Raw genomic sequence first — 57,671 nt, 5'->3', positions numbered from 1 at the left:
GCTGTACGCCTACACCCGCGTGGCCGGCGTGTTCCGCAAGCTGGGCAAGGATTTCAGCGAAGTTGAGGGCCAGATCGTGCTGGATGCCCCGCACGAACAGGAGCTGGCGGCCAAGCTGGCGCAATTTGGCGAAGTGCTGAACAGCGTCGGCGAGAAAGGCACGCCGCATATCCTCTGCACCTATTTGTATGAAGTCGCCGGCCTGTTCTCCAGCTTCTACGAGAACTGCCCGATCCTCACCGCCGACGACGAAGCCCAGAAGCAAAGTCGCCTGCGCCTCGCCGCACTGGCTGGACGGACCCTCAAGCAAGGCCTGGAACTGTTAGGCCTGGAAACCCTGGAGCGTATGTAAGTTGGCTGCCAAGAAAAAACCTGCACCCAAGCGCGGCGCCAGCCGCTATCAGGCACCGGCAAAGAAGCCTATTCCGGGCTGGTTGTGGATGGCCATCGGCCTGGCGGTCGGTGCGTTTGTCGTGATCCTGATGAAGCTGGAGCCGGGCAAGGGCGATGACGTTAAACGCGTCAAGCAAGAGCAGCAGAAGGCCACCAAAATGGCCGAAGCCAACAAGACGGCACCAAGCCCGACCGCACCGGTGAAGCCGAAGTACGACTTCTATACGCTGCTGCCGGAATCGGAAGTGATCGTGCCGCCCGATGCCGTGCCGGAAAAAACCCTGCCCACGCCGCAAGTGCCGACGACGCCGGTTACGCCTGCGGAAGCGGCGAAGATCGACACGGCGCGCGCGCAAGCCGCGCTGGCCGGGATCACCCCGCCACCGCCGCCGCCGGTGGCGACCACCAAGGCTGCGCCGGTGACCAAGTTCTTCCTGCAAGCGGGCTCGTTCCCTAAACAGGCGGACGCGGATCGCGTGCGTGCGCAGATCATTCTGCTGGGCCAGGCGGTGACAGTGGAGTCCGGCACGGTGAAGGATGCGACCTGGTATCGCGTACTGGTGGGGCCGTTCAGTAACCGTGAACAGCTGACCGTGGCGCAGAAGCAATTGGCCGGCGCAGGGTTTAGCAACCTGTTGTTACAACAACGCCAGAGCCGTTGATTCTTTAGTCAACGCGCAACCAATGTGGGAGCGGGCTTGCTCGCGAATGCGGTAGATCAGTCAATATTTCCTGCGACTGACACACCGCATTCGCGAGCAAGCCCGCTCCCACATTTGGTTTTGCGGTCTGCTTGAGAATGTGTAAGACCAATAAACACCACTCGTCCGCACACCCCTCCTACGGTTGAAATCCCCCCCGCCACCCCCATATGAGATTCCATCAGGGCATTTTCGCCCCGCTGCGTGGAGACTCTCCCCTTGACCACCATCGTTTCAGTACGTCGCCACGGCAAAGTCGTCATGGGCGGCGACGGCCAGGTTTCCCTTGGCAACACCGTGATGAAAGGCAACGCCAAAAAAGTGCGTCTCCTGTACCACGGCCAGGTTCTCGCGGGTTTTGCCGGCGCTACCGCCGACGCCTTCACCCTTTTCGAGCGTTTCGAAGGCCAGCTGGAAAAACACCAGGGCCACCTCGTACGCGCTGCGGTCGAACTCGCCAAAGAATGGCGTACAGACCGCTCCCTCAGCCGCCTGGAAGCCATGCTGGCAGTCGCCAACAAAGACGCGTCCTTGATCATCACCGGTAACGGTGACGTGGTTGAGCCTGAGCATGGCCTGATCGCCATGGGCTCCGGCGGTGGCTACGCCCAAGCGGCCGCCAGCGCATTGCTGAAGAAAACCGACCTGTCGGCCCGTGAAATCGTCGAGACTGCCTTGGGCATCGCCGGCGATATCTGCGTGTTCACCAACCACAACTTCACCATTGAGGAGCAGGACCTCGCCGAGTAAGCCGTAGGCTTATTCCGCTTGAGGCCGCCAAACACTATGTCCATGACTCCCCGCGAAATCGTCCATGAACTTAATCGCCATATCATCGGCCAGGACGATGCCAAGCGCGCCGTTGCCATTGCGCTGCGTAACCGCTGGCGCCGGATGCAACTGCCGGAAGAACTGCGCGTTGAAGTAACCCCGAAAAACATCCTGATGATCGGCCCGACCGGCGTCGGTAAAACCGAAATCGCCCGGCGTCTGGCCAAGCTGGCCAATGCCCCGTTCATCAAGGTCGAAGCCACCAAGTTTACCGAAGTGGGCTATGTGGGCCGCGACGTCGAGTCGATCATCCGTGACCTGGCCGACGCCGCCTTGAAGCTGCTGCGCGAACAGGAAATGACCAAGGTCAGCCACCGCGCCGAAGACGCCGCCGAAGAGCGCATCCTCGACGCCCTGCTGCCACCGGCACGCATGGGCTTCAACGAAGACGCCGCGCCAAGCTCGGATTCCAACACCCGTCAGCTGTTCCGCAAGCGCCTGCGTGAAGGCCAGCTGGACGACAAAGAGATCGAGATCGAGGTCGCCGAAGTGTCCGGCGTCGACATCTCCGCCCCGCCTGGCATGGAAGAAATGACCAGCCAGCTGCAGAACCTGTTCGCCAACATGGGCAAGGGCAAGAAGAAAAGCCGCAAGCTCAAGGTCAAGGACGCACTCAAACTGGTGCGTGACGAAGAAGCCGGGCGCCTGGTCAATGAGGAAGAACTCAAGGCCAAGGCCCTGGAAGCCGTTGAGCAGCATGGCATCGTGTTTATCGATGAGATCGACAAGGTGGCCAAGCGCGGCAACTCCGGTGGCGTCGATGTGTCCCGTGAGGGCGTACAACGCGACCTGCTGCCGCTGATCGAAGGCTGCACCGTGAACACCAAGCTGGGCATGGTCAAGACTGACCACATCCTGTTTATCGCCTCTGGCGCGTTCCACCTGAGCAAGCCAAGCGACCTGGTGCCGGAGCTGCAAGGCCGCCTGCCGATTCGTGTGGAACTCAAGGCGCTGACCCCGGGCGACTTCGAGCGCATCCTCAGCGAGCCGCATGCCTCGCTCACCGAGCAGTACCGCGAGCTGCTGAAAACTGAAGGTTTGGGCATCGAATTCCTGCCGGACGGTATCAAGCGCCTGGCGGAGATTGCCTGGCAGGTTAACGAGAAGACCGAAAACATCGGTGCCCGTCGCCTGCACACCTTGCTTGAGCGCCTGCTGGAAGAAGTGTCCTTCAGCGCCGGCGACATGGCAGGGTCGCAGAATGGCGAAGCGATCAAGATCGACGCCGACTACGTTAATAGCCACTTGGGCGAATTGGCGCAGAACGAAGACCTGTCTCGTTATATCCTGTAAGCCTCACTCAGGACCGCTTTGCTTTACTGTGGGAGCGGGCTTGCTCGCGAATGCGGTGTCTCAGCTGACTGACACACCGTATTCGCGAGCAAGCCCGCTCCCACATTTTGAAGCCGGTTCCTTCAGGATCATCGCCAATGTCGAAATTCCCCACTGCTGTAAACCTGCACAAAACCTCCAACACCCTCGGCCTCACCTACGGCCCAGACGAGGTGTACCAGCTCCCCGCCGAACTGCTGCGCACCCACTCGCCTTCCGCCGAGGTCCAGGGCCACGGCAAACCCATCCTGCAATTCGGCAAACTCAACGTCAGGCTGATCAAGATAGAACCGGCCGGTCAGTACGCACTGAAATTGACCTTCGACGACGGCCATGACAGCGGGTTGTTCACCTGGGACTACCTCTACCAGTTGGCCGTGCGCCAGGAAGCACTGTGGGCCGACTATCTTGCTGAACTTAAAGCGGCCGGTAAAACCCGCGACCCGAGCGAGTCGGTCGTGCGCCTGATGCTCTAACTCAGGCATCTTGCTCTTTAGAGGGCATTTTCTAATTTCATCTGCTTGAATGCCCTGTCGCGCGGTCAACGATTGGCCCGCTTGCGAAAAAAATTAAACTCGGGTAACCAATGGGACTGGCAAGTTCCCTGCATTTGACGATGCGGTATCAACGGTCACCCGAGTCGCAGTACCAGGCTGGTGTCGTGTATCGAAATTGGGTGCGCAGCAATCGCCGGTACTCGTCTTTCGGACAATGGAGCGTCGTAGATGAGTAACAAGAATAACGATGACTTGAAACGCCAAGCCTCGGAAAACACCCTGGGGCTGAACCCGATCATCGCGTTACGCAAAAAGGACTTATTGGCCTCGGCCAAGATGGTGCTGACCCAAGCCATCAAGCAACCGTTGCACAGCGTCAAACACGTCGCCCACTTTGGCGTCGAATTGAAGAATGTGATGTTCGGCAAATCCGCGCTGGCACCCGAAGGCGATGACCGTCGCTTCAACGACCCGGCGTGGAGCCAGAACCCGCTCTACAAGCGCTACTTGCAAACTTACCTGGCGTGGCGCAAGGAACTGCACGACTGGATCGGCGACAGCAACTTGTCGGAACAAGACATCAGCCGCGGCCACTTCGTGATCAACCTGATGACCGAAGCCATGGCCCCCACCAACAGCGCGGCCAACCCGGCGGCGGTTAAACGCTTCTTTGAAACCGGTGGTAAAAGCCTGCTCGATGGCTTGTCCCACTTGGCCAAGGACATGGTGCACAACGGTGGCATGCCGAGCCAGGTCAACATGGGTGCCTTTGAAGTGGGCAAGACCCTGGGCACCACCGAAGGCGCCGTGGTGTTTCGCAATGATGTGCTGGAGCTGATCCAGTACAAGCCGATCACCGAACAGGTGCACGAGCGCCCGCTGCTGGTGGTGCCGCCGCAGATCAACAAATTCTATGTATTCGACCTGAGCCCCGAGAAGAGCCTGGCGCGCTTCTGCCTGCGTAACGGCCAACAGACGTTTATTGTCAGTTGGCGTAACCCGACCAAGGCCCAGCGCGAGTGGGGCCTGTCGACCTACATCGAGGCGCTCAAGGAAGCGGTCGATGTGGTCACGGCGATTACCGGCAGCAAAGACATCAACATGCTCGGCGCCTGCTCCGGCGGGATCACCTGCACCGCGCTGCTGGGCCACTACGCGGCGCTGGGCGAGAAGAAGGTCAACGCCCTGACTCTGCTGGTGAGTGTGCTGGACACCACCCTGGACACCCAGGTGGCGCTGTTCGTCGACGAACAGACCCTGGAAGCGGCCAAGCGCCATTCCTACCAGGCCGGTGTGCTGGAAGGCCGCGACATGGCCAAGGTGTTTGCCTGGATGCGCCCCAACGACCTGATCTGGAACTACTGGGTGAATAACTACCTGCTGGGCAATGAGCCGCCGGTGTTCGACATCCTGTTCTGGAACAACGACACCACGCGCTTGCCGGCAGCCTTCCACGGCGACCTGATCGAACTGTTCAAGAACAACCCGCTGGTGCGCGCCAACGCCCTGGAAGTGTGCGGCACGCCGATCGATCTCAAGCAAGTCACCGCCGATATCTACTCACTGGCCGGCACCAACGACCACATCACGCCGTGGCAGTCCTGCTACAAGTCGGCGCAGCTGTTTGGTGGCAAGGTCGAGTTTGTGTTGTCCAGCAGCGGGCATATCCAGAGCATCCTCAACCCGCCAGGCAACCCCAAGGCGCGCTACCAGACCAGTGATGGCCTGGCGGGCAAGCCACTGGAGTGGCAGGAGAATGCGACCAAGCATACTGATTCCTGGTGGTTGCATTGGCAGGTCTGGCAGGCGGAGCGGGCGGGCAAATTAAAGAAAGCACCTACGAGCCTGGGTAACAAAACCTATGCCGCAGCTGAGGCGGCACCGGGTACTTATGTGCATGAAAGATAAACGAAACACAGTTTTGTAGCTGGAATGCGGTCAACTGTGGGAGCGGGCTTGCTCGCGAAAGCGGTGTGTCAGCCACCGAATGCATCAACTGACACACGGCTTTCGCGAGCAAGCCCGCTCCCACACTGGCCGAGTTCCGACAGGGAAATAGTGCGCCATTTCGCAGGGTAAGCCCATGCCGCAACCGTTCATCTTCCGTACCATCGACCTGGATGGCCAGGCCATCCGCACGGCGGTACGCCCGGGCAAGCCTCACTTGACGCCATTGCTGATCTTCAATGGCATCGGCGCCAACCTTGAGCTGGTGTTTCCGTTCGTCCAGGCGCTGGACCCGGACCTGGAAGTGATCGCCTTCGATGTGCCGGGCGTAGGTGGCTCCTCAACACCCAATCGGCCGTATCGGTTTCCCGGCCTGGCCAAACTCACCGCACGCATGCTCGATTACCTGGACTATGGCCAAGTGAATGCCGTGGGTGTGTCCTGGGGCGGCGCGCTGGCGCAACAGTTCGCCTATGACTACCCGGAACGCTGCAAAAAACTGATTCTCGCCGCCACCGCGGCCGGTGCGTTTATGGTGCCGGGCAAACCCAAAGTGCTGTGGCTGATGGCCAGCCCCCGGCGCTATATCCAACCGTCCCACGTGGTGCGCATCGCGCCGATGATTTATGGCGGCTCGTTCCGCCGCGACGCCAAACTGGCCGCCGAGCATGCGAGCAAAGTGCGCTCGGCCGGCAAGCTCGGTTATTACTGGCAGCTGTTTGCAGGGCTGGGCTGGACCAGCATCCATTGGCTGCACAAGATTCGCCAGCCGACGCTGGTGCTGGCCGGTGACGACGACCCGCTGATCCCGCTGATCAACATGCGCATGCTGGCCTGGCGCATTCCCAACGCGCAGTTGCACATCATCGATGATGGCCACCTGTTCCTGATCACCCGGGCCGAAGCCGTAGCGCCGATCATCATGAAGTTTCTCGAGGAGGAGCGCCTGCGGGCCGTGATTCACCCGCGACCGGGCGTGTAAGGACTACACCGCCGCGCAACTTGCCGAGAACCGACTATGGTTCTGAATTGGCGTGCCTGTTGTTGCCTTGACGAAGGAGTGTTGGCTCATGCGAGAAAGACCCGTGACGAACCCGGCGCCCACCCCAGCCGTGTTCATCAATGCGCAAAATGCGATCACCGGCCTGCGTGGTCGGGACTTGCTGGCGACCCTGCGCAGCGTTGCCGCGCACGGCTTGCGCAACCCGGTGCACACCGCGCGTCACGCCCTGGCGCTGGGCGGTCAGCTCGGCCGCGTGCTGCTGGGCGAAACCGTGCATGAACCCAACCCCAACGACGCGCGCTTCATCGACCCCACCTGGACACTCAACCCGCTGTATCGACGCAGCCTGCAAGCCTACCTGAGCTGGCAGAAACAAACCCGCCACTGGGTCGACGACAGCACCCTCAGCGCCGACGACCGCGCCCGTGCCCATTTCGCGTTCTCCCTGCTCAATGATGCCGTATCGCCCTCCAACACCTTGCTCAACCCACTGGCTGTCAAGGAGCTGCTCAACTCGGGCGGCAACAGCGTGGTGCGGGGCGTGAGCAACCTGTTTGACGATTTGTTGCACAACAACGGCCTGCCCCGCCAGGTCAGCAAACACGCGTTCGAAGTCGGCAAGACCGTGGCGACCACACCCGGCTCGGTGGTGTTTCGTAACGAGCTGCTGGAGCTGATCCAGTACAAGCCCATGAGCGAAAAACAGTACGCCAAGCCGCTGCTGATCGTGCCGCCGCAAATCAACAAGTACTACATTTTCGACCTGAGCCCGGCCAACAGCTTTGTGCAGTACGCGCTGAAAAATGGCCTGCAGACGTTTATGGTCAGCTGGCGCAACCCGGATGTGCGCCATCGCGAATGGGGGCTGTCCACCTACGTCGCCGCACTGGAAGAAGCGCTCAACGTGTGCCGGGCGATTACCGGCGCCCGCGAGGTCAACTTGATGGGCGCTTGCGCCGGTGGCCTGACCATCGCCGCGCTGCAGGGCCACCTGCAAGCCAAGCGCCAGCTGCGGCGCGTCTCCAGCGCCAGTTACCTGGTGAGCCTGCTGGACAGCCAGCTCGACAGCCCCGCCACGCTGTTCGCCGATGAACAAACCCTGGAAGCCGCCAAGCGCCGCTCCTACCAGCAAGGCGTGCTCGACGGTCGCGACATGGCCAAGGTGTTTGCCTGGATGCGCCCCAACGACCTGATCTGGAACTACTGGATCAACAATTACCTGCTGGGCAAGGAGCCACCGGCGTTCGATATCCTGTACTGGAACAACGACAACACACGCCTGCCCGCCGCACTGCACGGCGACTTGCTGGACTTCTTCAAACACAACCCGCTGAGCCATCCGGGCGGCCTGGAAGTGTGTGGCACGCCCATCGATTTGCAGAAGGTCACGGTGGACAGCTTCAGCGTGGCCGGGATCAACGACCACATCACGCCGTGGGACGCGGTGTATCGCTCCACGCAATTGCTTGGCGGTGAGCGGCGCTTTGTGCTGTCCAACAGCGGGCATGTGCAGAGCATCCTCAACCCGCCAGGCAACCCCAAGGCCAATTACGTCGAAAACCTCAAGCTGAGCAGCGATCCGCGCGCCTGGTACTACGACGCCAACCATGTCGAAGGCAGCTGGTGGCCGCAGTGGCTGGATTGGATTCAACAACGCTCCGGCGTGCAGCGCGAAACCCTGACCGCCCTGGGCAACCAGAATTACCCACCGATGGAAGCGGCGCCGGGCACTTATGTGCGCGTGCGCTGAGCTCAACGATCACATTAAGAAGACTGGATGAAGACCCGCGACCGTATCCTTGAATGTGCCCTGCAGTTGTTCAACCACAAGGGCGAACCGAACGTGTCGACCATGGAGGTGGCCAATGAAATGGGGATCAGCCCTGGCAACCTCTACTATCACTTCCATGGCAAGGAGCCGCTGGTGCTCGGGCTGTTCGAGCGCTTTCAAAATGAACTGGCACCGCTGCTCGATCCGCCTGCGGATGCACAACTCAGACCCGAAGATTATTGGCTGTTCCTGCACTTGATCGTCGAGCGCATGGCCCACTACCGGTTTCTGTTCCAGGACTTGTCGAACCTGGCGGGGCGCTTGCCGAAGCTGGCCAAGGGCATTCGCAACCTGCTCACGGCGCTCAAGCGCACGCTGGCTTCGTTGCTCGCGCGGTTGAAGGCGGCGGGGCAGTTAGTCAGTGATACTCAGGCGCTGGGGCAATTGGTGGAGCAGATCACCATGACTCTGCTGTTTTCGCTGGACTACCAGCGAATCCTCGACCGTGAAGGCGAGGTGCGCGTGGTGGTGTACCAGATCATGATGCTGGTGGCGCCGCATCTGCTGTTGCCGGCAAGGCAGGCGACCGAAAAATTCGCCCTTAAATACCTGGAAGACATGGATTAAAAATGTGGGAGCGGGCTTGCTCGCGAATGCGGTGTGTCAGACAGCACATCTGTTACTGATACACCGTATTCGCGAGCAAGCCCGCTACCACACTTGGAGACAGGATGTTCTTCAGAGCGTGCCAATAAAAAACGCCCGACCTTCACAGGCCGGGCGTTTTTTGTGCCCTGAAAAAATCAGGACTGGCTGGTTGGCGTCGGGGTTACCGGCGATGCAGTCGGGGTAGCAGCGTGCGTCGGTGCGGTCACCGAGTTGGCTGTCGAAGCGGTTGGCGCTGGGGTGGCAGGCTTGGCCGCAACGGCAGGCTTTGGCGCTGCTGGTTTTTTCGCTACCGCGGGCTTCTTGGCGGCGGCGGGTTTTGCCGCAGGCTTTGCAGCCACAGGTTTTGCTGCAGCAGGTTTAGCGGCTGGCTTGGCTGCAGATTTCGCAGCGGCCGGCTTGGCAGCGGCGGTTTTAGCAGCGGGTTTGGCAGCTGCCTTGGCAGCAGGTTTAGCCGCGGGCTTGGCTGCTGCTTTAGCGGCTACTGGTTTAGCAGCAGGCTTGGCGGCAGGTTTTGCAGCAGCGGTTTTAGCGGCAGGCTTGGCAGCCGGTTTGGCCGCGGCTTTAGCTGGGGCCTTGGCCGCAGGTTTGGCAGCCGGCTTGGCGGCAGCTTTAACCAGAGGCTTGGCCGCAGATTTTGCAGCAGGTTTGGCGGCAGCTGTTTTAGCGGCAGGCTTGGCAGCCGGTTTAGCCGCAGCAGCTTTAGCCGGGGCCACTTTGGCGCCGGTGAGCTTTTCGATTTGCTTGGTCAGGGTGTCGACCTTGCTGTGCAGCGTCTTCAATTCCGCTTTACTGGGCACGCCCAGTCGCGAAATGGCACTGTTAAGACGCTTGTCGAAAGTCTCTTCCAACTTGCCCCATGTATCCGAAATGCTCGACTTGGCGGAACCCGCGCTTGCCTTTGCCGCTTCGACTTTTTTACCGACTGTGGTTTTGGTCAACTTCTCGGCCTTCTCGCCGTCTTTGACCAAAGTCTCGAAGTACTTACCGCCGTCACTGCTAACCTTCGAGTACACGCCTAAACCAGCAAGCCAGATCTTACGGGAATATTTTTCAACTTCCCCGATCCACGAGCTGCCTTCTTTCTGAGTAGTCTTTTTAACAGCCATCCCGATGTCTCCTTAGTGTTTACGCGCGACACGTTCTAGCAATGCCGTCAGCTCTTCGAGCTTAGCAGAGAGTGTCTCAACGTCATGTTTAGACGCAATGCCGATCCGATTCAAGGCACTTGCAACACGCGTGTCAAAAGCTTTTTCAACTTTATCCAGTTGAACTTCAACCAAACCTTTGACGCTTGAGACATTACTCTTTACTTGGTCAATCTGACTGTTGGCGGCATCAAGTTGTTCAACCACAACTTTTTTGCCTTTACTTTCAACATGTTGACCGGTCTTTACCAGCTCTTTGAAGTACTCGCCACCCTCACTGCCGACCTTGGCATAAGCGCCAAGACCCGCCAGCCAGATCTTGCGGGCATAGCTTTTAACGTCACTCAGGGTGGTGGTCTGAACGTCGATTTTTTTCTTCAAAATAACTTTGGCCATGGTGCACCTCACGCAGATTAGGGTCGAGGAACGGCCCACAAGAGTTGAGGGCTTGGGCACAAAGTAGGGTGAAAAATTAGAATCGGCACCCTAAGCGCGTTCAGATCAGGCCAGTGCCTTATCCAGGGCTTTCTCGATTTCGGACTTGATAGTGCCACTCATGGCCGACATCAACAGGCCCAGTTCCACATCAATGCGCAGCGAATCATCCGCCACCCGTACCGTGCCTTTAACCCCCGAACGTTTGAGGTTGAGGGTATCGCCGGACCAGGATGACTCCAGGCCATAGTGCTCCTGGAGTTTGTGCGCCAACTTCTCGGCCTTCGCGCGCGCGCCGTCTTTACCCAGGGAATGTGCACGCTCAACGGTAATACGGGCCATTGCTATGACTCCTCTTTATAACGACTCAGAACACCTGCCATGCGGCAAAAGGTCTCGGTGACCGCCTATCTTACCTTCAGCCTTGCCAAGACAAAGTAGGCCTTGGGGATTATCATGTCCCGCATTCTCTTTTGGTGACAGCGATATGACTGATCAGCGCAAAGGCAGCGATGCCGAACCCACCACTCACTTCGGCTTCAAGAACGTCCCGGAAAGCCAGAAAGCGGAAAAAGTCGCTGAGGTGTTCCACTCCGTAGCCGCCAAGTACGACCTGATGAACGACGTGCTGTCGGGCGGCATGCACCGCCTGTGGAAGCGCTTCACCATTGAGTTGTCGGGCGTACGCACCGGCAACCGCGTGCTGGACATCGCCGGCGGCACGGGCGACCTGGCGGCCAAGTTCTCCAAGCTCGTCGGCCCTACCGGCCAGGTCGTGCTGGCAGACATCAACGGCTCGATGCTCAAGGTCGGCCGTGATCGCCTGCTGGATAAAGGCGTGGCCGGCAATATCGAATTCGTCCAGGCCGACGCTGAGAAGCTGCCGTTCCCGGACAACCATTTCGACTGCGTGACCATCGCCTTCGGCCTGCGCAACGTGACCCATAAAGAGGACGCGATCCGCTCGATGCTGCGCGTGCTCAAGCCGGGCGGCCGCCTGCTGGTGCTGGAGTTCTCCAAGCCGACCAACGCGCTGATGTCCAAGGTCTACGACACTTACTCGTTTGCCTTCATGCCGTTGATGGGCAAGCTGATCACCAATGACGCCGAAAGCTACCGCTACCTGGCCGAATCGATCCGCATGCACCCCGACCAGGAAACCCTGAAGTCGATGATGCGTGACGCCGGTTTCGACCGTGTGACCTACCACAACATGACCGCAGGGGTAGTCGCTCTGCACCGCGGCATCAAGCCCTGATGCTGTTCGCAGGCCTTCTCGCCAGCGTTGAACACGGCCTCAACCGTGTACTGCGCCTGGACAGCACCGCCTTGGCGCGGCTCGCGCACTTGAACGGCAAGATCATCGCCGTTGACTGCACCAGCCCCGCCTTGCAGCTGTTTATCCTGCCCAGCGACGAAGGCTTGCTGCTGGCAAGTGATTGGGCCGCCGAAGCGGACTGCACCTTGCACGCACCGGCCTCGAGCCTGTTGCACCTGGCGCTAAGCCGCAACAAAACCGCCATCCTGCACAGCCCCGAAGTGGAGCTGGAAGGCGACAGTGCGGCGCTGATGGACCTGGCCGCGGTGCTGCAAGACCTGGAACTGGACTGGGAATACGAGCTGTCACGCTGGATCGGGCCGGTGCCTACCCAGCTGATCAGCGGGCACCTGCGCAGCCGCTCGCGCTGGTATCAACAAGGGTTCGCCAGCCTCAGCCAGAACCTCGCCGAATACCTGAGCGAAGAATCGCGCACCCTGGTCGGAGAAAGGGAAGCGCAAGCGCGCTTTCGTGAACTCGACAAGGCCAAAATCGACCTGGAACGCCTCGAGGCGCGCTTCGAGCGCCTGAGCCGTTCCCTTGATCCAAGCGATAACGCATGAAGCTGCTCGCCGTCCGCCGTTTGTTTCGTATCCAGCGCGTCGTAATTCGCTACCGCCTTGATGACCTGCTGTTCGCCCTGCCCCTGCCATGGTTCCTGTTGGCGGTGCGCTACGTGCTGCCGTGGCGCTGGTTCCCGCGCAAACAGCTGGAACTGAGCCGTGGCGCGCGCCTGCGCCTGGCGCTGCAGGATTTGGGGCCGATTTTTATCAAGTTCGGGCAGATCCTCTCCACCCGCCGCGACTTGCTGCCCGAAGACATCGCCGACGAGCTGATGCTGTTGCAGGACCGCGTACCGCCGTTTGACTCCCAGCAGTCGATGAAGCTGATCGAAGAGCAACTGGGCAAGAAGATCAGCGAAGTGTTCAGCCGCTTCGACGTCGCCCCCCTGGCCTCGGCGTCTGTGGCGCAAGTGCACGCAGCGCAGCTCAAGACCGGCGAAGAAGTGGTGGTGAAGGTGATTCGCCCCGGCCTCAAGCCGATCATCGGCCAGGACCTGGCGTGGCTGTTCATCCTCGCCCGCGCCGCCGAGCGTTTCTCCGCTGACGCGCGCCTGCTGCACCCGGTGGACGTGGTCGCCGACTACGAAAAAACCATCTACGACGAACTCGACCTGCTGCGCGAAGCCGCCAACGCCAGCCAGCTCAAGCGCAACTTCGAAGGCTCGCAGCTGCTGTACGTGCCGCAAATCTATTGGGACTGGTGCCGCCCTAAAGTGCTGGTGATGGAGCGCATCTACGGTGTACAGGTCACCGACCTCGCCACCCTGGCCGACCAGCGCACCGACATGAAGATGCTCGCCGAGCGTGGCGTGGAGATCTTCTTCACCCAGGTGTTCCGCGACAGTTTCTTCCACGCCGACATGCACCCGGGCAATATCTTCGTCAGTACCGTCAACCCGTGGAGCCCGCAGTACATCGCGATCGACTGCGGCATCGTCGGCAGCCTGACCCCGGAAGACCAGGATTACCTGGCGCGCAACCTGTTCGCTTTTTTCAAGCGTGACTACCGCCGCGTGGCGCAGTTGCACATCGATTCGGGCTGGGTGCCGGCAGAAACCAAGCTCAACGAATTCGAAGCAGCGATCCGCACGGTGTGCGAGCCAATCTTTGAAAAACCGTTAAAAGATATTTCCTTCGGCCAAGTGCTGATGCGCCTGTTCCAGACCGCCCGCCGCTTCAATATGGAAGTGCAGCCGCAGTTGGTACTGCTGCAAAAAACCCTGCTCAACATCGAAGGCCTGGGCCGTCAGCTGTACCCGGACCTCGACCTGTGGAACACCGCGCAGCCGTTCCTTGAGCGCTGGATGCGTGAGCGCGTCAGCCCGAAAACCTTGCTGGGCAACCTGCAAAGCCAAGTGGAGCAGCTGCCGCACCTGGCCAACATGACCCGCGACCTGCTGGAACGCATGTCTCAGCCCCACGCCAAAGACCCCGCGCCGCCGTGGCAAAAGCGCAAGGACGACTGGTTCCTGCGCCTGCTGGGCGCCGCGCACCTGGTTGGCGGCGTGATGCTCGCCATCGGTGGGCCGCTGAACCAACTGGGCCATTGGCCGGCCGGCATCATGGTCGCCGTGGGTGTTTATCTGATCGTGCGCCGATAGCCGATCCAGTTATACACTGTCGCAAATTGCCGGAGCCGAACATGAAAGACTGGCTGGACGAGATCAAGTGGGACAGTGACGGCCTGGTGCCGGCCATTGCCCAGGACTACAAGACCGGGCGCGTGCTGATGATGGCCTGGATGAACCGTAAAGCCCTGAGCCTCACTGCCGCTGAGCAGCGCGCCATTTACTGGTCACGTTCGCGTGGCAAACTGTGGCGCAAGGGTGAAGAGTCCGGGCACGTGCAAACCCTGCACGAGATGCGCATCGACTGCGACGCCGACGTGGTGATCCTCAAGGTCGAGCAGATCGGCGACATCGCCTGCCACACCGGCCGACACAGCTGCTTCTATCGCGTATTCGAAAACGGCGAATGGAAGGTCGTAGAACCGGTGCTCAAAGACCCGCACGCCATTTACTCGGCAGGACACTGAACATGAGCGATACCCTGAACCGTGTGGCCCAGGTGCTGGAAGACCGCAAAGGCGCGGACGCCGACAGCTCCTACGTCGCCAGCCTTTATCACAAGGGCTTGAACAAGATCCTGGAAAAACTCGGCGAAGAATCCGTCGAGACGATCATCGCCGCCAAAGACGCACAGATCAGCGGCGACTGCAGTGATGTGATCTACGAAACCGCTGACCTATGGTTCCACAGCCTGGTCATGCTCGCCCAACTGGGGCAGCATCCACAGGCCGTGCTGGATGAACTGGACCGTCGCTTCGGCTTGTCCGGGCACGCCGAAAAGGCCTCGCGCCCGTCCGCCTGAATAACTTTTACAGAGGAGTTGCAGCATGGGCATTTTTGACTGGAAACACTGGATCGTCATTCTGGTAGTCGTGGTACTGGTGTTCGGCACCAAGAAACTCAAGAACCTGGGCACCGACGTCGGCGAGTCGATCAAGGGCTTTCGTAAAGCCATGAACGATGACGAAAAGCCGGCCGACCCTGTGGTCAATCCCGTTCCACCGGCTCAGCCCGTGCACCCGCAGGCCACTCAGCCAATCACCGAACGTCGTACCTTCGACGTGCAGGCTGAAAAAGTCGAAGAGCCGACCCGCAAAGACTCGTGAGCACTGACTAATGTTTGGTATCAGCTTCTCTGAACTGCTCCTCGTCGGCCTCGTGGCCCTGCTGGTGCTGGGCCCGGAACGCCTGCCCGGTGCCGCGCGCACGGCCGGCCTATGGATCGGGCGCCTGAAACGCAGTTTCAACGCCATCAAACAGGAAGTTGAACGGGAAATCGGCGCCGACGAGATCCGTCGGCAACTGCACAACGAACATATTCTGTCGTTGGAGCAGGAAGCGCGCAAAATCCTGTCGCCGGTGAATGAACCGAGCAAGCCGGCAGAGCCCGTGGCCGAGCACAGCATCGCGCCGCCTGCCGTGGCCCAAGCGGCCCCCGTGGTGGAACACACCCCGGCACCGCCCGCTCCCGCCCCGACCGAGCCAGCGCCGACGCCCGTTGCGTCGCCCGCTCCCCATGACCCTACATTGCCGCCGCGAGCCCCATGAGCGCTGATAAACCGGAAAACGACCAGCACATGCCACTGGTCTCGCACCTCACCGAGTTGCGTACCCGCCTGCTGCGTTGCGTAGCGGCGATCTTCATCATCTTTGCAGGGCTGTTCGCTTTCACCCAGCAGATCTACACCTTCGTCTCGACGCCACTGCGCCAGTACCTGCCGGCTGGCGCGACGATGATCGCCACCGACGTGTCATCGCCGTTCCTGACGCCTCTGAAGCTGACCATGATGGTCTCGCTGTTCCTGGCGATCCCGGTGATCCTGCATCAGATCTGGGGCTTTATCGCGCCGGGCCTGTACAAGCATGAGAAGCGCATCGCGGTGCCGTTGCTGGTGTCGAGCATCCTGCTGTTCTACACCGGCATGGCCTTCGCCTACTTCCTGGTGTTCCCGCTGATCTTCAAGTTCTTCGCCGCCGCCACCCCGGCCGGCGTAGAGATGATGACCGACATCACCAGCTACCTCGACTTCGTGATGACGCTGTTCTTCGCCTTTGGCGTGGCCTTCGAAATCCCGGTGGCCGTGGTGCTGCTGGTGTGGATCGGTGTGGTCGACGTCAAATACCTGAAGAAAGTGCGCCCGTACGTGATCATCGGCTGCTTCGTGGTCGGCATGATCCTGACCCCGCCGGACATCTTCTCGCAGACCCTGTTGGCCGTGCCGATGTGGATGCTGTTCGAGATCGGCATCCTGTTCAGCAGCCTGATCACCAAGCGTGGCGAGCACCCGGATGACCAACCTGCCGACGACGACCAGCCGCCAGCGACGCAGCCGTGAACCTGCTGCTGCTTGAAGAGGCCGACTTTATCGCGGCCGACCGGGTGGTCCTGCGTGATCGGCGCCTGGTGCATATGCAGGAAGTCCACCGCGCGGCGGTAGGCGACAACCTGCGGGTGGGGCGTATTGGCGGGCTGATGGGCAATGCGCACCTGCTGCGCCTGGAAGCCTGCGAAGCCGAGTTGCACGTCAGCTTTGATGTGCCGTTGCCAACCAAGCTGCCGCTGACCTTGCTGCTGGCCCTGCCGCGCCCGAAGATGCTGCGCCGGGTGCTGCAAACCGTGGCGGCCATGGGCGTGCCCAAGGTGGTGCTGGTGAACAGCTACCGCGTGGAGAAAAGCTTCTGGCAAACCCCGTTCCTTGAGCCTGCGGCTATTCGCGAGCAGCTTATTCTCGGCCTGGAACAGGCGCGCGACACGGTGCTGCCCGAGATTGTCATCGAAAAACGCTTCAAACCGTTCGTCGAAGACCGCCTGCCGGCCATGACCGCAGGCACCCTCGGCCTGATCGGCCATCCGGGTGATTACCCGGCCTGCCCACGCGGGCTGGATGAGCCTGTGACCCTGGCCATCGGCCCGGAAGGTGGCTGGATACCCTACGAAGTGGACCTGCTGACCAAGGCCGGCTTGCAGCCGGTGCAGCTGGGCGCGCGCATCCTGCGCGTAGAAACCGCAGTCACCGCCCTGCTCGCCCGGCTGTTCTAGCGATAACCCGGCACACAACGCCAAACTAATGCGGGAGCGGGCTTGCTCGCGAAAGCGGTAGGTCAGTAACACCCCTGTCGACTGACCCACCGCATTCGCGAGCAAGCCCGCTCCCACAGTGGATCGGTGTCGCTACAGAATCTTCCTACGTTGCCGATAGCCTCTGAATAAGTCCAAGCCTTGTTCCAGGGGAGATTGCAGCATGTATCGTTGGTTAGCCGAAAAGCTGGGGAATGTGAGCGTCAACCGCAAGCTGAGCATTGGTTTTGGCTTGGTGTTGATCCTGACGCTGTTGACAACTTTCACCGGCTGGACCGGCCTGGGTGATGTGATCAGTCGCGGTGACAAGCTGGGCTTTATCTCCAGCCTCAACGGGCTGACCAAAGACCTGCGCCTGGCGCGCCTGGACTTCGAAACACGGCGTGGCGAACAAGGTACTGGCGCGGTCGATGAGCTGATCAAGCAGCTGGACAACGGCCTGAAAACCGCGCAAACCCTGATCGAGCAACCCGGCGACAAGGCCCTGGTCGAGCAACAACAGGATGCCCTGAACCAATACAAAAAGGCCTTCGCCGCCATGGTCCAGGCCGGCCTCAAGCGTGAAGGCGCGCGCAGCAAGCTCGGCGATACCGCCGACAATGCTGTGGCCAAGATCAATGAAGTCGAAAAATCCCTGCTGCAAGGTGACAGCGTCACCCAGTTCAACAGCGTGGTCGACCTGAGCAAACTCATCCAGCAATCGCGCTTCCAGGTGCGCGGCTACACCTACAGCGGCAAGACCGAAGCCGAGCAACCTGCGCTGGACGCCATCGACAACGCCCTGAAGAAAATCACCGAACTCCAAGGCCAACTGCCGGAGCAGTACCAGGCCAACCTGCAAGAAGCCGGCGTGTCGTTGCAAGCCTACCGCGCGGCTGTCAGCCAGTACCGCGACTCCCAGGTCGCCAACGCTGCGGCCCTGAAAATCATCACCGCGCAAGGCGATATCCTGCTGGGCCATAGCGACAAACTCACCACCTCGCAAACCGCCGTGCGCGATGCCGATGCGGCGCAAGCCAAGCAGCTTTTACTGTTGGCCACGGTGCTGGCGCTGATCTTCGGCGTGGTCGCCGCCTGGGCCATCACCCGGCAGATCGTCATTCCGCTGAACCAGACCCTCAAAGTCGCTGAACGCGTGGCCTCCGGCGACCTGAGCCACAACCTCAACTCCACGCGCCAGGACGAACTGGGCCAATTGCAGCGCTCCATGCAAAGCATGACCGTCGGCCTGCGCGAGCTGATTGGAGGCATCAGCGACGGCGTGACCCAGATCGCCAGCGCCGCCGAGCAACTGTCGGCCGTGACCGAGCAGACCAGCGCCGGGGTTAACAGCCAGAAGATCGAGACCGACCAAGTGGCCACCGCCATGAATGAAATGGCCGCCACCGTGCAGGAAGTGGCGCGTAACGCCGAAGAGGCTTCCGAAGCCGCCGTGGCCGCTGACCAGCAGGCCCGTGAAGGCGACAAGGTAGTCAGTGAAGCGATCGCCCAGATCGAGCGCCTGGCCACCGAGGTCGGCAACTCAACCGAAGCCATGGGCCATCTCAAGCGCGAAAGCGACAAGATCGGCAGCGTGCTCGACGTGATCAAGTCGGTGGCCCAGCAAACCAACCTGCTGGCACTTAACGCGGCGATTGAAGCGGCGCGTGCCGGTGAAGCCGGGCGTGGCTTTGCCGTGGTGGCCGATGAGGTGCGCAGCCTGGCCCAGCGCACGCAGAAGTCCACCGAAGAGATCGAAGAGCTGATCGTCGGCCTGCAAAGCGGCACCCAGCAGGTGGCGACCATCATGGACAACAGCCGTGGCCTCACCGACAGCAGTGTCGAGCTGACCCGTCGTGCCGGCAACGCGCTGGGCAATATCACCCGCACTGTCTCGACCATCCAAGCGATGAATTCGCAGATTGCCACCGCCGCCGAGCAACAAAGCGCCGTGGCCGAAGAAATCAACCGCAGCGTATTGAACGTGCGGGATGTGTCTGAACAGACCTCTTCGGCCAGTGAAGAAACAGCGGCGTCGAGTGCCGAACTGGCGCGCCTGGGGATCTACTTGCAGACCCTGGTCGGGCGTTTCCGTATTTGATCCGTCCTACGCGGCGGTCAGTCCCGACCGCCGCAACTTGTGAAACGTCCTACGCAGTTATCAGCCCGCCATTCCCCCAAATCGATTTAGCGTTTGAGCTACTGCCAAGCGCTCCCCCTGATTTGGAGGTTCACCATGTTTCGGCTGACCCGCTTGCTGGTCAACGCCAGCGTCCGCCTAAAACTTGCACTGGGTTTCGGCCAAGTGCTGATCTTAAGTGTCCTGATCGCCGCGACGGGCTGGCAAGCCTTGAACGCCGTGCTTTATCGTTCCAACAGTCTCACGACCTTGGGTCAACTGGCCCTGGACGCCGAGGCCATGCGCGCCGATCGGATCGTGTACCGCACCCTGACAGACGCCGCCAGCCTGACCAAAATGACCACGCAGATTGAAAAGATCGACCAGCGCCTGGCCGACCTTGCACATCGCTTGAACGAACCGTCCGACCTGCAGAGGCTTCAGGAAGCGATGCGCTTGGTGGCGAGTTTCAAGGCCGCGCTGGCGGCCTTGCCACCCTTGATCGAGCAACGCGAGAGCACCCGCCTCACGCTCAAAAAAACCGCCCTGCAGGCCAGCGACACCCTTGCGCAATTCGCCAGCGACTTGCCCAACCAGGAAGATGAAAAGGCCCTTGATTCCATCGAAAATCTGCGCCAGGTGATGGAGCAGGCAGAGGACCGCGCCCAAAGCCCCGCCTGGGCCGCCGAGTCGCTGCAGGCCTACGCCGAGTCGCTCAGCCAGACCCTCGTCGCACTGGACGCGGCACAAGCGGCGGTGACCACGCAACCCGTGGACGCGACGCTGCTCAAGACGGACCTGGCCAACTATCGCGAACAGTTAATCAAGCTCAAGCAGGCTCAGCTCAACATCGAAACCGTGCAAAACCAATTTGAACAACAACTCGATGAATTGCGCGAGCAAAGCCATGTACTGAGCAAAGGCCAGACCGCCAAGCGTGACAGCGAAGCCGAGCAGACCCACAGGCTGCTGATCGGCGTCACCGTGGCAGCCCTGCTACTCGGTATGTTGGCCGCGTGGTGGATCACTCGGCAAATAGTCTTACCCTTGCGAACACTCCTCACCGCCGCACACCGTGTCGCTGACGGCGACCTGAGCCAGAACACGCTGGAGGACCGCCGCGATGAACTGGGTCAGTTGCAGCAAAGCATCGGGCAGATGACCCGCAGCTTGCGCAGCCTGATCAGCGGCATCGGTGACAGCGCCCGGCAGATCGCCAGTGCTGCCACCCAGCTGTCGACCGTCACCGAACAAACCCGCGCCGGGGTTAACGGCCAGCGGGACGAAACCGACCAAGTGGCCACGGCAATGAACGAAATGCTCGCCACTGCCCAGGAGGTTGCCCGACATGCCGAACAAGCGTCGGTTGCGGCCAATGAGGCCGACCGACAAGCCAGCGCCGGGGACAAGGTCGTCACACAGGCCGTCGAACAGATCGGCCACCTGGCCCATGAGATGGCGCGCTCCAGCCAGGCAATGCTTGCCTTGCAGCGCGAAAGCCAAAAGATCAGCGGCGTGCTGGACGTGATCAAGTCCGTGTCCCAGCAGACCAACCTGCTCGCCCTGAACGCCGCCATTGAGGCGGCGCGTGCCGGTACGGCGGGCCAGGGTTTTGCGGTAGTGGCCGATGAGGTCCGCAGCCTCGCCCAGCGCACGCAGGAGTCGGCCGAAGAGATCGAAGGGTTGATCCTTGGGCTGCACTCCGGCACCCAGCAGGTGGCCGATATCATGGACGGCAGCCGCGCACTGACTGACCACAGCGTCGAGCTGACCCACGATGCGGGGGATGCACTGGCCGCGATTATCCGCACCGTGTCGATCATCCAGGAAATGAACCCGCAGATTGCCGCCGCCGCCGAGCAGCAGAGCGCGGTGGCCGAGGAAATCAATCGCAGTGTATTGAAGGTGCGGGACGTGTCGGAACAAACCGCCGCCGCCAGTGAGGAAACAGCGGCGGCGAGTGTTCAGTTGACGAGGTTGAGCCTGGATTTACAGAACCTGGTCGGCAGATTCAAGCTCTGAGGCTTACAGCGCTATGTGGCGAACGAGCTTGCTCGCGCTGGGCTGCGAAGCGGCCCTGAACCTGCCAGCGTGGTTTACCTGAAAAACTGCGGTGAATTGATTGGGGGGCGCTGCGCGCCCCAGCGCGAGCAAGCTCGCTCGCCACAGCAAGCTCGCTCGCCACAGAAAGCATGCTCGCCAGAGGGGCGCGTTTTACAGGACCTGGCGCAAGAACGCCTGGGCGCGGGGGTCTTTGGGGGCGTCAAAGAAGTCGGCCGGGGCCGCGTCTTCGAGCAGTTTGCCGTGATCGAAGAACAGCACCCGATCCGCCACTTCGCGGGCAAACCCCATTTCGTGGGTGACACAGACCATGGTCATGCCTTCCAGCGCCAGGGTCTTCATCACGTCCAGCACTTCGCCGACCATTTCCGGGTCCAGCGCCGAGGTGGGCTCGTCAAACAGCATCACCTTGGGTTCCATCGCCAACGCGCGGGCGATGGCCACACGCTGTTGCTGGCCGCCGGACAGGCGAGAGGGGAACTCGTTGGCCTTCTGCGCAATGCCGACCTTCTCCAGCAAGGCCAGGGCCTTGGCTTCACGTTCTTGCTTGCCGCGTTTGCGCACGACTTTTTGCGCCAGGCACAGGTTTTCCAGTACGGTCATGTGCGGGAACAGGTTGAAGTGCTGGAACACCATGCCGACTTCGCGGCGATAGGCGTTCACGTCGGTTTTCGGGTCGGCCAGTTGCAAGCCGTCGATACTCACCGAGCCGGAATCGAATTCCTCCAGGCCGTTAAGGCAGCGCAGGAAGGTCGACTTGCCAGAACCCGACGGCCCGATTACCACCAGCACTTCGCCCCTGGCGACTTGAGTGGTGACATGGTCCACCGCGCGCACCACGTGGCCACGGGTGTCGAAGACTTTTACCAGATCGCGGACTTCAATCACTTTGCGCGAGCCTCCGCTCAAGCCGGCTGGCCATTTTCGACAGCGGCAGGTTGATCAGCAGGTACAGGCCTGCCACACAGAACAGGATTTCAAACGGCGAGAACGAGGTGGTGATCACCTCACGGCCACTTTTGAGCAGTTCGGTAATCGCAATCACTGACACCAGGGACGTGTCCTTTACCAGGCTGATAAATTGCCCGGCCAGCGGCGGCAGCACGCGTTTGAAGGCCTGCGGCAACACCACGTGGCGCATCGACTGGCTGGCACTCAAACCCAAGGAGCGCGCGGCTTCATTCTGGCCACGGGTGATGGATTGCACGCCGGCGCGGACGATTTCCGCCACATAAGCGCCAGTGAACAGCGACAACGCAGCAATACCGGCGAATTCTCGCGACAGGTTGAGCACCGTGCCGATGAAGAAGTAAAAAATGAAGATCTGCACCAACAGCGGCGTACCGCGCACCAGTTCGACGTAGATCGTCGACAGATCGCGCAAAGTCGGGTTGCTGGACAGACGGCACAAGCCCATTGCCAAACCGATCGCCAAGCCCAGGATGCCGGACACCACCGACAGCCACAGCGTGGTCCACAAGCCCCACATCAGCGGCCCGAGCGCCCAGTGCCGGGTCACGCCGACCACATCGCCTTCGGCTACATCGTCGCCACGCGACACTTGCAGGCTGTTGTCAGCCACGGTCAGCTTCTGCTCAGCGCCGGCATCGTTGCGCAGGGTGACTTCGGCTACGTCACCTTTGCGCACCAGCTCAACGACAGTGGAGATGTCGGCGGCGCGCTGAGACGTTTCGGCCTGATAGGCGAAGTACTGCGGCACGCGGTTCCAGCGCCATTCGTAGGCCATCAGCGAGGTGGCGTAGTACAACGCGCCAGCCAGGCCGACCAGCACGACCACGGTCAGCAGGTGCCAGGGCCATTGGGCTTTTTTCTGTTTCATTACTCAACATCCAAAAGGTGGGGCAAGCCCCTCTGTGGCGAGGGAGCTTGCTCCCGCTGGGCTGCGAAGCAGCCCCACTACTGGCGACCAGGAGCCGGCAGATAAACCGTGTTTATTCCATGTCCTTGAGCCACTCAGAGCTCTTGAACCACTTGTCATGGATGCGATCGTAGGTGCCGTCGTTGCGGATCTGGTGCAGGAAGTTGTTGATGTAGTTGAGGCTGTCGTAATCGCCTTTTTTCAGGCCGAACGCCAACGGCTCGAAGGTGAAGGGTTCTTCCAGGAACACCAGCTTGCCGTTACCGACCTTTTTCTCGGCAACCACGTTGTACGGAGCGTCGTAGACAAAGGCATCGGCCTTGCCGTTAACCACGTCCAGCACGCCTTCTTGCTCGTTGTCATAGCCGTGGTACTTGGCTTTGGAGATCAGCTTTTTAGCGACCATCTCACCGGTGGTGCCCAGCTTGGAGGTGAGGCGGTATTTCTCGTCATTCAGGTCTTTGTAGGACTTGATGGTGCCTTCCAGGTCTTTACGAATCAGCAGGGTCTGGCCGACTACGATGAAGGGTTCGCTGAAGTTCAGGCGCAGGTTGCGTTCCTGGGTCAGGGTCATGCCGCTGCCGATCATGTCGAACTTGCCGGTCAGGAAGGCCGGGATGATGCCGTCGTAACCGGTGGACACCAGCTCCAGCTTGACGCCCATGGACTTGGCCAGGGCCTTGAGGATGTCGACTTCGAAACCGATGATTTCACCGCGCTTGTCTGTCATTTCGAACGGCATGTAGGTCGGGTCCATGCCGACTTTCAGCGTGCCGCGCTTGACCGCATCATCGATGGCGCCGGCATGCGCCGCAGTGGCCGCGACCAGCGCGGTAACGCCGAGCATCAGCATCGAAAGATACTTTTTCATCATCAAGTCCCCTGAACGATTCTTGTAAGGTCGGCGCGCAAAAGGGCTGCACCCATTCGGGGTGCGATCCTAACCCACTCGCTGCCCGTCACAAAGGTTTCGCGGGTAATAGTTAACGGCGTATGTCGGAAAAAGCCCCACGACGGTGCAGCCAGGCGCTGAGATAGACAGGTCAGGACGAGCGAGCGCCAATGGGTTGATATGTAAGTAGTTATGACGATCAGTCGACTTCCGCCATCCAGTCGGTATCCTTGAACCACTTGTCATGCAGACGATCGTAGGTGCCATCCTGGGCCACTTGACTGAGAAAGTGGTTGATCCAATTCAGGCTGTCGTAATCACCTTTTTTCAGGCCAAACGCCAGGGGCTCGAAGGTAAACGGCTGCTCCAGCGCTAACAGTGTGTGGTTCTCCGGCCTGGTCATCGCGATCAAGTTGTAGGGCGCGTCATGGATAAAGGCATCGGCCTTGCCCTCCACCACCTGCCGCACGCCCTCCTCCGGGGTTGCGAAACTGCTCAGCTGAGCGGCCCCCAAAAAGCGTTGGGCAGCGGACTCCCCGGTAGTGCCCTCGGTAGCCGCGATCCGGTAGCCCGCCTCGTCCAGGTCTTCGATACTGGAGATCTTGCCGGCAAGCCTCGGATGCAGCAGCACGGTTTGGCCCACCACGATAAAGGAATCGCTGAAGTTGAGCTTCAGATTGCGTTCTTGAGTGACGGTCATGCCGCTGCCAATCAGATCGAACTTCTTCGCCATCAACCCCGGCACCAAATCGATATAGGGCACAGCGACCAGTTCAAGTTCGACGCCCAGGGCGCGGCTCATCGCCTGCAGCAAGTCGATCTCGAAGCCGACGATGCGCCCCTGCTTGTCGGTCATTTCGAAGGGTACGTAGACGGGCGTGGTGCCCACTTTAAGCACGCCACGTCGCACAGCATCATCAAGGGCGCCGGCGCTCGCCCAGCCTGAATAAATCAATGCGAGAGCGCCGATAAGCCACGCTGAACCATACCTTTTGATCATGAATCCCCCCTGTGACCTAGTCGATTTTGGGGGCGATGCTAACCCAGCCGCAGGCATGACAATACGCCTCGGACAAGGGTCTTTTGTTTCGAAATAACAAGGCGTCAGAGATAAGCGGAAAGGGCGTAAAGCGCTGTAGGACCAGCGCTTTGAACGCCCCCGAGGTGAGCCCTCGGGGGCGTCTGAATCAGGCCGGTTGGGCCTGCGAAGACAGCGGTTGCAGCGGCAGCAATGGCGCGTGCGGATCAGCGTTGATCGATTCACGCCAAGCACCAAGCCACTCGGCATGGCCTTCGCTCCACACCTGCTGATGCAGGCGAGCCAAGGCTACCGGGTCGCTGAGCAACGCCAGGCGCTCACCGTTGTTGAGGCCGGCAGGGCCGACTTTCAACGCATGGCGCACGCGCTCCTGGCGCAAGTGCTCAATGGGCTCCGCCTCACGGTGACGCGAAGTCGCCAGGGCACAGGCCAGGGCGTTCTGCTGCGGGTCGACCACCGAACGCACAAACCCGTCATTGAGGGCGTGCCAACGGTTTTCGTGGGTGTACTTCTCGGTCGACAGCAGGGCTTGCGGCGGATTGTATTCCTCAGGAATCAGGAACAGGCTCTCGTCGCGAGACTTGAGGCCCAACTTGACCCGGCTGGAAATCACCGACACCGGAATCGACAGCATCAGCGAACCGACGATAGGGATCAGCCACCACAGGAAGCTTGGGTTCAACCACACCACCAGCAGCGCCCACAGGAAGCCGAGCAGGGTTTGCGGGCCGTGGCGCTTGACCGCCTCGCTCCATGGCGTGGAGTCGTCGTCACGTTGCGGCGAGTTCCAGGTCGCAGCCCAGCCGAGGAACGCGGCGAGCACGAAACGGGTGTGGAAGATCATTCGCACCGGCGCCAGCAACATGGAGAACAGCATCTCCAGCAGCATCGACAAGGTCACCTTGAACTTGCCACCGAACTCTTTCGCGCCCTTGGCCCAGATCAGGATGATGCTCAGCAATTTAGGCAGGAACAGCAGCACGATGGTGGTGGAGAACAGCGCCACCGCCTTGTCCGGGTGCCATTGCGGCCACAGTGGGTACAACTGGCGCGGCGCCATGAAGTACTGCGGCTCCATCAAGGTGTTCACCGCCAGCAACGCTGTCGACAGCACCAGGAAGAAGAACCACAACGGCGCCGACAGGTAGGACATCACGCCGGTCAGGAACACCGCACGGTGCACCGGGTGCATGCCTTTAACCAGGAACAGGCGGAAGTTCATCAGGTTGCCGTGGCACCAGCGACGGTCACGCTTGAGCTCATCCAGCAGGTTCGGCGGCAGTTCTTCGTAGCTGCCCGGCAAGTCGTAGGCAATCCACACGCCCCAGCCGGCACGGCGCATCAGCGCTGCTTCAACGAAGTCGTGGGAGAGGATCGCACCGGCAAACGCGCCTTTACCCGGCAACGGCGCGAGGGCGCAGTGCTCGATAAACGGCTTCATGCGGATGATCGCGTTGTGGCCCCAGTAGTGGGATTCACCCAACTGCCAGAAGTGCAGGCCGGCAGTAAACAGCGGGCCGTACACGCGGGTGGCGAACTGCTGCATGCGCGCATACAGGGTATCCATGCCCGACGCACGTGGCGCGGTCTGGATAATCCCGGCATCCGGCGTGGCTTCCATCAAGCGCACCAGGCTGGTCAGGCATTCACCGCTCATTACGCTGTCGGCGTCGAGGACCACCATGTACTTGTAGTCACCGCCCCAACGACGGCAGAAGTCGTCAAGGTTGCCGCTCTTGCGTTTGACGCGACGGCGACGGCGGCGATAGAAGATCTTGCCGAAACCACCGGCTTCGCGGCAGACGTCGAGCCAGGCTTGCTGTTCGGCGATGCAGATATCCGCTTCGTTACTGTCGCTGAGCACGAAGAAATCGAAGCGGTCCAGGTCGCCCGTGGCGGCCACCGATTCGAAGGTAGCGCGCAGACCGGCGAAAACCCGGGGCACGTCTTCGTTGCAGATCGGCATCACCAGCGCGGTACGGGCCTCTTTCGGAATCGGCTCGTCGCCGGCACTTTTACCGGAGATCCGGTATTTATCGTGACCGGTGAGCAGTTCCAGGAAGCCCATCAACGCAGTCCAGAAACCCGCCGACACCCAGCAAAACAAGATCCCGAACATGATCAGGATGCTGGTTTGCAGGGCGTAAGGCAGTACTTGGGTAGCCGTTTGCAGCAGCGTCTGGTTGCGGATCTCGTCGAAGTCGACCAACGACCAGCCCTGGTACGGCATGATGCCTTTCATGTACCAGCCAGCGATGATGGTCTGGCCGAGCATCAGAACCAGCAGGATGTAGCGGCGGATCGAACCGACCGTACGCCAGCGTGCAGCCGGCAGTACGCGGTCGTCTTTAGGCGGCTTGGGCGGGTTGGTGCGACCGGTCATCCGGCGCCAACCGCGCACCAGAATGTTGGTACGCCAAGGCTCAGGCACCACTTTGGTCCGACGAATCGGCGGCGTGGCCTTCAGGCAAACCCGGCCACTGGCGTCGAGCGCGAGCATTTCGGCGTCTTGCAGCTCTTCGGCGGTGTTGAGGGTCAGCCGACGGCCGACCGATGCTTGGGCAGCGTCGGTCGGTGCATCGAACGTCGCGGACGACAAGCGTTCGTGCAACTCACTGAAGGACGTGCAGCCCGCCAGCTCGGCGCGCTGCTCTGCGGTCATCGGAAGGTGCGCCAGGTACTCGGACAGCGTCTCTGGCGTGGCTTGAGAATTACTCATCGGCAGGCAACTGATAGCTCCAGGTTTCGGTCAGGACGTGTTCTGTCTTGGCCGGCTCCGGATTAGAGAGTGGCGTGGCCGGGGCAGCTTCTGGCTGCTTGGCTTCCTTGTCTTTAGCTTCTTTGGCTTCTTTAGCGTCTTTCTTGGCCTGTTTCTCGTGTTGCTTGGCCAGCAGCTTGTCGGCCTTGATCACTTGGGTCGAGGCTTTTTCAGGCTCAGGCTGCGGAATGTCTTCAACCAGGGCCGCACGCATTTCGGTCGGCTTGCCTGCGTCTTTGATCTTCATACGCAGGGTCAGGCGCCAGCCTTTGGTGTGTTCGTTGTAACGCACGCTGTTTTCAACGATTTCAGCGTTGTCGCCAACACTCACCTGGCTGCGTACTGGGGCATCTGCCGGCAGGGCTTTTAGGGACGGGCCCTCGAAGTCCACCAGGTAGGCCACGCTGCCGTCCGGCTGACGGATCAGGTTGGATTGCTTCACGTCACCGGTGGAGCGCAGCGTCTGCTTGACCCAGGCGCTGTCGGCCGGGTGCAGGGCTTTTTCGTCCATGGTCCAGTGCAGGCGGTAGCTGATGTCCAGCGGCTCGCCGACTTTGGGCAACTCGGCGGGGCTCCAGAACGCAACAATGTTGTCGTTGGTTTCATCGGCGGTCGGGATCTCGACCAGGTTGACGGAACCCTTGCCCCAGTCGCCTTCAGGCTCGATCCAGGCGCTTGGGCGCTTGTCGTAGTTGTCGTCCAGGTCTTCGTAGTGGCTGAAGTCGCGACCACGTTGCAGCAGACCGAAACCGCGTGGGTTTTCGATGGTGAAGTTGCTGACCGACAGGTGTTTAGGGTTGTTCAGAGGACGCCAGATCCACTCGCCGTTGCCGGCATGGATCGACAGACCGCTGGAATCATGCAGTTCACGACGGTAGTTGAGCACCTTCGACGGCTGGTTCGCGCCGAACAGGAACATGCTGGTCAACGGGGCAACGCCCAGTTTGCTGACCTGGTCGCGCAGGAACATTTGCGATTTGACGTCGACAATGGTGTCGGTGCCAGGGCGCAAGGTCAGGCGATAAGCGCCGGTAGCGCGTGGAGAATCCAGCAGGGCGAAGATCACCAGCTGCTTTTCACCCGGTTTTGGACGCTCGACCCAGAACTCGGTGAAACGCGGGAACTCTTCACCGGACGGCAATGCAGTATCGATCGCCATGCCACGGGCAGACAGGCCATACGCCTGACCCTTGCCGACGACGCGGAAGTAGCTCGCGCCGAGCATGGTCATGATTTCGTCTTGCTTGTCGTCTTTGTTGATCGGGTAAAGCACACGAAAGCCGGCATAACCCAGTTGTTCGGTGGATTTTGGATCGTATTTCACGTCGCCGAAATCGAAACGCGTCGGGTCGTATTTGATTTCATGAACGCTGTCGGCGGTCACTTCGTTGATTTTCACCGGCGTGTCGAAGTGCATGCCCTGGTGATAGAAGGACAGCTTGAAGGGAGTGTTCTGATCGGCCCACTCGGCTTTTTCGTTGCGGAAACGAATCTTCTGATAGTCGGCGAATTTCATTTCGCGAAATTCGTTCGGCAGATTGCTGCGCGGAGCTTCGTATTTCTGCCCGGCCAGCTCTTTTGCCTTGGCCGACACATCATCCAGACTGAATGCCCACAGTTGACCCGCGCCGAACAGGCAAAACAGGGCGGAGCCCGTTACCAGTGCGTTTCGTAACCGTTTGGCAGACAATTTTGGTGCATTACAGGGACTAACAATCACGAGCAACCCTCGCCGAAAACAGATCAAAAAACCAACGGCCAGCTATCTATATGCCAGGTTGGCGAGCATTGTTCCGACTGCATTGGATCGGAATGATTCCCCAATCGCTGCCGGACAAGTCTCTACCTAAGTCAAAAATGGACCAAACAACGCTGATCCCCGTAGCGCGCGATTATCTAGTAGCCCGCGAAACAACGCATCAGGGATAACGAAGTATTTGTAGCGAAACCCTGCGTTTTTAGGCATTAAAGTCGTTTTTAATACATTCAAGTCTGTAAGAGGAACGTCACAGGGCCATCATTGACCAAATGCACCTGCATATCCGCGCCAAAACGCCCTGACGCCACCTTGCCATGCAATTGTTGCGCTTGTAACAACAAGTGATCAAAAAGCGCCGCTCCCAGCGCCGGTGGGGCCGCCGTGGAGAAGCTCGGCCGCAGCCCGCTTTTGGTATCCGCCGCCAGGGTGAACTGCGACACCAGCAGTAAACCGCCGTCGATGTCCTTTAAAGACAAGTTCATCTTGCCTTCATCGTCGCTGAACACCCGATAGTTAAGCAGCTTGTGCAGCAGTTTATCGGCGCTCTCGGGCGTATCTGAAGGTTCGACGGCCACCAGCACCAACAAACCCTGGTCAATCGAACCTACGACGTCGCCCGCCACCTCGACCCGGGCGCCACGCACCCGTTGCAACAGGCCCTTCATGCTTCTTCTGGCGGCAGATCAAGCAGGCGCCGTGCCATTTCGCCGGTCGCACGCACCAACGCATCGGTAATGCCGGGCTCGGACGCCGCATGGCCCGCCTCGCGAATCACCTGCAGTTCACTGTTGGGCCAGGCTTGGTGCAGCTCCCAGGCGTTATCCAATGGGCAGATCATATCGTAGCGGCCGTGAATGATTACGCCAGGCAGATGGGCGATCTTGTGCATGTCGCGAATCAGCTGGTTGGGCTCCATGAAAGAGTTGTTGGTGAAGTAGTGGCACTCGATACGCGCGATGGACAGCGCGCGCTGCGGCTCAGAAAAGCGCTCGACATGCTGCGGGCTCGGGCACAGGCCCAGCATGCGACCTTCCCAGCCGGACCAGGCTTTGGCCGCGTGCATCTGGGCGATCTGGTCGTTGCCGGTCAGGCGCTTGTGGTAAGCGGCAACCATGTCGTGGCGCTCATCGGCCGGGATTGGCGCGAGGTAGTCCTGCCAGTAATCCGGGAACATGCGGCTCGCGCCTTCCTGGTAGAACCAGTGAATGTCCTGTGGCCGGGCCAGGAAAATGCCGCGCAGGATCAAGCCATGCACGCGCTCGGGGTGGGATTGCGCGTAGGCCAGGGACAGCGTCGAGCCCCAGGAACCGCCGAACAGCACCCATTTGTCGATGCCCAGGTGTTCGCGGATGCGTTCAAGGTCGGCGACCAGATCCCAGGTGGTGTTGTTTTCCAGGCTCGCGCGAGGCGTGGAGCGCCCGCAGCCACGCTGGTCGAACGTGACGATGCGGTACAGGTTCGGATCAAAGTAGCAGCGGCTCTGGGCGTCGCATCCGGAGCCAGGGCCGCCATGGATAAAGACGACGGGCAAGCCTTCGGGGGAGCCACTTTCATCGACGTACAGTGTATGGGTGTCATCGACTGCCAGATCGTGCCGGGCGTAGGGTTTGATCTGCGGGTACCAAGTCTGCATTGCGCGCTCCGTAGGGTGTCGGGTTCATCCCTGAGGGGACGTCTATTATTTTTGCCGTCTGGCATCATAAACCCGAATTGTGCAATGAGCATGTCCTTGAGCACTTAGACCTGTGTCAGCCGTTCGCTCCTCAGGTAAGACAACACGTAGGCGTACAGCTGGTCCACCTCCAATGCCTGGCCGCGCGCGCGCAAACAGCCGTGGACCAAGCCTTTGCCGGGATACAGCAGAGCAGGCACGCCCGCCTGTTGCAGGCGTTCGGCGTAGAGCATGCCGTCATCGCGCAACGGGTCGAACTGGGCCACGGCGATCAGCGCCTCGGGCAAGCCGCTGAAATCGTCCGCCAGCAGCGGCATGGCGTAGGCCGATGGCTTGCCCGCCCCCCGCAGGTAGAGCGCCAGGTAGCAGTCGGTGTCGGCAGTACTGAGCAGGGGCGCATCCATACAGTCGCGACGGGAGGGCAAATCGGCAGCGCCGCCCAGGCCGGGATAAATCAGCACTTGGGCCTGGGGCAATGGCTGGCCGTCGTCGCGCAGGCCGAGGCACAACGCCGCCGCCAAGTTGCCACCCGCGCTGTCGCCCATTACCACCCGGCGCTGCAGGTTGATGGCGTGCGGCCCCTGCCCCGCCTGAATCGCCTCCCACACTGCGCGGCAATCTTCGTACGCCGCCGGGAACGGATGCTCCGGCGCCAAGCGGTAGTCGATGGCGATCACCAGCACCTGCAGCGCGCTGGCCAATTCGAAGCAGATGAAGTCATGGGAATCCAGCCCGCCGACCGCCCAACCACCGCCGTGCATATAAAGGAGGCACGGCCAGCCTTCGGTCGGCGTGGGAGCCGTGGGTAGATAACTGCGCACGCCGACTCCTGCGAGGGAAAAGTCTGACACTTGCAGCCCTTCAGGCGTCAGCGGGGTGAACGCCCGGCACATGCGGTCATAGTTCTGGCGCAACCCTGGCAGTGACGAGTCTGCGCTGGTGAAGGATTCGGTCTTGTCGACGAAGGCCGCAAGCTGCGGAGAAATGGGGTACATGCGCAAATATCCCTATCAATGGAAATCAAATGTGGGAGCTGGCTTGCCTGCGATAGCGGTGTATCAGCTGCCTATTCACTGCCTGATGCACCGTCATCGCGGGCAAGCCCGGCTCCCACATTCGCCCGGCAGTGTTCTCAGGGTTTCAGGCTGGCCTGCACCGCCGCGACGCCATCGCCGCCATCAAACGCCGTAACCCCCGCCAGCCAGCGCTGCAAATCCTCGGGGTGGTCGCGCAGCCATTGCTTGGCGACGTCCTGCGGCGACTGGCGCTCCATGATCGGCACCATCAGCTGGCTTTCCTGGGCGGCGGTGAAGGTCAGGTTTGTCAGCAGGCGGTTGGCGTTGGGGCAGCGCTCGGCGAAGTCCGGTGCGGTGACGGTGGAAACCGTGGCGCGGCCTTCGTCGGCGCCGAAGACATCTTCACTGCCGGTGAGGTAGGTCATTTTCATGTTGATGTTCATCGGGTGTGGGGTCCAGCCGACAAACACCACAAATTCTTTGCGATTCACGGCGCGTTGCACGGCCGCGAGCATGCCCGCTTCACCGGAGGCGACCAGCTTGAAGCCGCCCAGACCGAAGTGGTTGGTGTCGATCATTTTCTGGATATCGGTATTGGCGCCACTGCCGGGCTCGATGCCGTAGATCTTGCCGCCCAGTTTGTCCTTGAAGCGGGCAATGTCAGCAAATGTTTTCAACCCGGCGTCGGCTACGTATTGCGGCACGGCCAGGGTGGCTTGGGCGTCAGACAGGCTTGGGGTGTCGAAGACCTTGACCTGCTTGGCGGCCAGGAACGGCGCGATGTTGTTGTCCATCGCCGGTTTCCAGTAGCCGAGGAAGATATCCAGACGCTTGTCGCGTATGCCGGCAAAGATGATCTGCTGCACGGCGCTGGTCTGTTTGCTGTCATAGCCCAGGCCGTTGAGCAGCACGTCGGCCATGCCGGAGGTGGCGACCACGTCGGTCCAACTGACCACGCCCATGCGCACGGCTTTGCAGGAGGCCGGTTCAGCGGCCATGGCGTGCGCACTGAGCAGCGCGGCGCCGGTGAGGGTCAACAGGTAGCGGTTGAACAGTCTTTTCATGAAAGAGGTCTCACTCGGCAGCTTTATTGTGGGGAGTGGCGTCTGACGCGCCCTACCCACAACCTTACCCAGCGGGACGGTGATTAAAACGACCTACGGCGACCGCCAATTGCACTGGGGCGACTGTGAGGGCCTCATCGCAGGCAAGCCAGCTCCCACCTTGAAATGCATTCCAACTGTGGGAGCTGGCTTGCCTGCGATAGCGATATCAGCCGTAACGCTTTCGTCCCCAGCTCAACAACCCTTCCAGCAACTGCTTCAACACCACCTGCGTCGGCTCGGCCAAATCCGGCCGGTAACGAAACGGCTCAAACTCTTCCATATACGCGCTCTGACACAACTCCAGCTGCACGGCGTGGATATCCTGCGCCGGGTCGCCGTAGTGGCGGGTGATATGCCCGCCCTTGAAGCGCCCGTTGAGCACATGGGTGTACTGCGGATGCGCGGCACAAATGGCTTCCAGCTGGCTTGCCAGCTCAGGGTCACAGGCCGCGCCATTGAAGGTGCCGAGGTTGAAATCCGGCAGCTTGCCGTCGAACAGGTGCGGGATCACCGAGCGAATCGAGTGCGCATCGAACAGCAGCGCGTAGCCGAACTCGGCCTTGAGCCGCGCCAGTTCCTCTTGCAGGGCGCGGTGGTACGGGCCCCAGATCTTTTGCAGGTAGGTGGCGCGCTCCTCTGGTGACGGCTCCAAGCCTTCGCGGAACAGCGGCACGCCGTCGAATAATGTCGCCGGGTACAGGCCGGTGGTCGCGCCGACGTACAGCGGTTTGTCGTCCGATGGTCGGTTCAAGTCGATCACAAACCGCGAATACTCGGCCGACAAGGTGCTGGCGCCCAGTTCCTCGGCAAAGTCATACAGCGCTGGGATGTGCCAGTCGGTGTCCGGCAGACTTTGCGCCTCTGGGATCAAGCCGGCTTCGACCGCAGGCGTCAGGCGCAAACCGGCGTGAGGCATGCTGATCAGCAGGGGGACACGACCTTGTTTGAAGTTCAGAACCTTATCCACAGTAGTACTCCTCGTTCACAAAGGCAGCCTCAAACGGTGACATCGACGCCGTGGCGCACGACGCGTTTATCCAACTCGCCGCCCAGCCAGTAGGCCAGGTCAGCCGGGCGATCAATCTGCCAGGCGACGAAATCCGCGACCTTGCCCACTTCCAGGGAGCCATGGGTATCGCCCATGCCCAGCGCGGTGGCCGCGTGTTGCGTGGCGCCGGCCAAGGCTTCTTCGGGGGTCATGCGGAACAAGGTGCACGCCATGTTCAGCATCAGACGCACCGACAACGCCGGTGAAGTGCCGGGGTTGAGGTCGCTGGCAATGGCGATTTTCACGCCGTGCTTGCGCAGGGCGTCCATCGGCGGCAGCTGGGTTTCACGCAGGAAGTAGAACGCGCCCGGCAACAACACGGCGACGGTGCCCGCGGCAGCCATGGCGATGGCGTCTTCTTCGGTCATGAATTCCAGGTGGTCTGCCGACAGCGCGTGGTAACGCGCGGCCAGGCTGGAACCGTGCAACGACGAGAGTTGCTCGGCGTGCAGCTTTACCGGCAAACCCAGCTGCTGCGCGACTTTAAAGACCCGCTCGACCTGCTCCGGGGAAAACGCCAGGTACTCGCAAAACGCATCCACCGCGTCCACCAGCCCTTCTGCGGCCAGGGCCGGCAGCATCTCGGTGCAGATGTGATCGATGTAAGCGTCGGCGCGGTCCTTGTACTCCGGCGGCAACGCATGGGCCGCCAGGCACGTGGCGCGCACGCTGACCGGCAGCGCTTCGCCGAGGCGACGGATGACCCGCAGCAATTTGCGCTCGCTGGCCAGGTCCAGGCCGTAGCCGGATTTGATCTCCACCGTGGTCACGCCGTCGCGCAGCAAACTGCGCAAGCGCTTGTGGGCGCTGGCAAACAGTTCATCTTCAGTAGCGGCGCGGGTGGCGCGCACGGTGCTGGCAATACCGCCACCCTTGGCGGCGATTTCGGCGTAGCTCACGCCTTCAAGGCGCTGCTCGAATTCGCCGCTGCGATTGCCACCGAACACCGTGTGGGTGTGGCAGTCGATCAGCCCGGGGGTAACCCACGCGCCTTGCAGGTCATGCACCTGGGCGTAGTCCGCCGGTGGCACTTGGCTGCGGGGGCCGACCCACTCGATGAGCGAACCGGCGGTGACCATGGCGGCATCCTCGATGATCGAGTATTTGCCGCCGGCCATGGTTGCGACGTGGCAGTGTTGCCAAAGCGTTTTCATCAACGCCTCCCTAAGTTAACGATGAGACAAAGCCGGGTCGTAATGGACCTTGGCCGCTTGCCCGGCAGCGGGTTTGACCCACAGCAGATAGGCGACGACCAGCAGCACGATCCACACGGCGCCGACCAGCAACGCGGCCTGGGTGTCCGGGAAGTAACCGAGCACGCCAAACACGAACAGCATGAACACAATGGCCGCTGCCGGCGCATACGGCCAGAACGGCACCGGGAATTTCAGCTCGGCGACCTGCTCTTTGGTCATCGAGCGGCGCATGGCGACCTGGGTGAACAAGATCATCAGCCATACCCAAACCGTGGCGAAGGTGGCAATCGAGGCGATCAGCAGGAACACGTTTTCCGGGATCAGGTAGTTGAGCACCACGCCGCCAAGCAGCGCCGCGCCCATTACCACCACGGTCATCCACGGCACGCCTTGTTTGGACAGCTGCGCAAAGCCCTTGGGCGCCTGCCCTTGCTGGGCCAGGCCGTACATCATGCGGCCGGCGCCGAAGATGTCGCTGTTGATGGCCGACACGGCCGCCGAAATCACCACGATATTGAGGATGGTCGCCGCCGAGCCAATGCCCAAGTTGCTGAAGATCTGCACGAACGGGCTGCCTTGGCTGCCGATCTGCGGCCACGGGTAAATAGCCATCAGCACAAACAGGGTCAGCACGTAGAACAACAGGATACGCAGCGGCACCGCGTTGATCGCCTTGGGGATCACGCGCTGCGGGTCTTTGGCCTCACCGGCGGTGATGCCGATGATTTCGATGCCGCCGAAGGCAAACATCACCACCGCGAACGAGGCGATCAGGCCGCCGATGCCGTTAGGCATGAAGCCGCCGTGGGCCCACAGGTTGCTGATGCCGCTGGCCTGGGTGTCACCGGCCGAATGGATACCGAACAGCATGATGCCGAAGCCGCCGAGGATCATCGCGACAATGGCGCCGACCTTGAGCAGCGACAGCCAGAACTCCATCTCGCCAAACACTTTGACGTTGCACAGGTTCAGGCCACCGATCAAAAACACGATGCCGAGCACCCACACCCAGCGCGCGACCTCGGGAAACCAGAAGCCCATGTAGATGCCGAAAGCGGTGACGTCGGCGAGACAGACGATGATCATTTCAAACGCGTAGGTCCAGCCGAGGACAAACCCGGCCATAGGGCCCAGGTAGGTGCTGGCGTACTGGCCGAAGGAGCCGGAAACCGGGTTGTGCACGGCCATTTCGCCGAGGGCGCGCATCACCATGAACACCGCGGCGCCGCCGATCAGGTAAGCCAGCAGCACGGCGGGGCCGGCCATCTGGATAGCCGAAGCGGAGCCATAGAACAGCCCGGTGCCGATCGCGGAACCGAGTGCCATGAAGCGAATATGTCGGGCGCTGAGCCCGCGTTTCAAACCTTTTTCTTGCTGGTGCATTTCTCGTCCCTATTATTCTTATGAGGAGAAGATCGTTCCCACGCTCCGCGTGGGAACACATCCTGTGACGCTCCGCGTCACGACTCTGAAAGCGGACGCGGAGCGTCCAGGGCAGCATTCCCACGCAGAGCGTGGGAACGATCGGTTACAAGCTCGGCAGGAGCTTGGCCGGCACCAGCTCATTCAGGCAGCGGCTGGCGAGCAGTTCGCTGGCGGCATTGATGTCCGGGGCGAAGAAACGGTCCTTGTCGTAGAAGCCCACCTTGGCGCGCAGGATGCCACGGGCTTTTTCCAGTTTCGGCGAGGATTTCAGGCCGTCACGTAGGTCGAGGCCCTGGCACGCAGCCAGCCACTCAACAGCCAAAATGCCACGGGTGTTCTCAGCCATTTCCCACAAACGCTTGCCAGCAGCCGGCGCCATCGACACGTGGTCTTCCTGGTTGGCGGAAGTCGGCAAACTGTCGACGCTGTGCGGATGCGACAGTGCCTTGTTCTCGCTGGCGAGTGCCGCGGCGGTCACCTGGGCGATCATGAAGCCGGAGTTGACCCCGCCATTGCCCACCAGGAACGGCGGCAGTTGCGACATGTGCTTGTCCATCATCAGCGAGATACGGCGCTCACTCAGCGAGCCGATTTCGGCGATGGCCAGTGCCATGTTGTCAGCGGCCATGGCCACGGGTTCGGCATGGAAGTTACCACCGGAGATCACGTCGCCTTCGGCTGCGAACACCAGCGGGTTATCCGACACGGCGTTGGCTTCCACCACCAGCACTTCGGCGGCCTGGCGGAACTGGGTCAGGCAGGCGCCCATGACTTGTGGCTGGCAACGCAAGGAGTACGGGTCTTGCACCTTGTCGCAGTTCTGGTGCGACTGCGAGACCTGGCTGCTTTCGCCGAGCAGGTCGCGATAGGCCGCAGCCGAATCGATCTGCCCACGCTGGCCACGTGCGGCGTGAATACGCGCGTCGAACGGCGAGCGCGAACCGAGCACGGCCTCTACAGTCAGGCCGCCGCAAGCGATTGCCGCCGCGAACAAGTCTTCGCCTTCGAACAAGCCGCGCAGGGCATAAGCCGTGGACACCTGGGTGCCATTGAGCAGCGCCAGGCCTTCTTTGGCGGCGAGGGTCAGCGGCGTCAGGCCAGCGACTTTCAGCGCTTCGGTGGCTTCCAGCCATTCGCCTTTATAGCGCGCCTTGCCTTCGCCCAGCAGCACCAGCGACATGTGCGCCAAGGGCGCCAGGTCACCCGATGCGCCGACCGAACCTTTAAGCGGAATATGCGGGTACACCTCGGCGTTGATCAGCGCGATCAGCGCGTCGATTACCTGGCGGCGAATCCCGGAGAACCCACGGCTCAGGCTGTTGACCTTGAGCACCATGACCAGCCGCACCAGCGCGTCGCTGATCGGCTCACCGACGCCGGCGGCGTGGGACAGCACCAGGGAACGCTGGAGGTTTTCCAGGTCTTCACTGGCGATGCGGGTCGAGGCCAGCAGGCCGAAACCGGTGTTGATGCCATAGGCGGTGCGGTTCTCGGCGAGAATCTGCTCCACGCAGGCAACACTGGCTTCGATCTGCGCCGTGGCGCTGTCATCCAGGCTGAGGGTTACCGGCTGCTGGTAGATGGCCCGCAGTTGGGCAAGGCTCAGTTGGCCTGGAATCAGATTTAGCGCAGTCACATTCATGCTCCTTTGAATTGTTCTTTTGAATACTTCTGTTGAATAAGTGCTCAGTGCAAATTGGGTAATACCTGGTGCAGCAAAGCAGTGTCTTTGAGCAGCGCGGCAGCGCTCGCGATGTCCGGCGCCAGCCAGCGGTCTTGCTCGTAAGCCGGGACCTTTTCACGCAGCAAACGCCAGGCGCTGTCGGTGCCCGCGCCGAAACGCTGATCCTTGAGAAACTCGAAAGCCTGGGCCGCCAACAAGTACTCGATGGCGAGAATCTGGGTAACGTTGGCCAACAGCTGGTGCAACTTGAGCGCGGCGTTGGTGCCCATGCTCAGGTGATCTTCCTGCAGGCCCGAAGTGACGAAGTTGTCGAGCACCGCCGGTTGCGCCAGCTGACGGTTTTGCCCGCACAGCGAGGCGGCGACGTACTGCACGATCATCATCCCGGAGTTGACGCCGGGGTTGCTGACCAGGAACGCCGGCAAGCCGCTGACATGCGGGTTGATCAGGCGGTCCAGGCGGCGCTCGGCCACCGAGCCGATTTCGGCCATGGCAATCGCAAGCATGTCCGCCGCCAATGCCACGGACTGCCCATGCGGGTTGGCCTGGGACACCACGCGGTAGTTGTCCGGGGTGCCGAGCACCAGCGGGTTGTCGGTGGCGCTGTTGAGTTCGGTCTCGATCTGGCGGGTGGCGTGTTCAACTTGATCGCGCGCCGCGCCGTGGATCTGGGGGATCGAGCGGATGCTCAACGCGTCCTGGGTGCGAATGCCTTTGCTGCTGGCGATCACTTCACTGCCATCGAGCAAGGCGCGCAGGTTGCTGCCGACTTGCTGCATGCCCGGGTGCGGCTTGAGGGCGATGATGGCTTCGTCGAACGCGTCGATCTGGCCGCGCTGGGCTTCGAAACTCATGGCGCCGATCACGTCGGCCCATTGCAACAAGTGATGGGCATCGGCCAGGGCCAGGCAGCTCAGGCCGGTCATGCACGGCGTGCCGTTGACCAGGCACAGGCCGTCTTTGGCGCCGAGCACCACTGGTTGCAAACCTTCTGCCTGTAATGCTTCTTGCGCCGTCACGACCTGGCCGCGATAACTCACCGTGCCGACGCCCAGCAACGCCACACCAACATGGGCCATGTGGGTCAGGTAACCCACCGAACCCTGGGATGGCACTTGCGGCGTGATGCCGTGGTTAAGCAGCGCCAGCAGCGAATGCACCACCTGCGGGTGCAGGCCGGACTTGCCGTGGCTGTAGTTGATGACGGCCGCGCAGATGATCGCGCGGGTCTGCTCGTCGCTGAGTACCGGGCCGACGCCACACGCGTGGCTTAGCAGGGTATTGCGCGACAGCTGGCTGAGTTGCTCGCCCTTGAGCGACACATTGCACAGCGCGCCCAGGCCGGTGTTCACACCGTAGGCGCGTTCACCGCTGGTGACGATGCGCTGCACGATGGCCTGGGCATTGTCGATCCGCGCCCAGGCCTGGCCCGAGAGTTCGAGTTGCGCACCAAAGCGGGCGACGGCGACCACGTCCTGCCAACGCATGGGGGCGTCGGCGATGATGATTTTTGCTGCCTGGGACATCTCTAGCCTCTTAATTTGATCATTCCCACGCTCTGCGTGGGAATGCCGCCTGGGACGCTCCGCGTCCCGCTGTCAGAAAGTGACGCGGAGCGTCACGGGATGCATGCCCACGCGGAGCGTGGGAACGATCAGTTACACCACCGACGCGCGGCGCTGAACAAACCGGTCTACATACTCATCCGCCGGCGAATGCAAAATCTCGCGCGGCGTGCCGACCTGGATCAGCTTGCCGTCCTTGAGGATCGCAATGCGGTTGCCGATGCGCACGGCCTCGTCGAGGTCGTGGGTGATGAACACGATGGTTTTGTGCAGGGTCTTTTGCAGCTCGAGCAACTGGTCCTGCATTTCGGCACGGATCAGCGGGTCGAGGGCGCTGAAGGCTTCGTCCATCAGAATGATGTCGGTATCGGCCGCCAAGGCGCGGGCCAGGCCCACACGCTGGCGCATGCCGCCGGAGAGCTGGTGCGGGTATTTGTTTTCGTAGCCTTTGAGGCCCACGGTTTCGATCCAGTGCAGTGCGCGTTCGGCGCAGACCTGCTTGGTTTCGCCACGCACCTTGAGGCCGTAGGCAACGTTGTCGAGCACGCTCTTGTGGGGCAGCAGGCCGAAGCTCTGGAACACCATGCTGATCTTGTGCCGACGGAATTGGCGCAAGGCTTCCATGTCCAGTTGCAGGATGTCTTCGCCGTCCACCAGGATCGCGCCGCTGGTAGGGTCGATCAGCCGGTTGAAGTGGCGCACCAGCGTGGACTTGCCGGAACCCGACAGGCCCATGATCACAAAGATCTCGCCGGTGCCGATGCTCAGGGACAAGTCATTCACGCCGACCACGCAGCCGGTCTCGGCCAGCACCTGGTCCTTGGTCTTGCCTTGGCCCACCAGCGCCAGGGCTTCCTTGGAACGGTTGCCGAAGATCTTGAAGACGTTTTTAACTTCAATTTTGCTGACAGTAGTCATTTGCTCGCCTCATGCCGTGGACGACCATAGGCCTGGGTAATGCGGTCGATGACCACTGCGAGAATCACAATCGCCAGCCCGGCTTCAAGGCCACGGCCGACGTTGAGGGTCTGGATGCCGACGAGCACGTCTTCACCCAAGCCACGGGCGCCGATCATCGAGGCGATCACCACCATCGACAACGCCATCATGGTGGTCTGGTTGATCCCGGCCATGATGCTCGGCAGCGCCAGCGGCAGTTGCACACCGAACAGTTGCTGCCAGCGGTTGGCGCCGAAAGCGTTGATGGCTTCCATGACTTCGCCGTCGACTTGGCGGATGCCCAGGTCGGTCAGGCGAATCAGCGGCGGTGCGGCGTAGATCACGGTGGCAAAAATCGCCGGCACCTTGCCCAGGCCGAACAGCATCAGCACCGGGATCAGGTACACGAAGCTGGGCATGGTTTGCATGATGTCCAGCAACGGCATCAGCACCGAGCGCAGACGATTGCTGCGCGCCGACAGAATGCCCAGCGGAATGCCGATCAGCACCGAGATCACCGTGGCGACCATCATCAGTGCCAGGGTTTGCATCAGCTTGTCCCACAGGCCAACGGCGCCCACCAGGAACAGCAGGCCGACGATCACCGCTGTGGTCACCACCTTGCGGGTGGCATGCCAGGCGATGCCGCCGACGATGGCCAGCATCAGCCACCAGGGCGCCGCGCGCAGCACCCCTTCCAGGTTGACGATGGCCCATAGCAGTGTGTCGGAAATGTGCCGGAACACATCACCGTAGTTGGTGACCAGCGAGTCCACCCAACCGTTGACCCAGTCGGCGATGGAAAACGTAAAACTCTCAGGAAACATATCGTGCTCTCGATCCAGTGGGTTGTGGCCGGGCGCCCGGTTGCCTGTTGAGACAACCGGGAACGCTCAACCTACAAGGCCGCGTCGATTTTCTTGGCTGCGTCGTCGCTCACCCATGCGTGCCAGACTTCAGGATGTTCCTTGAGGAAAATTTTCGCCAGTTTTGGCGACTCAATTCGCTCTTTGGCCATGCGGCCCAGGTTCTGGTTCAGCAGGTCGATGGGCAGGTTGACCTTTTCCAGCACGGCCACCAGCTCCGGCGCTTGCTCGTGGAAGGTCTTGGACAAGCCGACCTTGATGCTCACGGTTTTATCCACACCCGGCTTTTCTTCCAGCTTGACCAGGTCAACCTGGCCCATCAGCGGCGTTGGCGACCAGTAGTAGAACAGGATCGGCTCGCCACGCTTGTAGCTCGACAGCACCGCCGCATCCAGCGCCGGGCCGGTGCCTGGGCGGAAGTTGGTGTAGGTGCTTTCCAGGCCGTAGCTTTTGAGCATTTCGCTATTGTCCAGCTCACAGGTCCAGCCGGCCGGGCAGTTGTAGAAACGGCCTTTGGAGGGCTCTTCCTGGTCCTTGAACACCGAGGCGTATTTGGCAAGATCCGCGATGGTCTTCAGGTCCGGCGCCTTGGGTGCAAGCTTGCGCTTGGCATCGCCTTCGATCACATAACGCGGCACGTACCAGCCTTCCACAGCCCCGACGACCGGGGCACCCACGCCGACGACTTTGCCGGCCTTCTCGGCCTTGTTCCAGACTTCGCTGCGGCCCACCCACTCTTCGGCAAACACTTGGATGTCGTTGCTGCTCAGGGCGTTTTCCATGGTGATGGAGTTACCCGGCAGGCTGTCGGTTTTGCAGTCGTAGCCTTTTTCCAGCACGGTTTGCAGGATGTCGGTGAGCAACATGCCGCTTTCCCAGTTCAAGCCTGCGAATTTCACAGGCTTGCCGGATTCACACCAACCGGCCGCTTGAGCGCCGGCAGACGCCAGTAAACCAGCGGTAAACAACGTGGCCAGCAGGGTCTTATTCATTTTCATTGTTGTGACGCTCCCAATCTTGAAATGGATTACGGCAGTCAGTAGGCGTCCTGCCCTGTCCACGTCCCATCAGGCTTGTGCAGCCAGCCCGTTTGTTATTGGTGCAGCGCCCTGCTCGATCGGCAGGATCAGGTGTTCAGGAATTGCGCTGTGCCACTTTTTCGCACAGACGTAATAGAGGGCTGCGGGAAGTACCAGACCGATGATCCAGGAAATATCCACATCACCCAGCGCGGCCACCAGCGGGCCGGTGTAGAACTTGGTGGAGATGAATGGCAATTGCACCAGCACGCCGAAGACATAGACGCTGATACCGAGCAGGTTCCAGCGACCGTAGCGACCGTTCGGGTCGGCCAGCGCCGGCACGTCATAGCGCTCGCGGGTGATGCAGTAGTAATCCACCAGGTTGATCGCACTCCATGGCGTAAAGAACGCCAGCAGGAACAGGATGAAAGACTTGAATGCACCGAGGAACGAGTGCTGGCCGAGCAACGCAATCAGGGTCGCAGTACCGACAATGACCAGCACGAAAACCAGGCGCTGCAGGCGCGTGACTTCCAGGCGACCACGAAAGCCGCTGATGATGGTCGCGATGCACATGAAACTACCGTAGGAGTTCAGCGTAGAGATGGTGACCTTGCCGAAAGCGATGCTGAAGTACAGCAGCGCAGCAGTAGCGCCCGTGCCGCTCAAACCAACGATGTAAGCCACTTCGTGGCCGACGAATTGCCCGTTGGACATGGCCGCGGCAAACACGCCGAGGATCATCGCCACCTGCGCACCAATGACCGAACCCGCGCCAGCGGCGAAAAAGGTTTTCAGCGAGGACGTCTTGCTCGGCAAGTAGCGCGAATAGTCCGCCACGTAAGGGCCGAAGGCGATCTGCCAGGATGCCGCGAGCGACACCGCCAGCAAAAAACTGCTCCAGCTGAAGTGGCGGATTTGCAGCAGTGCGCCAACGTCGGTCTGGCTGATCAGGCGGCTGAACAAGTAGACGAACGCAACCACACCGATGACGCTGGCAACGCGACCGATCCAATGGATCACCCGGTAACCGAGCACCGTGACCAGCACAATGACACTGGCGAAGATCAGAATACCGACGCTGTCACTGACGCCAAACAACTGGCCCAGCGCCTGGCCGGAAAGCACAGTGCCGGTCGCGGTGAAGCCCAGGTACATCAAACAGACCAGCACGATCGGGATGGCCGCACCATAAACACCAAACTGTACCCGGCTGGAGATCATCTGCGGCAGGCCAAGCTTCGGCCCTTGCGCCGCATGCAACGCCATGACGCCGCCGCCAATCAACTGGCCGATCAGCAGACCGATCAACGACCAGAACACATCACCGCCCAGCACCACGGCCAGGGCCCCGGTAACAATGGCGGTGATTTGCAGGTTGGCACCCATCCATAGGGTGAACTGGCTAAACAGACGACCGTGTCTTTCCGCTTCCGGGATGTAGTCGATCGAACGCCTTTCGATCAACGGGGTGGTGCTTGCACGTGCGTCATTTGCAGCCATGTGTGTTCAACCTCTGATGGATTGTTTTTGTGTGCAACGCAGATCAAATGTGGGAATGGGCTTGTTGTGGCGAGGGAGCTTGCTCCCGTTCGACAGCGCAGCTGGAGCCGGCTTTTGGGGGCTGCTTCGCACCCCAGCGCAAGCAAGCTTGCTCGCCACAAAAAGCCCCCTCCCCCATTTGGTTACTTGATCATCGGAAGATTGAGGCCCTGTTCTTTGGCGCAGTCGATGGCGATCTGGTAACCAGCATCCGCGTGGCGCATCACACCCGTGGCCGGGTCGTTATGCAGTACGCGGGCAATCCGCTCAGCCGCTTCGTCGGTGCCGTCGCAGACGATCACCATGCCGGAGTGCTGCGAGAAGCCCATGCCCACGCCGCCGCCGTGGTGCAGCGACACCCAGGTCGCGCCGCTCGCGGTGTTGAGCAAGGCGTTGAGCAGTGGCCAGTCGGACACGGCGTCGGAACCGTCCTGCATGGCTTCGGTTTCGCGGTTCGGGCTGGCGACCGAGCCGGAGTCGAGGTGGTCACGGCCGATCACCACCGGCGCCGACAGCTCGCCGCTGCGCACCATTTCGTTAAACGCCAGGCCCAGCTTGGCGCGCTGGCCCAGGCCAACCCAGCAGATACGAGCCGGCAGGCCCTGGAAGCTGATGCGCTCGCGCGCCATGTCCAGCCAGTTGTGCAGGTGGGCGTCGTCGGGGATCAGCTCTTTGACTTTGGCGTCGGTCTTGTAGATGTCTTGCGGGTCGCCCGACAGCGCCGCCCAACGGAACGGGCCGATGCCACGGCAGAACAGTGGGCGGATGTAGGCCGGTACGAAGCCTGGGAAGGCGAAGGCGTCTTCCACGCCTTCTTCTTGCGCCATCTGGCGAATGTTGTTGCCGTAGTCGAAGGTCGGGATGCCTTGCTTCTGGAATTCCAACATGGCTTTGACGTGCACGGCCATCGACTGCTTGGCGGCCTTGATTACAGCAGCCGGTTCGGTCTTGGCGCGGGCGCGGTATTCGTCCCAGGTCCAGCCAGCCGGCAGGTAGCCGTTGAGTGGGTCGTGGGCGCTGGTCTGGTCGGTGACCATGTCCGGGCGCACGCCGCGCTTGACCAGTTCCGGCAGGATCTCAGCCGCGTTACCCAACAGGGCGATGGAGATGGCCTTGCCTTCCTTGGTGTATTTGGCGATGCGGGCCAGGGCGTCGTCGAGGTCGGTGGCTTGCTCGTCGACGTAACGGCTGCTCAAGCGGAAGTCGATACTGACTTGCTGGCATTCGATGTTCAGCGAGCAGGCGCCGGCCAGGGTTGCGGCCAACGGCTGCGCGCCGCCCATGCCGCCGAGGCCGGCGGTGAGCACCCAACGGCCGGTCAGGTCGCTGTTGTAATGCTGGCGACCGGCTTCGACGAAAGTTTCGTAGGTGCCTTGGACGATGCCTTGGCTGCCGATGTAGATCCAGCTGCCGGCGGTCATCTGGCCGTACATGGCCAGGCCCTTGGCATCCAGTTCGTTGAAGTGTTCCCAGCTGGCCCAGTGCGGCACCAGGTTGGAGTTGGCGATCAGCACGCGCGGGGCGTTGCTGTGGGTCTTGAACACGCCGACCGGCTTGCCGGATTGCACCAGCAGGGTCTCGTCGTCATTCAGGTTAGTGAGGCTCTCGACGATCTGGTCGTAGCACTCCCAGTTGCGCGCCGCGCGGCCAATACCGCCGTACACCACCAGTTCTTTCGGGTTTTCGGCCACTTGCGGGTCGAGGTTATTCATCAACATGCGCAGCGGCGCTTCAGTCAGCCAGCTTTTGGCGGTGAGCTTGTTACCGCGGGCGGCGCGGATTTCGACGTCACGGTATTTTGTAGGCTTGGTCACTGCTAAGACTCCTCGGCGATCGATGCGCGAACATTGATGGTGCGAAGGAGAGTCTTACGCACACATCTTTACTTGTATGTACAAGCATATGCAATCAAGCGGCCAACTTTCTTAGCGAGGGCGTGAGATTTTTTGGGAAGGTGTGTGAAAGCCTTGGAAATTAAGGCTTTGAGGCTTGGTGAAATTTCTTGCGCGGGTGTTTTGCAGCGAGGGAAATTTGTCACGATGGCGCGGCTTTGCGCCACGCTGGGGCGTTCGGTAACAATTTGGTGCGGGACTGGAAACAGATCGTGAAGACGATGGAGAAACAAATGTGGGAGCGGGCTTGCTCGCGAATGCGTTGTATCAGTGCCAGATAGGCTGGCTGACCCACCGCATTCGCGAGCAAGCCCGCTCCCACATTTTTAACCGCGCTGGGTCAGTTCGATAATGCAGCAGCGGCCGGTAACCGAGAGGTCCAGCAGGTGGGTGTTACCGTCGATTTGCAGGCAATCGTGATGGCCCAGCTTCTGATCCAGCACCTTCACTTCATCCGCCACGCTGAACACCAGCACCGTCTGCGCCGTGGTGAAAAACCGCTGCACACCGTCTATCCACTGAAAGCGCGCGTGGTAACGCTGCGGCGAGTAGATCAGGTTGAAATCGCGAATCGGCCCAGTGATCAAGCGGCAGGAAACCTGACTGTCGCCGCTGAATGCGAACGGCTGTAGCGGTAACAACCCGCGCTGTTCCTCGCCATCCACCGTCAGCACCATGCCCGCGCCTTTGATCACCGTGATCACGCGCTGGTAGCCGGCGAAGGTCGAAAACCCACCCGACTCAGCGATATCGGCAATCGACAGGCGCCAGCCAAAGCCATCCAGGCCTTGGCCTGCATCACGGGTGATTTCTTCGGTGCTGCCGCCGCCGTTTTTCCACGGCATGCGGATGTAATCGGCGGCGCGCCAGACTTTCACTGCACTCATTTACTGAAACGTCCTTCCAGGCTATGACGGGAACCGGGGTGGATCAAACGCGCGGCGGTCACCGGCTGGCGACCCGACCAAGTGCGGCGGCGAATCAACAGGCATGGCTCGCTCGGCTCGATTTGCAGCAGTTTGCACTCTTCGGCATCGGCGAGGATCGCTTCGACCACGTGCTCGCCTTCGGTCAGCGGCGCAACCTGGTTCAAATAGGCGTACGGCGTTTGTTGGGTGAAGTCTTGCTGCAAGTAGTCCGGCGCGACCAGGGCGTTAACGAAACGGTCTTCGATTTGCACCGGGATGTCGTTTTCAAAATGCACGATCAGCGAGTGGAACACCCGCCCGCCTTCGCGCATTTCCAGGGCCACGGCACGCTCGGAGCCTGCGGCCTCTTCGCACAAGTGGATAACCTGGCAGGTATGCCGATGACCGCGAGAGGCGATCTCATCGGCAATGTTGTGCACTTCAAACAGTGCCGATTGGCTTTTCGGCTCGGCGACGAACGTGCCGACGCCTTGCATGCGCACCAGCAACCCTTCGGCCGTGAGCTCGCGCAGGGCGCGGTTGATGGTCATGCGGCTGAAACCCAGCTGGCTGACCAGCTCGCTCTCGGACGGCACGCGGTAATGCGGCGGCCAGTTGCCGTTGAGGATCTGCTGGCTGATCATCTGTTTGACGCGGGCATACAAGGGCGCCGGACTTTCGTCCATGTGGGCAGCCAGCGAAGACTTGGCAGGCGGAGTCGGCACAGGGAATCCTTGCAGGGGGAAAAGATGCATAGATTGCCGGAGTTTACCGAGCAGGCAAACGTCTGTATATGTATATACAAATAAACACACGACCGGGGTGCCTTGATCATGTCCGCTTTCTTTGCCGAACGCGCGCTGCTGCCTAATGGATGGGCCAACGATGTACGCTTTGAAGTCAGCGCCGATGGCGTGCTGACCCACGTTGAGCCCAATGCCAATGCAGACGGCGCCGAACGGCTCAGAGGCCCGGTGCTGGCGGGCATGCCGAACCTGCATTCCCACGCGTTCCAACGTGCCATGGCGGGTTTGGCCGAAGTGGCCGGCAACCCGAATGACAGCTTCTGGACTTGGCGCGACTTGATGTACCGCATGGTCGGCAAGATCAACCCGGAGCAACTGCAGGTCATCGCCCGCCAGCTGTATATCGAGATGCTCAAGGCCGGTTACACCTCGGTGGCCGAATTTCACTACGTACACCACGACGTCAGCGGCCAGCCGTATGCCGACCGCACAGAACTGTCGCGCCAGATCAGCCAGGCAGCCGCCAGCAGCGGGATTGGTCTGACGCTGGTGCCGGTGCTCTACACCCATTCCGGGTTCGGTGGCCAGGCGCCGAATGAAGGCCAGCGACGGTTTATCAACAGCACCGAAAGTTATCTGGACCTGCAAGCGCGGCTCAAGCCGATCCTCGCCGCGCAACCGGCGCAACAGCTGGGCCTGTGTTTCCACTCCCTGCGCGCCGTAACGCCGCAACAAATCAATGATGTACTGGCCGCCAGCGACACGGCTTGCCCGGTGCATATCCACATTGCCGAGCAGCAAAAGGAGGTCGATGACTGCCTGGCCTGGAGCGGCAAACGCCCGCTGCAGTGGCTGTATGACAATGTCGACGTCGATGAGCGCTGGTGCCTGGTGCATGCCACTCATGCTGATGCTGACGAAGTGGCGCGCATGGCCAAGAGCCGCGCCATTGCCGGCCTGTGCCTGACTACTGAAGCCAACCTGGGCGACGGGATCTTCCCGGCGGTGGATTTTCTCGCCCAAGGCGGACGCATGGGTATTGGCTCCGACAGCCATGTGTCGTTGAGTGTGGTGGAAGAGTTGCGTTGGCTGGAATACGGCCAGCGCCTGCGTGACCAGCGGCGCAACCGCTTGTACCGCAGTGATCAGCCGATGGTCGGTCGCACGCTGTTTGATGCCGCGCTCGACGGCGGCGCCCAGGCGCTGGGCCAGCCGATTGGTCGCTTGGAAGTGGGTAAGCGTGCGGATTGGATCGTGCTGGACGGCAATGATCCGTACTTGGCGACGGCGACCGAGGACGGCATTCTTAATCGCTGGCTGTTCGCCGGTGGTGATCGGCAAGTGCGCGATGTGCTGGTCAACGGCAAGTGGGTAGTGCGCGATGGGCGCCATGCCGGTGAAGAAGAGAGCAGCCGGGCCTTTACGCAAGTGTTAAGAGAGTTGCTGGGCTAACAAACAATGCAAACCAAATGTGGGAGCGGGCTTGCTCGCGAATGCGGTGTATCAGTCATTACATCTGTCGACTGACACTCCGTATTCGCGAGCAAGCCCGCTCCCACATTTTGATCGGCGGTTGTCCAGGTTTATTGCGAGGTCTTCGCCATCTGCTTGTCCGACGTACGCCAGATCAACCGCGTGGTGTCATACCCTTGCTGCCGCGCCCTGCTCAGCAGGTCTTCGCGGGTGTCGGCACTCACCGTCGGCGTGCGCGACAAGATCCACATGTAGCGTCGGCTCGGGCTGCCAACAAGGGCGGTCTTGTAGTCATCGCTGACGTACAGCACCCAGTAATCGCCCTTGGCGACGCCCGGCAGCAGCGCCGTGAACCAGTTATTGAATTCCACCCAGAGCTTGTCGGTCTTGCCCGGCACTTGCGGCGTGGCCGTGCCCTTGGCTTCTTGCCACTTCCACTCAGGTGTCAGGCAGCGGTTGAACACCGACATGTCGCCATCGGGCAACAGCGTGTAACGGGCTTCGGACTGCGCGCAGTTGCGCTGGAAGTACATCGGCAATCGGGCCAACTCATACCAGGTGCCCTGGTAACGCTTGAGGTTGACGTTGCTCGCTGTCTTGGGTTGCAGATCATCGCCAGAATGGCTGGCGCAGCCCGCCAAAAACAGGCTGGCACAAAGGCACAAAACAAAACGCATCATTCTTCTTCTCCCGCAGGCTCGCGCCCCGGTTTACTTCAGGCCTTGCCCGGAAAACATCAGAACTTTGTCACCGGCATATTGAACGCTGATAAAGCTGTTTTTATCGCCCCAGGTGCAGCTGGACATGCCCAGTGCGCCGGAACAATCGGTCGGCTTACCCAGCAACGACTCTACTTCAGCCTTGGCCATGCCAGCCGACAATTTCGCGTAATTTTCTTGGTTGACCTTGCTGCAAGCGGCCAATAGCACGCAAAAAGCCAGCAAAGCGAGACGGCGTAACGACATGGAAAAACTCCTGGAGGGACGAAGCAGCTTGGGTATCTGCCAGAAGCTTAGAAGGGAAAAGAGGTGTCTGGTTCCCGATGAACGAAAACAAAAAAGCCCCGAAAACGCTGAAACGTTTCGGGGCTTCTTGTGGTTCAAAACATCAAGCCGTTGTGGCGAGGGAGCTTGCTCCCGCTCGGGTGCGTAGCGCCCGCAAGATTGTTAGGGCCGCTTCGCAGCCCAACGGGAGCAAGCTCCCTCGCCACAGGTTACTTCTTGTGGTAACCGGTCACGCGCTCAACTTCTTCCTTCGAACCCAGGAACACCGCCACGCGCTGGTGCAGGCCTTCGGGCTGGATGTCGAGGATGCGCTGGTGGCCGTCGGTGGACGCGCCGCCCGCTTGCTCGACCAGGAACGACATCGGGTTGGCTTCGTACATCAAGCGCAGTTTGCCCGGCTTGGACGGCTCGCGGCTGTCACGTGGGTACATGAACAAGCCACCACGGGTCAGGATACGGTGCACGTCGGCCACCATCGCGGCGACCCAGCGCATGTTGAAGTTCTTCTTCAACGGGCCTTCCTCACCCGCCATCAACTCGCCCACGTAGCGGGTAACCGGCTCTTCCCAGTGACGCTGGTTGGACATGTTGATCGCGAATTCCTGAGTGGATGCAGGAATAGTGATGTCTTCGTGGGTCAGCACAAAGCTGCCCATTTCGCGGTCCAGGGTGAAGCCTTTGACGCCGTCGCCCAGGGTCAGTACCAGCATGGTCTGTGGGCCGTAGATCGCGTAACCGGCAGCGACCTGCTCGGTGCCTGGCTGCAGGAAGGCTTTTTCGTTCAGCGCTTCGTTCTGGCTCAGGTATTCATTCGGGCAACGCAGTACCGAGAAGATGGTGCCGACCGGTGCGTTGATGTCGATGTTGGACGAACCGTCCAGTGGGTCAAACACCAGCAGGTAGGCGCCTTTCGGGTATTTGCCCGGGATCTGGTAGGCATTGTCCATTTCTTCGGACGCCATGCCGGCCAGGTGACCGCCCCATTCGTTGGCTTCGAGCAGGATCTCATTGGAGATCACGTCGAGCTTCTTCTGCACTTCGCCTTGGACGTTTTCAGTGCCCATGCTGCCCAGGACACCGCCCAGCGCGCCTTTGGAGACGGCGTGGCTGATTTCCTTGCAAGCACGCGCCACCACTTCGATAAGGAAGCGCAGATCGGCAGGCGTGTTGTTGCTGCGGGTCTGCTCGATCAAATAGCGACTCAGGGTAACGCGGGACATGGAAGGCTCCGGAGAATGGGGGGCTTAAAAACCCGCGCAGTTTAACGCGAGTCGGGGGTTATTTCCTCTAATCAGAGGATTTAACGCCAATAGAGTTCACGGTTTGGCCGCAGGTTGGCGCAACAAACTGTAGGCCATCGCCCCCAGCGCCGCCACACCCAACAGGAGCACGGCCCACAGGCCGAGTTTCTTCCAATCGGTGCCCGCTTCGGGCGGTGCGGCAACGGTGGCGCTTTTAACCACCGCGTCACCCGTGACCTTGGCCTGGCCCAGCGTTTTCAGGCGCTCGGGGCTGTAGTCGGGGATCAGGGTCGACAGCGGCAGGTTCGCTGCCTTGACCGAGCCATTGCCCAACGCCAGGGTAAACGGCGGCTCGCCACGTGCCAGAAACACCAACTGCGTCGTGCGCACAGCAAAGCGCAGGGCCGGTGCTTCGACGCCGAGGCCACCGCCGCGCTCATCCACCTGCAACTTGAGCTCGCCAACAGCAACACCCGGCAGTTGCAACTCGTCTTGCACCACGTCTTGGCCGTTCTGGGCCAGGCGGTACAACACACCATTACTCAGCGGCTGCCAGGCTTGATTGGCTTCGCGTCGCCCCGCCAAGGTGACCGGCGCCAGCGTGTTGGGTTGCTTCAGCTCGATACGCAAACGCTCGACGGGCAGCCCCGTCGGCAGCTGCCAGCTGTATTCCCCAGCCTTGAGCCGCGTACCCGACAACGGCTGCGACCACACCAACGGCATCGGCAGGCTGCTGCGGGTGGCGCTCACAAGTTTGGCCGAGGTCAGCGTCGGCGCGACCTGGCCTTGCCACACCAGGCGCAGGTAACGCGCCGACTGCCCCGGCAAGCTCACGTCATGTTGCTCGACACGCTCGTCGGCAAACGACAGGCGCGCCACCTGGCCATCGCCCCAGGATTCCCAGTGCTGCAAGTCATCACTGGCTTCAATGCTGAAACGCTGGAAGCCGTCCCTCTCGCGGCTCCAGTCCAGGCTCAGTTGCTGCAACGGCGCCTTGATCGCGCTGGCGTCCAGCACCCAGCCGCGCAGCACTTGCTTGCCGGCCTTGGATGGGCGCACCTCCAGCAGGGTGCCCTCGGCGGTGGATTTCATCACCACGTCCGGCACACTTTCACGGGTGTCGGCGGCGTACAGCGGGAACCACTTCACGTCGGCCACATTGCGGCTTTCGGTGCGCTGCGCGGATTGGCGCGATAACGCATAGGCCTGGGGCTCACCGGCGGCGTTGAACACGCGCACATCGCCCAGATCGGCCTGGCGCGCGCTCAATTGCACAGCCAGCGGCAACTCCAGGCGATACCAGGGGCCGCTACCACTCACCGCCAGCGGCACTTGCGTGGTGAAGTCGGCAGGCGTTTCCTGCGCCCACACCGACAACGTCGTACACAAACCCACTGCGATTACGCTCAACTTACCGATCAAGAGGTTGCTCCTTCAGTTTCCAACACCGGCTCGGCACGTTTGGGTGGCAGCGGCGCAAAGTAACCCACCACCAGCAACAGCCCGCCCACGCCGATAAACGAAACAATCCGCGCCAGCCCGCCACGGTTGCTCAGCTCGACAAAGAACAACTTGGCGACCACCACCGCAATCAGCGCCGCGCCGATCAGCCACACTTCGCGACGATGGCGCAAATGGCCGCCGATCATCAGCCCGAGTGCGATGAGCGTCCAGACAATCGACAGACCGGCCTGCACCAACATGGACGACAGCAAGGCATCCAGTTGGAACGGCACGCCCGCCCAATGGTGGGCGGTGCGCATCACCAATGCGGTGAAGAAGGCAAACAACGAAGCACCCGCAACACCTTGAGCGATCAGCCCGGCACGCGGCCCGCGCTGCGGTGCCACGCTACGTGACCACAGGTAAATACCCAGCAGCGCAAACAGCAGGCCCAAGTCCAGCGGGTTGAACAGCGGCACATACGGCAGCGGTTCAGCGGTGCCGTCGCTGAAGATATTCGCCAGCCAGAACCAGCCGAGCATCAGCACCGCCAGCGGCAACGCAGCGAGTACACGGTATTCACGCGGATAAGCCGACACCGGCCACGGCCAATGGCGCGGCGCGGCCGCCAGCACCAGGTACAGGCTTGGCAGAATCGCCCAACCCAGCCAGCGCCAGGCGTTGTATTCGCTGGACAGCAACAACAGGCCGTAACGCAGCTGCAGCGCCAGCACGCCGATCAGCATCCAGCAGCCGAGCACGTGAGCGATGCTCAGCACCTTGCTCGGCACCACCGTGGCCAAACGGTGCAGCGCGATGAAATGCACTACAAACACCGCCAACCACGCCAACCAGCCGTACTGCGCCGCCGGGTGGTAGTAATCATCGGCAGACGCCAGCAACACCACGCCCGCCGCCGGCATTAGCAAGGCGCACAGCATGCCCAGCGATGCCCAGCGCAAACGTGCGGCCAGCAGCGCCCAGATCGCCACGCTCACCGCCGCGATGCCGAGCAACCCTGGCCCCTGCAGTTGCTGCGGGGTAAACCGCAGCACTTCGCCGATCAACGCCAGCGCCCACCACGCCGCGCCCCACACCAGCAGCAGGTCGGACAGGCGTTGCAGTCTCAACACGGTAAACAGCGGCGCATGCGGCTCGCGCTGCAAGCGCCAGGCGCCTACCAATGCGGCCAGGCCCAACACCATCGGCGTCCAGAAACCGCTGTGCGCCAAGGGGCGCAAGCCCTCGCGGCTCAACGGCCCGAGCAGCTCCGGCATCGCGAGCAGGAACGAGGCACCACCGACCAGTTGCAACAGCAACCCAAACACGAAGCTGACGCGCTGTTGCAGGTACAGGCTCAACCAGATGATCAACAAGCCGCTGGCCGCCCACACACCGCTGGCACTTTCCCATGGCAACACGAACAGCACCGCGAGGTTGATCAGCACTAAACCTGCGAGCAACACCACCGACAGCCCGCGCAACAGGCGTAGGTCGCTGCGCACCATGTCGTCGCGCGCCGCCATCAGCATGCCGCCGACCAACGCCAGGCCAATCAGCGAAGCGGTCAACAACCCGGTCCAACCGGCACTCAATACTGCCGCCCCATCACCGCCCTGCAAGCGCAGCAGGAACAGCGCACCGCCCAGCAACTGCACGGCGAAGGCGCTGAACAGGAAGGTGCGCGAGCCGATGCGCAGGCCGACAAACAGGGTGACCAGACCGGCGATGGCCCAACTGATGGCGGTGCCTTGGGTCAGCAACAGCAAGGGGGCGAGCAGGTACAAAAAGGTCAGGCCCAGGCTCGCCAGCACCGGCATGCCTTGGCGCTCCCAAGCCGCCGACTGTTCGGCCGTCGCCTTGCGCAACTGATCGAAACTGAACAGCAATGCCGCGCCCAGCAACAGCGCACCCAATGGCGCACCGTCGAGCAAACTGTGTTCGCCGATGCGCAGCTCACTGAGGAACGCCACCGCTGAGCCCAACTGCAACAACAGGCCAAATGCGCGTGCCAGCGGCCGTTGCTGACGCAAGCCGAGCCAAAAGATCCCCGCGCCTTCTACCGCCCACGCGGCCGCCGTCCAGCGCGCATCGAGGCCCAGAGGAATCGCCAGGCTGGCAAAGATCACCCCCAGCGCCAGGCAGGTTTCCGCCAGCAACAGGGCGCGCCCGCCGCTGAGCACTCGGGCCAGGCCCATGTAGATAAGCCCCAAGCCGAGCGCACTGAACGCAGCGGCGAATTCCAGGTGCTGCACCAAGGCGAACTGCAAACCAAAGCCCACCAGCGGCGGGCCGAACAGCATGCTGCCGTCAACATAATCACCCTTGGCGGCCGACCAGCGCAGCAGCGCATTACGGTCCTCGGGGGCATCGCCCATCTCTTGCAACTTGCGTCGGGCGAACAACAGGCCGATGGCCAGGTACATCAGGAAAAACAGGATCAGGAACGGCTCGGTGCTCCACAGCAATTCCGGCGTGTAAGAGCGCATGCCCCACACGAAACCGATGCCAAAAGTGCCCACAAACCCGATCAGGTTGAGCAGGCGCCAGGCCTTGAACCAGGCGATGGCGAGGATGCCGGCGTTGAGCAGTGCAAAGTAACTGAACAGCGCCACGTGATTGCCGGCGCCGGTGGACGTGAGGATCGGTGCGGCAAAGCCACCCAGCGCCGCTGCACAGGCCAGGCCGAGGGCGTCCTGGGTGATTGCCAGGATTGCCGAGAATACGGTGACCGCCACCAGCAGGCCGAGTGCGGCGCTTGGGTCGATCAGCGGGTGCAAGCGCATCGCGGCAAATACCGTCAGGTACAGCACGGCAATGCCGGTGCCTTGCAGCATCAGGCCGTAATTGCTGTTGCGCAGCCGCAGCCACCAACCCAAGCCCAGCAGGCCGATGGCGGCAGCGGCAACCCCGGCGTAACGCAGTTCAATCGGCACCACCACGCCTTCGGTGGCATAGCGCAGCAAAAATGCCAGGCCGAGGAACAACAGCACCACGCCAACGCGCAGCACGGTGTTACCGCCAAACAGCCAATTGCGTGCGCCGCTGATGGCGCGCTCGATCAGGTTGGGGCCGCGGGGAATGGCAGGTTCTTTAGGTTTTGGTGTCGGCGCTTGCGCCCAGACGTCATCCGGCAGCGGCTGGCTGGCTTCGGCAGCCACGGCCACAGGCGCCAGTTCGGCGGGTAGCTCCCAAACAAGTTCGGGCGTTGCAACAACGGGTGTTTGTTCAGGGATAGGGGATTCGACAATGACACTGCTTGTCGGCGCAGGCACTTCCAGTTGCCGCAGACGCTCACCCAGCGCTATCAGCGCCTTCTGCGTGGTTTCCAACTGACGCGCTTGCTGGTTCGCTTGAGTCGACAACATCGACAAGCGAATAGCCTGGCCGATGCCCAGCCCCAGCAGCGCACCGAACCCGGCATCCGTGAACGACTCATCGAGCGTCCAGCCGAGCACCAGGCCAATCAGCATGAAAATCCATTGCATGGTCGATATCCCTAAGCAGCCCGAGGCGGGCAAACCGGGGCCTAGTATATCGACGCAGGGCCAATGTGGGAGGGGGCTTGCCCCCGATAGCGGTGCATCAATCGACATATCTGCAAACTGACACCCCGCCATCGGGAGCAAGCCCCCTCCCACATTTTTTACGGCGGTGTTTAGTCCAGGGCTTTCCAGATCTCGGTGGCGTATTCGCGAATGGTCCGGTCGGACGAGAACCACCCCATGCGCGAGGTATTGAGTACCGCCGAGCGCCACCATGCCTTGGAATCATGCCAATGCGCCTCGACCCGTGCCTGGGCGTCCCAGTAGGAGTCGAAGTCGGCACACACCAGGAAACGGTCGTAGTCGATCAGCCCGTCGACCAAGCCCACATAACGACCCGGATCATCCGGCGAGAACACCCCGCCGCGAATCGCTTGCAGTACATCGTTGAGGCGATGAGAGGCGGCAATGTCCGGCCCGGCGTTGAATTCGCCAGCGTGCTTGCGGGCTTCAACCTGCTGCGCGCTGAGGCCAAAGATAAACATGTGGTCGGCCCCCACCCGCTCGTGCATCTCTACGTTGGCGCCGTCCATGGTGCCGATGGTCAGCGCGCCATTGAGGCCGAACTTCATGTTACTGGTGCCCGAGGCTTCGAAACCG

52 protein-coding genes and 2 pseudogenes (2 of these 54 running past the window's edge) are annotated in these 57,671 nt (G+C 61.2%); 23 read left to right on the top strand and 31 right to left on the bottom strand.

The window, feature by feature from the left end; genetic code table 11:
* The 9 genes from argS to ACA065_RS01975 form a co-directional block, all read left to right on the top strand.
* Nucleotides 1-352: the end of an arginine--tRNA ligase gene (gene argS / locus ACA065_RS02015; protein ID WP_497693096.1), read on the top strand. The gene continues 1,385 nt to the left of window position 1, outside the view; the window shows 352 of its 1,737 coding nt (coding positions 1,386-1,737); its start codon lies off the left edge, out of view; the stop codon is at nt 350-352.
* Between the two features lies 1 nt (nt 353).
* Nucleotides 354-1,055 carry an SPOR domain-containing protein gene (locus ACA065_RS02010; RefSeq protein ID WP_053253947.1) on the top strand — a complete coding sequence of 234 codons (702 nt, stop codon included), beginning with the start codon at nt 354-356 and terminating at the stop codon, nt 1,053-1,055.
* A gap of 258 nt (nt 1,056-1,313) precedes the next feature.
* A complete protein-coding gene (hslV, locus tag ACA065_RS02005; RefSeq protein ID WP_497693095.1) occupies nt 1,314-1,844 on the top strand; it encodes an ATP-dependent protease subunit HslV in 531 nt (176 codons plus the stop codon).
* A gap of 36 nt (nt 1,845-1,880) precedes the next feature.
* Nucleotides 1,881-3,218, top strand: coding sequence for an ATP-dependent protease ATPase subunit HslU (gene hslU / locus ACA065_RS02000; RefSeq protein ID WP_497693094.1), 1,338 nt, complete (start codon nt 1,881-1,883; stop codon nt 3,216-3,218).
* Between the two features lie 137 nt (nt 3,219-3,355).
* Entirely contained in the window at nt 3,356-3,733 is a 378-nt protein-coding gene (locus ACA065_RS01995) for a gamma-butyrobetaine hydroxylase family protein (RefSeq protein ID WP_159953777.1), read from the top strand.
* A 249-nt stretch (nt 3,734-3,982) separates the two neighbouring features.
* Nucleotides 3,983-5,662, top strand: coding sequence for a class II poly(R)-hydroxyalkanoic acid synthase (phaC, locus tag ACA065_RS01990; protein WP_497693093.1), 1,680 nt, complete (start codon nt 3,983-3,985; stop codon nt 5,660-5,662).
* 175 nt (nt 5,663-5,837) lie between these two features.
* Nucleotides 5,838-6,683 (top strand): poly(3-hydroxyalkanoate) depolymerase, encoded by an 846-nt coding sequence (phaZ, locus tag ACA065_RS01985; RefSeq protein WP_497693092.1) that lies wholly within the window; start codon nt 5,838-5,840, stop codon nt 6,681-6,683.
* An 88-nt stretch (nt 6,684-6,771) separates the two neighbouring features.
* Nucleotides 6,772-8,454: a class II poly(R)-hydroxyalkanoic acid synthase gene (phaC, locus tag ACA065_RS01980; RefSeq protein WP_497693091.1), complete on the top strand. Its 1,683-nt coding sequence runs from the start codon at nt 6,772-6,774 to the stop codon at nt 8,452-8,454.
* Between the two features lie 27 nt (nt 8,455-8,481).
* Nucleotides 8,482-9,102, top strand: coding sequence for a TetR/AcrR family transcriptional regulator (locus ACA065_RS01975; protein WP_497693090.1), 621 nt, complete (start codon nt 8,482-8,484; stop codon nt 9,100-9,102).
* A 176-nt stretch (nt 9,103-9,278) separates the two neighbouring features.
* Here the strand turns inward: ACA065_RS01975 and ACA065_RS01970 are convergent, their stop codons facing one another.
* From ACA065_RS01970 to ACA065_RS01960, 3 genes are all read right to left on the bottom strand, one after another.
* The gene (locus ACA065_RS01970; RefSeq protein ID WP_497693089.1) at nt 9,279-10,250 is read right to left on the bottom strand and encodes a phasin family protein; all 972 of its coding nucleotides are present in this window, start codon (nt 10,248-10,250) and stop codon (nt 9,279-9,281) included.
* A gap of 12 nt (nt 10,251-10,262) precedes the next feature.
* On the bottom strand, nt 10,263-10,685 hold the full coding sequence (locus ACA065_RS01965; RefSeq protein ID WP_242170406.1) for a phasin family protein: 423 nt from the start codon (nt 10,683-10,685) through the stop codon (nt 10,263-10,265).
* A gap of 105 nt (nt 10,686-10,790) precedes the next feature.
* Nucleotides 10,791-11,066 (bottom strand): polyhydroxyalkanoic acid system family protein, encoded by a 276-nt coding sequence (locus tag ACA065_RS01960; RefSeq protein WP_497693088.1) that lies wholly within the window; start codon nt 11,064-11,066, stop codon nt 10,791-10,793.
* Between the two features lie 145 nt (nt 11,067-11,211).
* On the opposite strand from ACA065_RS01960, the gene ubiE reads away from it, so the two are divergent.
* The 13 genes and pseudogenes from ubiE to ACA065_RS01895 all read left to right on the top strand — a co-directional run bounded on the left by ubiE (nt 11,212) and on the right by ACA065_RS01895 (nt 21,372).
* Nucleotides 11,212-11,982, top strand: a complete 771-nt coding sequence (gene ubiE / locus ACA065_RS01955; protein ID WP_497693087.1) for a bifunctional demethylmenaquinone methyltransferase/2-methoxy-6-polyprenyl-1,4-benzoquinol methylase UbiE — start codon at nt 11,212-11,214, stop codon at nt 11,980-11,982.
* Entirely contained in the window at nt 11,982-12,605 is a 624-nt protein-coding gene (locus ACA065_RS01950) for a ubiquinone biosynthesis accessory factor UbiJ (protein ID WP_497693086.1), read from the top strand. The genes ubiE and ACA065_RS01950 overlap by 1 nt, the downstream gene beginning before the upstream one ends.
* Entirely contained in the window at nt 12,602-14,206 is a 1,605-nt protein-coding gene (ubiB, locus tag ACA065_RS01945) for a ubiquinone biosynthesis regulatory protein kinase UbiB (RefSeq protein ID WP_497693085.1), read from the top strand. The genes ACA065_RS01950 and ubiB overlap by 4 nt, the downstream gene beginning before the upstream one ends.
* A gap of 41 nt (nt 14,207-14,247) precedes the next feature.
* Nucleotides 14,248-14,640 (top strand): phosphoribosyl-AMP cyclohydrolase, encoded by a 393-nt coding sequence (hisI, locus tag ACA065_RS01940; RefSeq protein WP_497693084.1) that lies wholly within the window; start codon nt 14,248-14,250, stop codon nt 14,638-14,640.
* 2 nt (nt 14,641-14,642) lie between these two features.
* Nucleotides 14,643-14,975 (top strand): phosphoribosyl-ATP diphosphatase, encoded by a 333-nt coding sequence (locus tag ACA065_RS01935; protein ID WP_003209299.1) that lies wholly within the window; start codon nt 14,643-14,645, stop codon nt 14,973-14,975.
* A 25-nt stretch (nt 14,976-15,000) separates the two neighbouring features.
* On the top strand, nt 15,001-15,279 hold the full coding sequence (locus ACA065_RS01930; RefSeq protein WP_012721795.1) for a twin-arginine translocase TatA/TatE family subunit: 279 nt from the start codon (nt 15,001-15,003) through the stop codon (nt 15,277-15,279).
* Nucleotides 15,280-15,289: 10 nt separating this feature from the next.
* Complete coding sequence (tatB, locus tag ACA065_RS01925) at nt 15,290-15,721, top strand: Sec-independent protein translocase protein TatB (protein ID WP_497693083.1); 432 nt, start codon at nt 15,290-15,292, stop codon at nt 15,719-15,721.
* Nucleotides 15,718-16,509 (top strand): twin-arginine translocase subunit TatC, encoded by a 792-nt coding sequence (gene tatC / locus ACA065_RS01920; RefSeq protein WP_065930773.1) that lies wholly within the window; start codon nt 15,718-15,720, stop codon nt 16,507-16,509. Before tatB ends, tatC begins: the two co-directional genes overlap by 4 nt.
* Nucleotides 16,506-17,213 (top strand): 16S rRNA (uracil(1498)-N(3))-methyltransferase, encoded by a 708-nt coding sequence (locus ACA065_RS01915; RefSeq protein WP_497693082.1) that lies wholly within the window; start codon nt 16,506-16,508, stop codon nt 17,211-17,213. The genes tatC and ACA065_RS01915 overlap by 4 nt, the downstream gene beginning before the upstream one ends.
* Before the next feature lie 202 nt (nt 17,214-17,415).
* Nucleotides 17,416-18,426, top strand: a pseudogene (locus ACA065_RS01910) (methyl-accepting chemotaxis protein); the annotation flags it as partial.
* A 33-nt stretch (nt 18,427-18,459) separates the two neighbouring features.
* Complete coding sequence (locus ACA065_RS01905; protein WP_497695284.1) at nt 18,460-19,332, top strand: methyl-accepting chemotaxis protein; 873 nt, start codon at nt 18,460-18,462, stop codon at nt 19,330-19,332.
* A gap of 135 nt (nt 19,333-19,467) precedes the next feature.
* A pseudogene (locus ACA065_RS01900) lies at nt 19,468-20,466 on the top strand (methyl-accepting chemotaxis protein); the annotation flags it as partial.
* A gap of 42 nt (nt 20,467-20,508) precedes the next feature.
* Entirely contained in the window at nt 20,509-21,372 is an 864-nt protein-coding gene (locus tag ACA065_RS01895; RefSeq protein ID WP_497695283.1) for a methyl-accepting chemotaxis protein, read from the top strand.
* 192 nt (nt 21,373-21,564) lie between these two features.
* Here ACA065_RS01895 and ACA065_RS01890 read toward each other — a convergent pair whose 3' ends face one another.
* From ACA065_RS01890 to hutC, 22 genes are all read right to left on the bottom strand, one after another.
* On the bottom strand, nt 21,565-22,299 hold the full coding sequence (locus tag ACA065_RS01890; RefSeq protein WP_497693081.1) for an amino acid ABC transporter ATP-binding protein: 735 nt from the start codon (nt 22,297-22,299) through the stop codon (nt 21,565-21,567).
* Nucleotides 22,292-23,251 (bottom strand): amino acid ABC transporter permease, encoded by a 960-nt coding sequence (locus ACA065_RS01885; protein ID WP_497693080.1) that lies wholly within the window; start codon nt 23,249-23,251, stop codon nt 22,292-22,294. Before ACA065_RS01885 ends, ACA065_RS01890 begins: the two co-directional genes overlap by 8 nt.
* Nucleotides 23,252-23,363: 112 nt before the next feature.
* Nucleotides 23,364-24,161 carry a transporter substrate-binding domain-containing protein gene (locus tag ACA065_RS01880; RefSeq protein WP_177017279.1) on the bottom strand — a complete coding sequence of 266 codons (798 nt, stop codon included), beginning with the start codon at nt 24,159-24,161 and terminating at the stop codon, nt 23,364-23,366.
* A gap of 220 nt (nt 24,162-24,381) precedes the next feature.
* The gene (locus ACA065_RS01875) at nt 24,382-25,182 is read right to left on the bottom strand and encodes a transporter substrate-binding domain-containing protein (protein ID WP_497693079.1); all 801 of its coding nucleotides are present in this window, start codon (nt 25,180-25,182) and stop codon (nt 24,382-24,384) included.
* A 187-nt stretch (nt 25,183-25,369) separates the two neighbouring features.
* Nucleotides 25,370-27,940 (bottom strand): glucans biosynthesis glucosyltransferase MdoH, encoded by a 2,571-nt coding sequence (gene mdoH, locus ACA065_RS01870; RefSeq protein ID WP_497693078.1) that lies wholly within the window; start codon nt 27,938-27,940, stop codon nt 25,370-25,372.
* Complete coding sequence (locus ACA065_RS01865) at nt 27,933-29,699, bottom strand: glucan biosynthesis protein G (protein ID WP_497693077.1); 1,767 nt, start codon at nt 29,697-29,699, stop codon at nt 27,933-27,935. The genes mdoH and ACA065_RS01865 overlap by 8 nt, the downstream gene beginning before the upstream one ends.
* Before the next feature lie 266 nt (nt 29,700-29,965).
* Entirely contained in the window at nt 29,966-30,403 is a 438-nt protein-coding gene (gene dtd, locus ACA065_RS01860) for a D-aminoacyl-tRNA deacylase (RefSeq protein WP_497693076.1), read from the bottom strand.
* Nucleotides 30,400-31,371 (bottom strand): prolyl aminopeptidase, encoded by a 972-nt coding sequence (gene pip / locus ACA065_RS01855; RefSeq protein WP_497693075.1) that lies wholly within the window; start codon nt 31,369-31,371, stop codon nt 30,400-30,402. Before pip ends, dtd begins: the two co-directional genes overlap by 4 nt.
* Nucleotides 31,372-31,475: 104 nt before the next feature.
* Nucleotides 31,476-32,411, bottom strand: a complete 936-nt coding sequence (locus ACA065_RS01850; protein ID WP_497693074.1) for an alpha/beta hydrolase — start codon at nt 32,409-32,411, stop codon at nt 31,476-31,478.
* A 131-nt stretch (nt 32,412-32,542) separates the two neighbouring features.
* Complete coding sequence (locus ACA065_RS01845) at nt 32,543-33,490, bottom strand: choline ABC transporter substrate-binding protein (RefSeq protein WP_497693073.1); 948 nt, start codon at nt 33,488-33,490, stop codon at nt 32,543-32,545.
* A gap of 208 nt (nt 33,491-33,698) precedes the next feature.
* Nucleotides 33,699-34,499 (bottom strand): N-formylglutamate deformylase, encoded by an 801-nt coding sequence (gene hutG, locus ACA065_RS01840; protein WP_497693072.1) that lies wholly within the window; start codon nt 34,497-34,499, stop codon nt 33,699-33,701.
* A gap of 29 nt (nt 34,500-34,528) precedes the next feature.
* Entirely contained in the window at nt 34,529-35,734 is a 1,206-nt protein-coding gene (gene hutI / locus ACA065_RS01835) for an imidazolonepropionase (RefSeq protein ID WP_497693071.1), read from the bottom strand.
* A gap of 15 nt (nt 35,735-35,749) precedes the next feature.
* Nucleotides 35,750-37,159 (bottom strand): amino acid permease, encoded by a 1,410-nt coding sequence (locus tag ACA065_RS01830; protein ID WP_497693070.1) that lies wholly within the window; start codon nt 37,157-37,159, stop codon nt 35,750-35,752.
* Between the two features lie 145 nt (nt 37,160-37,304).
* Nucleotides 37,305-38,843 carry a histidine ammonia-lyase gene (gene hutH, locus ACA065_RS01825; RefSeq protein WP_497693069.1) on the bottom strand — a complete coding sequence of 513 codons (1,539 nt, stop codon included), beginning with the start codon at nt 38,841-38,843 and terminating at the stop codon, nt 37,305-37,307.
* A gap of 44 nt (nt 38,844-38,887) precedes the next feature.
* On the bottom strand, nt 38,888-40,411 hold the full coding sequence (locus ACA065_RS01820; protein ID WP_497693068.1) for an HAL/PAL/TAL family ammonia-lyase: 1,524 nt from the start codon (nt 40,409-40,411) through the stop codon (nt 38,888-38,890).
* A 132-nt stretch (nt 40,412-40,543) separates the two neighbouring features.
* Nucleotides 40,544-41,368, bottom strand: coding sequence for a quaternary amine ABC transporter ATP-binding protein (locus ACA065_RS01815; RefSeq protein WP_497693067.1), 825 nt, complete (start codon nt 41,366-41,368; stop codon nt 40,544-40,546).
* On the bottom strand, nt 41,365-42,216 hold the full coding sequence (locus ACA065_RS01810) for an ABC transporter permease (RefSeq protein ID WP_177088712.1): 852 nt from the start codon (nt 42,214-42,216) through the stop codon (nt 41,365-41,367). The genes ACA065_RS01815 and ACA065_RS01810 overlap by 4 nt, the downstream gene beginning before the upstream one ends.
* Nucleotides 42,217-42,287: 71 nt before the next feature.
* Nucleotides 42,288-43,253 (bottom strand): ABC transporter substrate-binding protein, encoded by a 966-nt coding sequence (locus ACA065_RS01805; RefSeq protein ID WP_497693066.1) that lies wholly within the window; start codon nt 43,251-43,253, stop codon nt 42,288-42,290.
* 69 nt (nt 43,254-43,322) lie between these two features.
* Complete coding sequence (locus ACA065_RS01800; RefSeq protein WP_497693065.1) at nt 43,323-44,780, bottom strand: purine-cytosine permease family protein; 1,458 nt, start codon at nt 44,778-44,780, stop codon at nt 43,323-43,325.
* Between the two features lie 182 nt (nt 44,781-44,962).
* Nucleotides 44,963-46,633: a urocanate hydratase gene (gene hutU / locus ACA065_RS01795; RefSeq protein ID WP_094949334.1), complete on the bottom strand. Its 1,671-nt coding sequence runs from the start codon at nt 46,631-46,633 to the stop codon at nt 44,963-44,965.
* Nucleotides 46,634-47,037: 404 nt separating this feature from the next.
* Nucleotides 47,038-47,598 (bottom strand): HutD/Ves family protein, encoded by a 561-nt coding sequence (locus ACA065_RS01790; RefSeq protein ID WP_497693064.1) that lies wholly within the window; start codon nt 47,596-47,598, stop codon nt 47,038-47,040.
* Nucleotides 47,595-48,305 carry a histidine utilization transcriptional repressor HutC gene (gene hutC / locus ACA065_RS01785; protein WP_232000148.1) on the bottom strand — a complete coding sequence of 237 codons (711 nt, stop codon included), beginning with the start codon at nt 48,303-48,305 and terminating at the stop codon, nt 47,595-47,597. The genes ACA065_RS01790 and hutC overlap by 4 nt, the downstream gene beginning before the upstream one ends.
* Before the next feature lie 147 nt (nt 48,306-48,452).
* Here hutC and ACA065_RS01780 point away from each other — a divergent pair, with 147 nt between their 5' ends.
* Nucleotides 48,453-49,817 carry a formimidoylglutamate deiminase gene (locus tag ACA065_RS01780; protein WP_497693063.1) on the top strand — a complete coding sequence of 455 codons (1,365 nt, stop codon included), beginning with the start codon at nt 48,453-48,455 and terminating at the stop codon, nt 49,815-49,817.
* A gap of 131 nt (nt 49,818-49,948) precedes the next feature.
* Here ACA065_RS01780 and ACA065_RS01775 read toward each other — a convergent pair whose 3' ends face one another.
* From ACA065_RS01775 to ACA065_RS01750, 6 genes are all read right to left on the bottom strand, one after another.
* Nucleotides 49,949-50,518: a lipocalin family protein gene (locus ACA065_RS01775; protein WP_446433720.1), complete on the bottom strand. Its 570-nt coding sequence runs from the start codon at nt 50,516-50,518 to the stop codon at nt 49,949-49,951.
* A 30-nt stretch (nt 50,519-50,548) separates the two neighbouring features.
* On the bottom strand, nt 50,549-50,803 hold the full coding sequence (locus ACA065_RS01770) for a hypothetical protein (protein ID WP_017849914.1): 255 nt from the start codon (nt 50,801-50,803) through the stop codon (nt 50,549-50,551).
* A 248-nt stretch (nt 50,804-51,051) separates the two neighbouring features.
* On the bottom strand, nt 51,052-52,062 hold the full coding sequence (locus ACA065_RS01765) for a class 1 fructose-bisphosphatase (RefSeq protein WP_053253909.1): 1,011 nt from the start codon (nt 52,060-52,062) through the stop codon (nt 51,052-51,054).
* A 96-nt stretch (nt 52,063-52,158) separates the two neighbouring features.
* Nucleotides 52,159-53,502, bottom strand: coding sequence for a DUF3999 domain-containing protein (locus tag ACA065_RS01760; RefSeq protein WP_497695282.1), 1,344 nt, complete (start codon nt 53,500-53,502; stop codon nt 52,159-52,161).
* Entirely contained in the window at nt 53,502-57,014 is a 3,513-nt protein-coding gene (locus ACA065_RS01755; protein WP_497693062.1) for a DUF2339 domain-containing protein, read from the bottom strand. Before ACA065_RS01755 ends, ACA065_RS01760 begins: the two co-directional genes overlap by 1 nt.
* 170 nt (nt 57,015-57,184) lie before the next feature.
* Nucleotides 57,185-57,671, bottom strand: the final stretch of a protein-coding gene (locus ACA065_RS01750) for a glycogen/starch/alpha-glucan phosphorylase (RefSeq protein WP_497693061.1). Its footprint extends 1,964 nt past the window's final position; the window shows 487 of its 2,451 coding nt (coding positions 1,965-2,451); its start codon lies off the right edge, out of view; its stop codon occupies nt 57,185-57,187.

The organism is Pseudomonas sp. LBUM1640 (genome assembly GCF_059716225.1).
This window is presented reverse-complemented; position numbering and strand designations above follow the sequence as displayed.

Excerpts from the sequence above, each read along its gene's own strand:
- hslU (WP_497693094.1), top strand. The coding sequence starts at position 1,881 with ATGTCCATGACTCCCCGCGAAATCGTCCATGAACTTAATCGCCATATC.
- ACA065_RS01995 (WP_159953777.1), top strand. The coding sequence starts at position 3,356 with ATGTCGAAATTCCCCACTGCTGTAAACCTGCACAAAACCTCCAACACC.
- phaC (WP_497693093.1), top strand. The coding sequence starts at position 3,983 with ATGAGTAACAAGAATAACGATGACTTGAAACGCCAAGCCTCGGAAAAC.
- phaZ (WP_497693092.1), top strand. The coding sequence starts at position 5,838 with ATGCCGCAACCGTTCATCTTCCGTACCATCGACCTGGATGGCCAGGCC.
- phaC (WP_497693091.1), top strand. The coding sequence starts at position 6,772 with ATGCGAGAAAGACCCGTGACGAACCCGGCGCCCACCCCAGCCGTGTTC.
- ACA065_RS01975 (WP_497693090.1), top strand. The coding sequence starts at position 8,482 with ATGAAGACCCGCGACCGTATCCTTGAATGTGCCCTGCAGTTGTTCAAC.
- ACA065_RS01970 (WP_497693089.1), bottom strand. The coding sequence starts at position 10,250 with ATGGCTGTTAAAAAGACTACTCAGAAAGAAGGCAGCTCGTGGATCGGG.
- ACA065_RS01965 (WP_242170406.1), bottom strand. The coding sequence starts at position 10,685 with ATGGCCAAAGTTATTTTGAAGAAAAAAATCGACGTTCAGACCACCACC.
- ACA065_RS01960 (WP_497693088.1), bottom strand. The coding sequence starts at position 11,066 with ATGGCCCGTATTACCGTTGAGCGTGCACATTCCCTGGGTAAAGACGGC.
- ubiE (WP_497693087.1), top strand. The coding sequence starts at position 11,212 with ATGACTGATCAGCGCAAAGGCAGCGATGCCGAACCCACCACTCACTTC.
- ACA065_RS01950 (WP_497693086.1), top strand. The coding sequence starts at position 11,982 with ATGCTGTTCGCAGGCCTTCTCGCCAGCGTTGAACACGGCCTCAACCGT.
- ubiB (WP_497693085.1), top strand. The coding sequence starts at position 12,602 with ATGAAGCTGCTCGCCGTCCGCCGTTTGTTTCGTATCCAGCGCGTCGTA.
- hisI (WP_497693084.1), top strand. The coding sequence starts at position 14,248 with ATGAAAGACTGGCTGGACGAGATCAAGTGGGACAGTGACGGCCTGGTG.
- ACA065_RS01935 (WP_003209299.1), top strand. The coding sequence starts at position 14,643 with ATGAGCGATACCCTGAACCGTGTGGCCCAGGTGCTGGAAGACCGCAAA.
- ACA065_RS01930 (WP_012721795.1), top strand. The coding sequence starts at position 15,001 with ATGGGCATTTTTGACTGGAAACACTGGATCGTCATTCTGGTAGTCGTG.
- tatB (WP_497693083.1), top strand. The coding sequence starts at position 15,290 with ATGTTTGGTATCAGCTTCTCTGAACTGCTCCTCGTCGGCCTCGTGGCC.
- tatC (WP_065930773.1), top strand. The coding sequence starts at position 15,718 with ATGAGCGCTGATAAACCGGAAAACGACCAGCACATGCCACTGGTCTCG.
- ACA065_RS01905 (WP_497695284.1), top strand. The coding sequence starts at position 18,460 with ATGCAAAGCATGACCGTCGGCCTGCGCGAGCTGATTGGAGGCATCAGC.
- ACA065_RS01895 (WP_497695283.1), top strand. The coding sequence starts at position 20,509 with ATGACCCGCAGCTTGCGCAGCCTGATCAGCGGCATCGGTGACAGCGCC.
- ACA065_RS01885 (WP_497693080.1), bottom strand. The coding sequence starts at position 23,251 with ATGAAACAGAAAAAAGCCCAATGGCCCTGGCACCTGCTGACCGTGGTC.
- ACA065_RS01880 (WP_177017279.1), bottom strand. The coding sequence starts at position 24,161 with ATGAAAAAGTATCTTTCGATGCTGATGCTCGGCGTTACCGCGCTGGTC.
- ACA065_RS01875 (WP_497693079.1), bottom strand. The coding sequence starts at position 25,182 with ATGATCAAAAGGTATGGTTCAGCGTGGCTTATCGGCGCTCTCGCATTG.
- mdoH (WP_497693078.1), bottom strand. The coding sequence starts at position 27,940 with ATGAGTAATTCTCAAGCCACGCCAGAGACGCTGTCCGAGTACCTGGCG.
- dtd (WP_497693076.1), bottom strand. The coding sequence starts at position 30,403 with ATGAAGGGCCTGTTGCAACGGGTGCGTGGCGCCCGGGTCGAGGTGGCG.
- pip (WP_497693075.1), bottom strand. The coding sequence starts at position 31,371 with ATGCAGACTTGGTACCCGCAGATCAAACCCTACGCCCGGCACGATCTG.
- ACA065_RS01845 (WP_497693073.1), bottom strand. The coding sequence starts at position 33,490 with ATGAAAAGACTGTTCAACCGCTACCTGTTGACCCTCACCGGCGCCGCG.
- hutI (WP_497693071.1), bottom strand. The coding sequence starts at position 35,734 with ATGAAAACGCTTTGGCAACACTGCCACGTCGCAACCATGGCCGGCGGC.
- ACA065_RS01830 (WP_497693070.1), bottom strand. The coding sequence starts at position 37,159 with ATGCACCAGCAAGAAAAAGGTTTGAAACGCGGGCTCAGCGCCCGACAT.
- hutH (WP_497693069.1), bottom strand. The coding sequence starts at position 38,843 with ATGAATGTGACTGCGCTAAATCTGATTCCAGGCCAACTGAGCCTTGCC.
- ACA065_RS01820 (WP_497693068.1), bottom strand. The coding sequence starts at position 40,411 with ATGTCCCAGGCAGCAAAAATCATCATCGCCGACGCCCCCATGCGTTGG.
- ACA065_RS01815 (WP_497693067.1), bottom strand. The coding sequence starts at position 41,368 with ATGACTACTGTCAGCAAAATTGAAGTTAAAAACGTCTTCAAGATCTTC.
- ACA065_RS01810 (WP_177088712.1), bottom strand. The coding sequence starts at position 42,216 with ATGTTTCCTGAGAGTTTTACGTTTTCCATCGCCGACTGGGTCAACGGT.
- ACA065_RS01805 (WP_497693066.1), bottom strand. The coding sequence starts at position 43,253 with ATGAAAATGAATAAGACCCTGCTGGCCACGTTGTTTACCGCTGGTTTA.
- ACA065_RS01800 (WP_497693065.1), bottom strand. The coding sequence starts at position 44,780 with ATGGCTGCAAATGACGCACGTGCAAGCACCACCCCGTTGATCGAAAGG.
- ACA065_RS01790 (WP_497693064.1), bottom strand. The coding sequence starts at position 47,598 with ATGAGTGCAGTGAAAGTCTGGCGCGCCGCCGATTACATCCGCATGCCG.
- hutC (WP_232000148.1), bottom strand. The coding sequence starts at position 48,305 with ATGGACGAAAGTCCGGCGCCCTTGTATGCCCGCGTCAAACAGATGATC.
- ACA065_RS01780 (WP_497693063.1), top strand. The coding sequence starts at position 48,453 with ATGTCCGCTTTCTTTGCCGAACGCGCGCTGCTGCCTAATGGATGGGCC.
- ACA065_RS01775 (WP_446433720.1), bottom strand. The coding sequence starts at position 50,518 with ATGATGCGTTTTGTTTTGTGCCTTTGTGCCAGCCTGTTTTTGGCGGGC.
- ACA065_RS01770 (WP_017849914.1), bottom strand. The coding sequence starts at position 50,803 with ATGTCGTTACGCCGTCTCGCTTTGCTGGCTTTTTGCGTGCTATTGGCC.
- ACA065_RS01765 (WP_053253909.1), bottom strand. The coding sequence starts at position 52,062 with ATGTCCCGCGTTACCCTGAGTCGCTATTTGATCGAGCAGACCCGCAGC.
- ACA065_RS01755 (WP_497693062.1), bottom strand. The coding sequence starts at position 57,014 with ATGCAATGGATTTTCATGCTGATTGGCCTGGTGCTCGGCTGGACGCTC.